At 62.4% G+C, this 46001-nt stretch carries 41 protein-coding genes and 1 tRNA gene (1 of these 42 only partly in view); 21 read left to right on the plus strand and 21 right to left on the minus strand.

What is annotated here, in order from left to right; genetic code table 11:
* Positions 1–577, minus strand: partial view of an SDR family NAD(P)-dependent oxidoreductase gene (locus KHO33_RS28755; protein WP_200564175.1) — the 5' portion only. The gene continues 299 nt to the left of window position 1, outside the view; only the first 577 of its 876 coding nucleotides appear in the window; its start codon is at positions 575–577; the stop codon falls past the left edge of the window.
* Positions 578–633: 56 nt separating this feature from the next.
* Positions 634–1206, minus strand: coding sequence for a TetR/AcrR family transcriptional regulator (locus KHO33_RS28760; RefSeq protein ID WP_200564177.1), 573 nt, complete (start codon positions 1204–1206; stop codon positions 634–636).
* Positions 1207–1670: 464 nt separating this feature from the next.
* Here KHO33_RS28760 and KHO33_RS28765 point away from each other — a divergent pair, with 464 nt between their 5' ends.
* Entirely contained in the window at positions 1671–3401 is a 1731-nt protein-coding gene (locus KHO33_RS28765) for a methyl-accepting chemotaxis protein (RefSeq protein WP_200564179.1), read from the plus strand.
* An 84-nt stretch (positions 3402–3485) separates the two neighbouring features.
* Here the strand turns inward: KHO33_RS28765 and KHO33_RS28770 are convergent, their stop codons facing one another.
* Positions 3486–5696 carry a xanthine dehydrogenase family protein molybdopterin-binding subunit gene (locus KHO33_RS28770; RefSeq protein ID WP_200564181.1) on the minus strand — a complete coding sequence of 737 codons (2211 nt, stop codon included), beginning with the start codon at positions 5694–5696 and terminating at the stop codon, positions 3486–3488.
* Between the two features lie 2 nt (positions 5697–5698).
* The gene (locus tag KHO33_RS28775; protein WP_093644821.1) at positions 5699–6160 is read right to left on the minus strand and encodes a (2Fe-2S)-binding protein; all 462 of its coding nucleotides are present in this window, start codon (positions 6158–6160) and stop codon (positions 5699–5701) included.
* Positions 6161–6346: 186 nt separating this feature from the next.
* On the opposite strand from KHO33_RS28775, the gene KHO33_RS28780 reads away from it, so the two are divergent.
* The gene (locus KHO33_RS28780; RefSeq protein ID WP_200564183.1) at positions 6347–7291 is read left to right on the plus strand and encodes an AraC family transcriptional regulator; all 945 of its coding nucleotides are present in this window, start codon (positions 6347–6349) and stop codon (positions 7289–7291) included.
* A 133-nt stretch (positions 7292–7424) separates the two neighbouring features.
* Here KHO33_RS28780 and KHO33_RS28785 read toward each other — a convergent pair.
* The 5 genes from KHO33_RS28785 to KHO33_RS28805 form a co-directional block, all read right to left on the minus strand.
* Positions 7425–7500: transfer RNA gene (locus tag KHO33_RS28785), tRNA-Ala, on the minus strand.
* A gap of 88 nt (positions 7501–7588) precedes the next feature.
* Positions 7589–7927: a c-type cytochrome gene (locus KHO33_RS28790; RefSeq protein ID WP_200564184.1), complete on the minus strand. Its 339-nt coding sequence runs from the start codon at positions 7925–7927 to the stop codon at positions 7589–7591.
* A complete protein-coding gene (locus KHO33_RS28795; RefSeq protein ID WP_200564186.1) occupies positions 7924–8718 on the minus strand; it encodes a BON domain-containing protein in 795 nt (264 codons plus the stop codon). The genes KHO33_RS28790 and KHO33_RS28795 overlap by 4 nt, the downstream gene beginning before the upstream one ends.
* Before the next feature lie 26 nt (positions 8719–8744).
* Positions 8745–9332 carry a phosphoheptose isomerase gene (locus KHO33_RS28800; protein WP_200564188.1) on the minus strand — a complete coding sequence of 196 codons (588 nt, stop codon included), beginning with the start codon at positions 9330–9332 and terminating at the stop codon, positions 8745–8747.
* Between the two features lie 228 nt (positions 9333–9560).
* Complete coding sequence (locus KHO33_RS28805; RefSeq protein WP_128576527.1) at positions 9561–10043, minus strand: YraN family protein; 483 nt, start codon at positions 10041–10043, stop codon at positions 9561–9563.
* Here KHO33_RS28805 and rsmI point away from each other — a divergent pair.
* Positions 10042–10920 carry a 16S rRNA (cytidine(1402)-2'-O)-methyltransferase gene (rsmI, locus tag KHO33_RS28810; RefSeq protein WP_200564190.1) on the plus strand — a complete coding sequence of 293 codons (879 nt, stop codon included), beginning with the start codon at positions 10042–10044 and terminating at the stop codon, positions 10918–10920. The genes KHO33_RS28805 and rsmI overlap by 2 nt on opposite strands.
* 216 nt (positions 10921–11136) lie before the next feature.
* On the opposite strand, the gene KHO33_RS28815 is transcribed toward rsmI, so the two are convergent.
* A complete protein-coding gene (locus KHO33_RS28815) occupies positions 11137–11739 on the minus strand; it encodes a septal ring lytic transglycosylase RlpA family protein (protein ID WP_407946201.1) in 603 nt (200 codons plus the stop codon).
* 640 nt (positions 11740–12379) lie between these two features.
* On the opposite strand from KHO33_RS28815, the gene KHO33_RS28820 reads away from it, so the two are divergent.
* The 3 genes from KHO33_RS28820 to KHO33_RS28830 all read left to right on the plus strand — a co-directional run bounded on the left by KHO33_RS28820 (position 12380) and on the right by KHO33_RS28830 (position 14199).
* Positions 12380–13024 (plus strand): MBL fold metallo-hydrolase, encoded by a 645-nt coding sequence (locus KHO33_RS28820; RefSeq protein ID WP_054037922.1) that lies wholly within the window; start codon positions 12380–12382, stop codon positions 13022–13024.
* A complete protein-coding gene (locus KHO33_RS28825) occupies positions 13021–13650 on the plus strand; it encodes a 3'-5' exonuclease family protein (RefSeq protein ID WP_200564194.1) in 630 nt (209 codons plus the stop codon). Before KHO33_RS28820 ends, KHO33_RS28825 begins: the two co-directional genes overlap by 4 nt.
* A 90-nt stretch (positions 13651–13740) precedes the next feature.
* Positions 13741–14199, plus strand: coding sequence for an Lrp/AsnC family transcriptional regulator (locus tag KHO33_RS28830; RefSeq protein WP_012431468.1), 459 nt, complete (start codon positions 13741–13743; stop codon positions 14197–14199).
* A 14-nt stretch (positions 14200–14213) separates the two neighbouring features.
* Here the strand turns inward: KHO33_RS28830 and KHO33_RS28835 are convergent, their stop codons facing one another.
* The 3 genes from KHO33_RS28835 to KHO33_RS28845 all read right to left on the minus strand — a co-directional run bounded on the left by KHO33_RS28835 (position 14214) and on the right by KHO33_RS28845 (position 17075).
* Positions 14214–15458: a cation diffusion facilitator family transporter gene (locus KHO33_RS28835; RefSeq protein ID WP_200564196.1), complete on the minus strand. Its 1245-nt coding sequence runs from the start codon at positions 15456–15458 to the stop codon at positions 14214–14216.
* Positions 15459–15714: 256 nt separating this feature from the next.
* Positions 15715–16017: an H-NS histone family protein gene (locus KHO33_RS28840; protein ID WP_054037926.1), complete on the minus strand. Its 303-nt coding sequence runs from the start codon at positions 16015–16017 to the stop codon at positions 15715–15717.
* A 395-nt stretch (positions 16018–16412) separates the two neighbouring features.
* A complete protein-coding gene (locus KHO33_RS28845; protein WP_200564198.1) occupies positions 16413–17075 on the minus strand; it encodes a HugZ family pyridoxamine 5'-phosphate oxidase in 663 nt (220 codons plus the stop codon).
* A 125-nt stretch (positions 17076–17200) separates the two neighbouring features.
* Between KHO33_RS28845 and KHO33_RS28850 the strand changes: the two genes are divergently transcribed.
* Together KHO33_RS28850 and KHO33_RS28855 are read left to right on the plus strand one after the other, a co-directional pair.
* Positions 17201–18412 carry an MFS transporter gene (locus KHO33_RS28850; protein WP_200564200.1) on the plus strand — a complete coding sequence of 404 codons (1212 nt, stop codon included), beginning with the start codon at positions 17201–17203 and terminating at the stop codon, positions 18410–18412.
* A gap of 257 nt (positions 18413–18669) precedes the next feature.
* Positions 18670–20238, plus strand: a complete 1569-nt coding sequence (locus KHO33_RS28855; RefSeq protein WP_200564202.1) for a collagen-like triple helix repeat-containing protein — start codon at positions 18670–18672, stop codon at positions 20236–20238.
* A gap of 89 nt (positions 20239–20327) precedes the next feature.
* Here the strand turns inward: KHO33_RS28855 and KHO33_RS28860 are convergent, their stop codons facing one another.
* The 3 genes from KHO33_RS28860 to KHO33_RS28870 form a co-directional block, all read right to left on the minus strand.
* The gene (locus tag KHO33_RS28860) at positions 20328–21344 is read right to left on the minus strand and encodes a cupin-like domain-containing protein (protein ID WP_200564204.1); all 1017 of its coding nucleotides are present in this window, start codon (positions 21342–21344) and stop codon (positions 20328–20330) included.
* Between the two features lie 141 nt (positions 21345–21485).
* Positions 21486–22631 (minus strand): branched-chain amino acid ABC transporter substrate-binding protein, encoded by a 1146-nt coding sequence (locus tag KHO33_RS28865; protein ID WP_054037935.1) that lies wholly within the window; start codon positions 22629–22631, stop codon positions 21486–21488.
* Positions 22632–23063: 432 nt separating this feature from the next.
* The gene (locus KHO33_RS28870) at positions 23064–24167 is read right to left on the minus strand and encodes an NAD(P)H-dependent flavin oxidoreductase (RefSeq protein WP_200564206.1); all 1104 of its coding nucleotides are present in this window, start codon (positions 24165–24167) and stop codon (positions 23064–23066) included.
* Between the two features lie 274 nt (positions 24168–24441).
* Here KHO33_RS28870 and KHO33_RS28875 point away from each other — a divergent pair, with 274 nt between their 5' ends.
* Together KHO33_RS28875 and KHO33_RS28880 are read left to right on the plus strand one after the other, a co-directional pair.
* Positions 24442–25140 carry a dienelactone hydrolase family protein gene (locus tag KHO33_RS28875; protein WP_200564208.1) on the plus strand — a complete coding sequence of 233 codons (699 nt, stop codon included), beginning with the start codon at positions 24442–24444 and terminating at the stop codon, positions 25138–25140.
* Between the two features lie 232 nt (positions 25141–25372).
* The gene (locus tag KHO33_RS28880) at positions 25373–26893 is read left to right on the plus strand and encodes an amidase (protein ID WP_200564209.1); all 1521 of its coding nucleotides are present in this window, start codon (positions 25373–25375) and stop codon (positions 26891–26893) included.
* Between the two features lie 27 nt (positions 26894–26920).
* Here the strand turns inward: KHO33_RS28880 and KHO33_RS28885 are convergent, their stop codons facing one another.
* The 4 genes from KHO33_RS28885 to KHO33_RS28900 form a co-directional block, all read right to left on the minus strand.
* Positions 26921–28213: an MFS transporter gene (locus KHO33_RS28885; RefSeq protein WP_054037943.1), complete on the minus strand. Its 1293-nt coding sequence runs from the start codon at positions 28211–28213 to the stop codon at positions 26921–26923.
* A 282-nt stretch (positions 28214–28495) separates the two neighbouring features.
* Positions 28496–28807: a high-potential iron-sulfur protein gene (locus KHO33_RS28890; RefSeq protein ID WP_054037945.1), complete on the minus strand. Its 312-nt coding sequence runs from the start codon at positions 28805–28807 to the stop codon at positions 28496–28498.
* A gap of 201 nt (positions 28808–29008) precedes the next feature.
* The gene (locus tag KHO33_RS28895; RefSeq protein WP_054037947.1) at positions 29009–30115 is read right to left on the minus strand and encodes an NAD(P)/FAD-dependent oxidoreductase; all 1107 of its coding nucleotides are present in this window, start codon (positions 30113–30115) and stop codon (positions 29009–29011) included.
* Between the two features lie 493 nt (positions 30116–30608).
* Complete coding sequence (locus tag KHO33_RS28900) at positions 30609–31586, minus strand: AAA family ATPase (protein WP_200564211.1); 978 nt, start codon at positions 31584–31586, stop codon at positions 30609–30611.
* Between the two features lie 294 nt (positions 31587–31880).
* On the opposite strand from KHO33_RS28900, the gene KHO33_RS28905 reads away from it, so the two are divergent.
* Both KHO33_RS28905 and KHO33_RS28910 read left to right on the plus strand, forming a co-directional pair.
* Positions 31881–32387: a hypothetical protein gene (locus tag KHO33_RS28905; RefSeq protein ID WP_054037949.1), complete on the plus strand. Its 507-nt coding sequence runs from the start codon at positions 31881–31883 to the stop codon at positions 32385–32387.
* A gap of 90 nt (positions 32388–32477) precedes the next feature.
* Positions 32478–33275 carry an endonuclease/exonuclease/phosphatase family protein gene (locus KHO33_RS28910; protein WP_054037951.1) on the plus strand — a complete coding sequence of 266 codons (798 nt, stop codon included), beginning with the start codon at positions 32478–32480 and terminating at the stop codon, positions 33273–33275.
* A 37-nt stretch (positions 33276–33312) separates the two neighbouring features.
* Here KHO33_RS28910 and KHO33_RS28915 read toward each other — a convergent pair whose 3' ends face one another.
* Entirely contained in the window at positions 33313–34293 is a 981-nt protein-coding gene (locus KHO33_RS28915) for an aldose 1-epimerase (RefSeq protein WP_054037953.1), read from the minus strand.
* Positions 34294–34632: 339 nt separating this feature from the next.
* On the opposite strand from KHO33_RS28915, the gene KHO33_RS28920 reads away from it, so the two are divergent.
* The 9 genes from KHO33_RS28920 (at position 34633) to KHO33_RS28960 (ending at position 45763) form a co-directional block, all read left to right on the plus strand.
* Positions 34633–35685: a LacI family DNA-binding transcriptional regulator gene (locus KHO33_RS28920; RefSeq protein ID WP_175052178.1), complete on the plus strand. Its 1053-nt coding sequence runs from the start codon at positions 34633–34635 to the stop codon at positions 35683–35685.
* Between the two features lie 113 nt (positions 35686–35798).
* On the plus strand, positions 35799–36818 hold the full coding sequence (locus KHO33_RS28925; protein WP_154558902.1) for an ABC transporter substrate-binding protein: 1020 nt from the start codon (positions 35799–35801) through the stop codon (positions 36816–36818).
* A 415-nt stretch (positions 36819–37233) separates the two neighbouring features.
* A complete protein-coding gene (locus KHO33_RS28930) occupies positions 37234–38799 on the plus strand; it encodes a sugar ABC transporter ATP-binding protein (protein ID WP_234480492.1) in 1566 nt (521 codons plus the stop codon).
* Positions 38800–38839: 40 nt separating this feature from the next.
* Positions 38840–39817, plus strand: coding sequence for an ABC transporter permease (locus KHO33_RS28935; protein WP_200564252.1), 978 nt, complete (start codon positions 38840–38842; stop codon positions 39815–39817).
* Between the two features lie 29 nt (positions 39818–39846).
* On the plus strand, positions 39847–40806 hold the full coding sequence (locus KHO33_RS28940; RefSeq protein ID WP_200564215.1) for an ABC transporter permease: 960 nt from the start codon (positions 39847–39849) through the stop codon (positions 40804–40806).
* 587 nt (positions 40807–41393) lie between these two features.
* On the plus strand, positions 41394–42164 hold the full coding sequence (locus tag KHO33_RS28945) for a ferredoxin--NADP reductase (RefSeq protein WP_093644879.1): 771 nt from the start codon (positions 41394–41396) through the stop codon (positions 42162–42164).
* Positions 42165–42598: 434 nt separating this feature from the next.
* Positions 42599–43435, plus strand: coding sequence for a sensor histidine kinase (locus tag KHO33_RS28950; RefSeq protein ID WP_200564217.1), 837 nt, complete (start codon positions 42599–42601; stop codon positions 43433–43435).
* Between the two features lie 10 nt (positions 43436–43445).
* Complete coding sequence (gene rqpR, locus KHO33_RS28955; RefSeq protein ID WP_175051820.1) at positions 43446–44102, plus strand: response regulator transcription factor RqpR; 657 nt, start codon at positions 43446–43448, stop codon at positions 44100–44102.
* Between the two features lie 269 nt (positions 44103–44371).
* On the plus strand, positions 44372–45763 hold the full coding sequence (locus KHO33_RS28960) for an amino acid permease (RefSeq protein ID WP_093644885.1): 1392 nt from the start codon (positions 44372–44374) through the stop codon (positions 45761–45763).
* The last annotated feature ends 238 nt before the right edge of the window (positions 45764–46001 follow it).

The following is a 46001-nucleotide window of genomic DNA, read 5'->3' on the forward strand; positions in this document are numbered from 1 at the left end:
CCTCACCCATCGCCCCTGTACCCCACTCCGTTTTCATGCCGCCCGGCTCGAGCGCAGTGACGTGGACGCCGAACGGCGCGAGTTCCTGGCTGATCACCTCGGTGAAGCCGCCGACCGCCCACTTCGCAGCCTGATATGCGCTCAAACCCGCGATCCCGACTCGGCCACCCACCGACGAAATCTGGATCACGTGGCCGGCTCGCTGTTTGCGCAGCACCGGAAGCGCCGCACGCGTGACGTTAATCACACCATAGAAGTTGGTGTCGATCTGCGCACGGAAATCGTCTTCGGTAGTTTGCTCGAACGGCGCCAGATGACCGAAGCCCGCGTTGTTGATGACCACATCGAGTCTGCCGAAAGCATCGACTGCGGCCTGCACGGCCGCGCGTGCCGCCGCCGGATCCGTGACATCCAGCGCAACCGCGCGAACCTGCTCACCGTAGCGCGTCACCAGATCCGCCAACTGACGCGGATCGCGTGCCGTAGCAACCACTCGCTCACCGGCACGCAATGCCGTTTCGACAATGTCGCGCCCAAGCCCGCGGGCGCTTCCCGTAACCAACCAGACCTTCGACATAATGTGCTCCTTACATTTCAATGAGCATGTACGCGCTCATTAATAAGACAAAAAAATTAGTTCTGGGCAATCGCGTGCCAGAACGCCTCAAAGCCGGCCTTGCGATAACGGTCGGCATTGGCCGGTTCGCGAGCGATGAAATCCATGGTGGTTTCGGCCAATGCCGCCATGATTGCCGACAGGAAAGCCGGCGGATGATCACGCAAAGCGCCGCTCGCCACGCTTGCCTGAATCATTGCGTTGATGTCCGCGAAAGACTCCATGCCAGTTGCACGCGTGCAGTCGGACAGACGCTCCGATACCGATAATTGCGCCATTGCCCGGCGTTTTTGCGGTTGCGCCACGCCCCAGTCGACAAACCTGTCCCACACGTGCTGGATGCGCTCCCGCACGCTGGCTTGCTTCGGATAGGTCGTCATCATCACTTCGCGCAGCTCCGCCTTGATGTCCAGGTAGAGCTGGTTCAGCAACTCGTCCTTATTGTCGAAGTACGTGAACAGCGTTCCTTCAGCCACGCCCGCGAGTTTTGCAATGCGCGCGGTGGGTGCGCTCAAACCCTGCTCGGCAATGACCTCAGTTGCGGCGGCAAGGATGGCGTTGCGTTTGTCTTCGCTTTTCGGACGGGCCATACGGTTCGTTTCGACTACAAGCAATTAATGAGTGATTGCTCAATCATATCCATGTACGAGCGCTTGTTCAAGCCATTTTTTGTTGCCTGATGCCCGCCAGTAGGTTATTTGCCCGGATATACGTCGAAAAATGAAATGAATATGTAAGACTCATGCTTTCACCACGCACCTAAATATATTCAAATCAACCGAAAACGATGCGTTCTTCGCGCATCGTACGCAAGCTTTGTAGAGGAATACCCGGAATTTCTTAAGTCCGTAAGAATCCGATCCGATAACCAGTAAATGGGATACCCATTTACTGCCTGACGTTCGACGCACCTTCGGAGGCGTCCTGGGGAAGGCACGAAGGGTAAACCGCGCGGGGCGGCCACGATGATCGGCTGCCAGATAGACGCTCCCATGCCCGGACCTGAGAGTCCATTGCGAACGCTTCAACGTTTCGTTATTGGAGAAAAAAAATCGTGACCCTCAAAAACCTCACCATCAAAACCAAACTCATCGCCGGTTTCGGCATGCTGTCTGTCGTTGTCGTCGTAGTTTCCGGCCTTTCCCTGAAGGCGCTGAGCGATTCGACCGATGGGTTTTCCAACTTCGTACACGGCATCAACGCACGCGCCGATATGGCGGTGCAAGTTCGAACCGCCGTGGACCGCCTAGCGATCGCGGCGCGCAACCTTGTGCTCGTGACCAAACCGCAGGACCTCGAAATAGAGAAAGCCGACGTGACGCGTGCGCACGAAGACGTGCAAACCGACCTGAAGAAGCTCAACGACATGATCGCCAGCGCGACCGACACGTCGGAGAAAGCACGCAGTCTCGTCGCCGAGATCAACCGGGTCGAAGCGGCTTATGGCCCCGTCGCCCTCAACATCGTCAATCTCGCGCTCACCAACAAGCGGGACGAAGCGATCGCCGAGATGGACGAGCATTGCCGGCCGCTGCTCGCCGCGCTGATTCGCGCGACCAACGCGTACGCCGACTACACGCGCTCACGCCAGGAACAGCTGGTCAGCGAGTACACGGCGCATTACGAGAGCCAGCGCAATCTGCTGATCGCGATCTGCCTTATCGCGCTGGGGCTCGCAGTCGGCGCGTGCGTGGTGATCACGCGTGCCGTGACCGGACCGCTGCGTTTTGCGATCGACGTCGCGCGCACCGTGTCGGAAGGCGATCTGCGCACGCGCATCACGGTCGAGGGCCGCGACGAAACCAGCAAATTGCTGACCGCCCTGCGCGAGATGAATGAACGGCTGACGGTGACCGTCGGACGCGTGCGCGACAGCAGCACCAGCATCGCCGGCGCGGCACGCCAGATCGCGGCGGGCAATATGGACCTGAGCCAGCGTACCGAGCAGCAGGCTGCGTCGTTGCAGGAAACTGCTTCCAGCATGGAAGAACTTACCTCCACGGTTAAGCAGAACGCCGACAACGCGCAGCAAGGCAGCATGCTGGCTGCGAATGCATCATCGGTGGCGCAGAAGGGGAGCGAGGTCGTCGGTCAGGTGGTGAACACGATGCACGACATCAGCGACAGCTCCACGAAGATCGCGGACATCACAGGCATCATCGAAGGCATTGCGTTCCAGACGAACATCCTCGCGCTGAACGCGGCAGTCGAAGCCGCGCGGGCGGGCGAACAGGGGCGGGGTTTCGCGGTGGTGGCAAGCGAAGTCAGAAGCCTGGCTCAACGTTCATCGAGTGCGGCCAAGGAGATCAAGGATCTGATCGCCACTTCCGTGGACAAGATCCGCGACGGTTCGGCGCTTGCCGGCGAGGCGGGCAAGACGATGACCGAGGTGACTCAGGCAGTCGCACGAGTCACCGACATCATGGCGGAAATCGCGGCGGCATCGACCGAACAAAGCCGTGGGATCGAGCAGGTCAATCTGGCGATTACGCAGATGGACAACGTCACGCAGCAGAATGCGGCTTTGGTGGAAGAGGCGGCAGCGGCTTCGCGGTCGATGGAAGACCAAGGGGAACAACTGACTGACGCCGTCGCGTTTTTTCAGGTGAAGGATTCGGCGGCGGCGGTAGCGGTAGCTGCGGTTCCTGTTCGGCGGGAGGCGCCGCGGCGTGAGGTAGCGGCGACTGTTGCTGCTGCGCCGAAACGCGTTGCGCGGGCTACGGCCGCTGCGCCGGTTGCCGCGCTTGCTACTGCAACTGTAGATGAAGGGTGGGATAAGTTCTGATTCAGGAAAGCGCCACGCTCCCGCATGACAAGCATGCGGGAGCGCAGTCAATCGCGACGCATCGCGTCGTCTTAGCTCAGCCCGTCAGGCGGTCTTTTCCGAAGCGGCAGGAAACGGCAGCGAGTGAATCCGCCTGCCGGTGGCCGCGAAGATCGCATTCGCGACCGCCGGCCCGACCGGTGCGACACCCGGCTCGCCGACACCCGTCGGCGCTTCGCCCGATTGCACGATATGCACCTCGACCTTGGGCATCTCCGCGAACCGAAGCACCTGGTAGCCGTCGAAGTTGTTCTGCTCGACCTTGCCGTCCTTTAACGTGATCGCGCTGTGCAACGCCGCGCCGAGACCGAAGCCGATGCCGCCTTCCATCTGTGCGGCGATGACGTCGGGATTGATTGGCGTACCGCAATCCACCGCACACACGACGCGCTCCACTTTCACGTTACCGTCCTTGTCGACGGAGACTTCCGCGACTTGCGCGACGAACGTCTTGAACGCCTCGGCTACCGCGATGCCGCGCCCGCGGCCTTTCGGCAAAGGTTTGGCCGGGTCCCAGCCCGCTTTCTGCGCAGCGAGTTCGAGCACGCCCCGCATACGCGGTTCATGCGCGAGCAGATCGCGGCGGAAGACGAACGGGTCCTTTCTCGCGGCGTGCGCGGCTTCGTCCATGAATGCCTCGACCGCGAATGCCGTATGCGAGCTGCCGACCACTCGCCACCACAACACGGGCACGCCGGTCTGCGTGGTCGTCAGTTCGACCGAGACGTTCGGAATCGCGTAGGCCACGTTAGCGGCGCCCTCGACGGACGTCCCGTCAATCCCGTTCTTAACCATCACGCTGGCGAACGGCGTGCCGGCAAGAATCGACTGACCGACGATGCGATGCCGCCAGCCGACGAGCTTGCCGTCGGCGCTCAGGCACGCGTCGAGCTTGTGGAAGTACATCGGCCGGTAGAGGCCGCCGTGGATGTCGTCCTCGCGGGTCCACTGCAGCTTGACCGGTGTGCCGTTCGCACCCAGCGCCTTCGCAATCGACACGGCCTCGACGATATAGTCCGATTGGGTGTTCGCGCGTCTGCCGAAGCTGCCACCCGCATACAGCGTGTGGATCTTGACTTGCTGCGGATCGAGTCCCGCCGTATGGGCGGCGTTGGCCTGATCGACGGTCTGAAACTGGTCGCCGGCCCAGATTTCGCAACTGTCAGCGGTGAGTTTGACAACTGCGTCGAGCGGTTCCATCGGTGCGTGAGCGAGATACGGGAACGCATAGCTGGCGGAGATTTTCTTCACCGCGCCTGCGAGCGCCTTCGTCGCATCACCGTCTTTTCGGGCGGACATACCGGGCTGCTCGGCGAGTTGCCGGTATTCAGCCATGATCGCGTCCGAGCTGCGCTTTTCGGCCTTTGAATCGTCCCATTCGACTTTCAGCGCATCGCGGCCCTGCTTCGCCGCCCAGAAACCCTTCGCGACCACGGCGACGCCACCCGGCACCTGCACGACCGAGACGACGCCCGGCACCGCTTTCGCAGCCGACGCGTCGAACGACTTGACGGTCGCGCCGAAGAGCGGCGGACGCTGCAGCAGCGCGACCAGCATGCCGGGGAACGTCACGTCGAGCGTGAACTGCGCAGTGCCGTTGGTTTTCGGCGGCACGTCGACACGCGGCAGCTGATGGCCGATCAAACGAAAATCCTTCGGCGACTTGAGCGTGACCGTGTCCGGCACCGGCAAGCGGGCCGCGGCCGACGCGAGCGAACCGTAGGTCGCGGTCCGGTTCGTGGCCGCGTGATGAACGCTGCCGTCGAGCGTCGTCAGCTCGGATGCGGGCACCTGCCACTGCGCAGCTGCGGCGGAGACCAGCATCGCGCGCGCTTTCGCGCCGGCTTCGCGCAATTGCATCCACGAGTTGGCCATCGCCGAACTGCCGCCCGTGCCCTGGATCGTGCCGAACGCGAGATTCGCGTAGCGCTTCGCATCGGCGGGCGCGCTTTCGACACGCACGTCCTGCCAGTTCGCATCCAGCTCTTCCGCGACGATCGTCGCGATGCCGGTGTACGCGCCCTGGCCCATCTCGACATGCTTCGCGATGACCGTGACGCTGTTGTCCGGCGCGACGCGCAGGAACGCATTGGGCGCGAACGTCGCGTCGGGCATCGTGGCGGCGAGCGCGCGGCGGCCCGTGCCCGCCCATTCGAAGCCGATGGTGAGACCGACTGCCGCGAAGGCGCCGGCTGCTTTCAGAAAGGTTCGGCGCGACGGGCGTACCGCATCCTTGAGATCGAGATCGGTCGTCATGGTCAGGCCTTCAGGGTGGCAGCGGCTTCGTGGATGGCCGCGCGAATACGGGTGTAGGTCGCACAGCGGCAGATGTTGCCGTTCATCGCGGCATCGATGTCGGCGTCGGTGGGCGTGGCGTTATGTTCGAGCAAGGCTGTCGCGGACATGATCTGTCCGGACTGACAGTACCCGCACTGCGGCACCTGCAGCTTGACCCATGCGGCCTGGATGGCTTTTGCGGGCCGGCTTTCGATGCCTTCGATAGTCGTGATGCGCTTGCCCGCGATAGCCGCAAGCGGCAGCACGCACGAGCGGGTGGCCTCGCCTTCCAGATGAACCGTGCAGGCGCCGCATTGCGCCATGCCGCAGCCGAACTTCGTGCCGTGCAGGCCCGCGTCTTCGCGGATTGCCCAGAGGAGCGGCGTGGTGGGATCGGCGTCGAGCGTAACGTTCTTGCCGTTGAGGACAAACGATGTGGACATGGAACCTCTCCGTGGGGAAAGCCCGGACTTGGCGCCGGGTGTACGCGGCAGTGTGTACCGACTGCCTGCGGTTGCGCTTACACAATCCTGCAAATTTATTGAACAATGCTGCAAATCCAGCAGGCCAGCGGCACTTACCCCGCAGCGGTTGGGTATGCTCGATTCCGTTCACGGAGTTCCATGCGCATGAAACAGCATTCCTCCCGGCCCGATCCTTCGGCGGCACGCGAAACCGCGCGCCGTGAACTCGCTGCGCTCATCAGCCGCTTCGCGCCGACGGACGGCACCCATCAGACGGCGATCCCGTCGCTCACGTTCTATCGCTACTCGCAGCCGGTGGATCTCGGTTGCGGCGTGACGAACTCCGCATTCGTGTTCGCGGCGCAGGGCGCCAAGCGGGTCATGGTCGCGGGGCAAGCGTACGTCTACGATCATCTGCATTGCCTCGTGACATCCGTCGACCTGCCGGTGATGTCGCAGGTGACGCGGGCCTCACCCGACGCGCCTTATCTGTGTGTGAAGTTCTCGCTCGATCCGCAGCGGATCGTCGAACTGGCGACGCAGCTGCGCCTGCCTGAACCGGATGCCGCGTCAGCGGGCGAAGGCATCGCAGTGGCCACGCTGTCGGCACCGGTTTTCGATGCGGCGCTGCGACTCGTACGATTGCTCGATACTCCGGGTGACATTCCCGTACTCGCACCGCTCATCGAAAAGGAATTGCTCTACCGGCTGATGACGAGCGAGCAAGGGAAACGGCTGCGGCAGGTCGCGGTGAACGGGAGTCAGACGTACCGGATCGCGCGGGCAATCGAGTGGATCCAGAATCACTACACCGAGCTTTTGCGGATGGAGACGCTGGCACATGCGGTGAACATGAGCGTGTCGTCGCTCCATCATCACTTCAAGAACGTCACGACACTGACTCCGCTGCAGTATCAGAAGCAACTGCGGCTACACGAGGCGCGCAGATTACTGCTCAGGCATAGCGGAGATGTCGGGTCGGTCGCGGTCCGGGTCGGGTATGACAGCCCTTCGCAGTTCAGTCGCGAATATAGCCGGCACTTCGGCGCGCCGCCGCTTCGCGACATCGCGCAATTGAGGCGTTTGGATGGGGTGGAGTTTCGGGAGTGAGCGTAAGTCGCATTCGCGACATCTCCCTTTGGGGGAGATAAGGGCGATTGGATTTCGTTAGAAACAGAAAACCCCGCAAGCCTTTCGGCTGCGGGGTTTTCGGACAATCTCGGACAACTTTCAATGTGATCTTTGGTGGAGAGGAGGAGGATCGAACTCCCGACCTTCGCATTGCGAACGCGACGCTCTCCCAGCTGAGCTACCCCCCCAACGTGCAAACAATTCTAGCACAGGCATTTTGCGTTTTGCCAAGCGCCCGCGGGGGTAAAACCCGGAGGCAAAAGGGGCGGCAAAACATCACTTGGACGGCGCGCCAGCCAGCACCCAATCGACCACTGTGCGAATATCCGCATCGCTCATCGACTGATGCGCCGGCATCGGAATCATGCCCCACACGCCGGAGCCACCGTCCTTCACTTTGCGCGACAATTTTGCCGGCGCTTGCGCATCACCCTTGTACTTCGTAGCGATCTGCTGGAACGACGGGCCGACCAGTTTGCGGTCCACCGCGTGGCATCCCATGCAGGCATTCGAGGTAGCAACGATCTGACCACGCGGTGCATCGGCCGCACGCGCTGAAGAGGTAAAAGCGCCGGCCGTCAACATCGCGACAACGAAAGCAACGCCCCGCGTCATGGCGTCGTCGCCTTCGGATTACCCGGATGCACCGCGTTTGAATTGCTGACCGGCGCCGGCGCCTGCTGATCGAGCGGACGCGAACTCACCGATGAATCGGGGATCGCGCCGACAGTCGGCGTGCTCGCGTCCGGCTGCGAAGCGGCAACCGGTGCGGTCGCCGCTGCAGCGGCAGCCGCCGCGGCTTCCTGCGGCTGGATGTACTGGAACACCTTCACGACCTGCACCACGCCCGGCACGCGGCTCGCGACGTCGGCACCGCGATTGCCTTCGTCCATCGTGACAAGGCCCATCAGATACACCGAGCCGCGCTCGGCCACGACCTTGAAGTTGTTCGCCGAAATGTTCTTCTCGGCAATCAACGCGGTCTTCACGCGCGTCTCGAGGTAAGTATCATTCGTGCGCGACGAGAACGAGCTCGCCGGCATGATCGCCAGTTCGTTGACGATCGTGTTGACGTTGTTCAAGCCACGCACGATGGACTCCGCGCGCTGCTTCGAGACGTCACCCGCCACTTCGCCGGTCAGCAGCACGCGGCGGTTGAACACCGTCACGTTGACGTGCGCGTTGTCGGGCAAGTTCTGGCTGATCTGCGCCAGCGCCTTCACCTGCATCTCGCGATCTTCGGTCTGCGCGCCGAGCGTGCGCCGGTCGGTCGCCACCAGCGCGCCGCCGCCCGCCGCGCCGGCAACGGCGAGAAAGCATCCCTGCAACGTCGCGGACAGTCCCGCGGCGAACCCGACCACCAGCACGGTTCTCACCAGTGTCTTCTTGACGCGGAATACGCTCATCAACTAGCTCTCCTTCGGAATCAATCTCAGTCTTCGCCCAGCAACATGGCATCGATGCCGTCGCACAGACAATGGATGGTCAGCAAATGCACTTCCTGAATACGCGCGGTGCGATCGGACGGCACACAAATCTGGATATCGGTATCGCCCAGTACTTCCTGCATACGGCCGCCGCCCTTGCCGGTCAGCGCGACCACGATCATTTCGCGCTCATGCGCGGCCTCGATCGCGGCCAGCACATTGGCGGAATTGCCAGACGTGCTGATGGCAAGCAACACATCTCCTGGCTGGCCGAGGGCCCACACCTGCTTCGAAAAAATCTGCTCGAACGAGTAGTCGTTGGCGATGGCGGTGAGCACGGAGGTGTCGGTGGTCAGCGCAATTGCCGGCAAGCCCGGGCGCTCACGCTCGAAGCGGCCGATCAGTTCGGCGGCGAAATGTTGTGCGTCGGCCGCCGAGCCGCCATTGCCGCACGCAAGAATGCGGCTGCCGTTGGCGAGCGCGGCGAACATCGTGTCGATCGCTGCGGCGATCGGCATCGACAGGGATTCGAGGGCTTCGAGTTTGACTGCCGCGCTGTCGCGGAAGTGTTGTTGAATGCGTTCGACTGACATCGAGTCTCTAGTTTCTACCGCGAATAGACCGCAGTACGCGGCCGTGTTGTGAAGTCGTATTGCGAAGTCGTGCCGCTCTGATGAACCGTGCCGGACACACAGTGTAGATGCGCAAAAACATCGCGAAATGCGCTACTGCATCGCTGCTTTCTGTACGCCGGTGTGGTTCACGAGGTCCGCACGCGAGCGCAAGTTTATCGCACTCACGCCTATTCTCCCCGCACTGCATCAGACTTCGTCGGCGCGAAACGCATCGCGCAGCCACACGAGCCGGCCCGCTTCGAACGCAATCACGTCGAAACGGCACGCGGGCTCATCATGCGAACGTCTGCTGCGGGTTGCCAGGTAATACCGCGCGGCCCGCACGATCCGCTGCTTCTTTTGCCAGCCGATGCTCGCTGCCGCGCCGCCATACTGCTGTTGCGCACGCGCGCGAACTTCGACGAACACCAGCGCGCCGTCACGGTCGCGCATCACCAGATCGATCTCTCCGCCCCGGCACAGCACATTGCGCGCAACGAAACGCAAACGCTGCCGCTGCAAAAACTCCATCGCACGCGCCTCGAAAGCCGCGCCGACGAGTTTGGACCCGGTTGGTCTCGAAAAGTTGTAGCGGTCGGCCCGCGCATTCACCTGCCCTCCATCCGGTTCACGCACCGCTGCGTGGCACAATGGCGGCCTCGTTCTGTCTGTCTGCGTCTTCTGTCTCATGACTCCTCTCTCCGAACTCGCGCAAGGGCAGCAGTACCCTGCCGCCGCGCTGTATGTGGTGGCCACGCCGATCGGCAATATCGCCGACGTCACGCTGCGCGCGTTGCATGTGCTCGGACTGGTGGACCGCATCGCCGCCGAAGACACCCGCAACACCGGCCAATTGCTCGCGCGCTACGGCATTTCGAAGCCGCTCGTCGCCGTTCATCAGCACAACGAGCGGGCCGCGGCGCTGCGCCTGATCGAGCATCTGCAAGCGGGCGAACGCGTGGCCTACGTATCCGATGCGGGTACGCCCGGCATCTCGGACCCCGGCGCGAAACTCGTCGACGCGGTGCGCGAAGCCGGTTTCCCGATCATTCCGCTGCCCGGCGCAAGCGCGCTCGCCACCGCCTTGAGCGCGGCCGGCGACTGGGTCGCGACGTTCTCGTTCCTCGGCTTCCTGCCGCCAAAGGCAAAAGCACGCGCCGCGGCACTGCAAGCGCTCGCGAACCATCCGCACGCGATGGTGTTCTACGAAGCGCCGCACCGGATCGTCGAAACGGTGCAGGCCATGGCGGACGCATTCGGCGGCGAGCGCAAACTGCTGATCGCACGGGAATTGACGAAGTTACATGAAGCGCTGCACTGCGGCACCCTGGCCGAAGGGCCAACGTGGCTCGCGGCCGATCCGAACCGGCAACGCGGTGAGTTCGTCCTGGTGGTGGAAGGCGCGCAGCCGGAAGCCGCGGGCGAACACGATCACGACGCGTTGCTGGGCATCCTGCTGGAAGAATTGACAGTGAGCAGCGCGGCAAAAGTTGCGGCGACCCTCACCGGTGCATCGCGCAACGCGCTCTACACGCGCGCTTTGGCGTTGAAGAAAGACGAGGAATAAAGCGACGGGAAGGGATGTCCGCCAGCGGATCCGGCTTCTTGCAGCAAGAGCCAGGACCGCAAGGAATGAGCGGGCTGCGGGCAGCCACGGTTGAAGCGTAAAAGAAAAGGGCCGCGTTCAGAAGCGGCCCTTTGTCTTTCGGCAAACAACGGCGCGAGTTAGCGCCACGTTGCCCGGCGTCACGAGTGCGTCAGAGACGCGCCCGCAGCCACTGCATTACTTCTCTGCGCTCGAACCCGAGTTCGACGCCAGCGTTTCATTCAGCTCAGCGCGTGCTTCCTGCCGCGTCAGCCCTTCGATTTGAACGCGCGCGGTACCGGCGTGGCGCATGTCGAGCGCAGCGGCGGCGGCCATCGACAGGTCAATGATCCGGCCACGCGCATACGGGCCACGATCGTTGATGCGCACGACAACCGAGCGCGACGTAGCCGGGTTGGTCACGCGGACATACGAGCCGAGCGGCAACGTGCGATGTGCCGCGGTCAGCGCGTGCATGTCGAAACGTTCGCCGTTGGCGGTGCGGCGGCCATGGAAGCCGCGGCCGTACCACGAGGCGCGACCGATCTGATGAAAGTCCGAAACGCTGGAATTGTCGTCAGTAAGCGGCTGCGCGTCGGCCAGCGACGAGCCTTTGGCGGCTGCGCCGGATGCCGGCGCGCTACCGAAAGCTTGCGGGCCGAAGGAACCTGCCTGCGCATTCTTCGTGCTCAGCGGCGCGCCGCTGTCAGACGTGCTGCTCGCGCCCGGAGGCGTGGCACAGCCGGCCAGCACAAAAAAGGCAAAAAGAGTCCCCAGACCACGGGATAACCGAGTTTTCATAAGACGTGTAATCAAATTGTCGAGCCGCATCACGCGAAAAGTTGAGCGTGTTGCCTGCGACTCCGGCGGCAAAGGACGACAACGCGCCGCGCAAAAAAAGCGCAGTACGTCAAAGCCCGCACGCGGCTTACCCAGCCGCTACCGCACGGTTAATTTTCACGTCTGGCGCAACCTGTCCCCGGCAGCCTGACCAGACCCCACATGCCGCCATCGAACGTGGCAAACACGTTCTTGCGCGCGGAACTCAGCGCGCAGGAACAGCGGCGTAGGCCCCACCCAGCGTCACGGCATTTCAGTCCGTTGCAGGCGCGCGGCGCCTGGCTGGGTAAGACGTGTGCATCGAAAGCATCGATACCTGATGGCCGCCGACAAACGCGACAGCCCTTACTTGAGTGGCAATCCGCGTGCCCATTTTTGATGGGGACGCATCGCCGTGTGGCATGCACAATTCCCTGTGCATGGAGGCCATTATACCCAAAAGAAAATTTTGGGATGGCAAGCGACTGAAAACCTTGATGAATTTTCACTCTTGCTGCAAAAATGGGCAGCGCAAAGCCCGCTGCAGCGGGGCCTCAGCGCCCTCGACGAGCGTCGACGAGACGCCGGTACAATCAACGTTTTTCCAGCGGCGCCGTCATCCATGAAAGTCACCTTGATCCCCGTTACGCCGTTCCAGCAGAACAGCTCGCTGCTCGTTTGCGAGGCAACCGGACGCGCGGCTGTCGTCGATCCGGGCGGCGATCTCGATGTCATCCAGGGTGAAATCGCGCGCCAGAATGTGACGGTCGAAAAAGTATTCCTCACGCATGGCCACATCGATCACTGCGCCGGCGCGAAGACGCTCGCCACGCATTACGGCGTGCCGATCGAAGGTCCGCATCCCGACGAAAGTTTCTGGCTCGACAAGCTGCCGGATCAAAGCACGCGCTTCGGCTTTCCTGCTGCCGAAGCATTCGAGCCGGACCGTTGGCTGCAAGACAGCGAGACCGTGCAATTCGGCGACGAAACCCTCGAGGTCTATCACTGCCCCGGCCACACGCCCGGCCACGTGGTGTTCTTCAGCCGCGCGCATCGGCTCGCGCTGGTGGGCGACGTGCTGTTCGCCGGCTCGATCGGCCGCACGGATTTTCCGCGCGGCAATCACGCCGACCTGATACGCGCGATCCGCGAAAAACTCTGGCCGCTCGGCGACGACGTCACCTTCGTTCCAGGCCACGGTCCCACCTCCACGTTCGGCGCCGAGCGCCGCACCAATCCGTATGTCGCCGACGGAGTCAAAGCATGAGCAGCGAAATCTACGTGAGCACCGATGTCGAAGCGGACGGCCCGATTCCCGGTCCGCATTCGATGCTCAGTTTCGCCTCCGCCGCGTACACGGAAGACAAGCAGCTAATCGCCACCTTCTCCGCGAATCTCGAATTGCTCGACGGCGCCGCAGCGCATCCGGTGCAGGAAGCATGGTGGAAGACGCAGCCGGAAGCGTGGGAAGCCTGCCGCAAGGATTTGCAGAATCCGCAGGCCGCGCTGACGGCCTATGTCGAATGGGTCGAGGCGTTGCCGGGCAAACCGGTATTCGTGGCGATGCCGGCCGGTTTCGACTTCACCTATATGTTCTGGTACATGATGCGGTTTGTCGGCCGCTGCCCGTTTTCGTGGTCGGCGCTCGATATCAAAACGCTGGCCTTCGCACTAACCGGCCTGCCGTACCGCAAGAACATCAAGCCACGCTTCCCGAAGCACTGGTTCGACGAACATCCGCACACGCATGTCGCGCTGGATGACGCGATCGAACAGGGCGCGCTTTTCTGCAACATGCTCAAGGATCTGCGCGCCGTTCAGGCAGTCACGCTGACAGCGGCTAAAGATGGGGACGGCTCAGGACAAAACGCCGCTGAGGAACCGGCAAATTAGGTAATCTCCCTCGCCGAAGCCGTTTTACATTGCGTTTCGTTTTCGAGACCTCTACCATGCGTTGATAGGGCGACGCCAACGGAGGCGCAGTTGACACTCGATACGTTCTCTCAAAAAATCCTGCGCCTGTTGCAGCTCGACGCACGCCGGTCCGTGCAAGAGATTTCCGACCAGGTCGGCCTGTCGAGCACCCCGTGCTGGCGCCGTATCAAGGATATGGAGCAATCAGGGGTGATCCAGCGCTACACGGCATTGCTGGATCGCGAAAAGCTGGGGCTGCACGTCTGCGCGCTCGCGCATATCCATCTCACGCGCCACACCGAAGGCGGGGTCGAACAGTTCGAGCGGGAAATCGCGACCTGCCCGGAGGTCACCGAGTGCTACAGCACGACCGGCGAATCCGATTACATCCTCAAGATCGTCGCGCCGGACATCAAGGCGTACGACAGCTTTCTGCACGAACGCATCTTCAAGATTCCCGCCGTCGCTCAAGTGCGTACGAGCGTCGTGCTGCGCGAGATCAAATTCGATACGCAATTGCCGCTGTGAGCCTGTAGCCGCGCTCACGTGGCGCTATGCGGTTGCTCAGCCTTGGCGCTGGCGACCGTCTCGCCCGGCCCTGCTTCCGTCGAGACGCTGCTTTCGGCCTGCAGTGCATCCACTCCCTGCAGTACATTCAGCTTGCGGGCGCCGAGACGGCGCCTGAGCGCATCCAGATCGACACGAGCAAGACATGGCTCATCGCTTACGGCCGTGCGCGAGCTTGGCGCCGGCAAAACCACTTCGACATCGAGCCCCGTGCTCAAGTAATGCATATTGACCGACGCGGCCTTCACGCCGCCCGCGGCGAGCGCCGCGTTGACTTCGGCGACGACCCGCTCCCGGGTCGGCAGATTGACGGGCGGGTGCGCAACGGCGTCATTCTCCGGATCGACATGAATCAGCGCGTCGAGCACGCGGTTGTCGGCCAGCACGCGTAAGCGCGCCGATTCGGCGATGTAGTGCCCTTCCGATACCGAGATGAGCGGATCGACCAAGATGTGTGCATCGACCAGCGCGAAGTCGCCCATCTTGCGGGTGCGCATTTCATGCACGTCGCGTACGCCGGGCGTCGCGAGCAATAACGCGCGCATGTCGGTGGAGGTCGCTTCGTCGAGCGCGCGGTCGGAAAGATCTTGCAGCGCGTCCCAGCCAAACATCCAGCCCATGCGCGCCACCATGAAACCGACAATCGCCGCGGCGATCGGATCGAGCAGACGCACACCTGCGAGGCTGCCGATAATGCCAAGCGCAACCACCAATGACGAAGCGGCGTCCGAACGTGCGTGCCATGCGTTCGCAATCAACATGGCTGAACGCACGCGTTGCGCTTCGCGCAGCATGTAGCGAAACAGGCTTTCCTTGGAAATCAGCACCAGCACAGCGACCACGAGCGCGCTCATATGCACGGCGGGGATGCTTTGCAAATCGGCGAGGCGCGTGCCGGCGCGCCACAACATACCAACGCCAACCACAATCAGCAGCGCACCCAAAAACAATGACGCAACCGTTTCATAGCGGCTATGTCCGTAATTGTGATCCGCGTCGGGCTTGGCCCCGCTGTGCCGATTAGCGATTAGCACGACAAAATCGGAAATCAGATCGGCTAACGAATGGATACCGTCGGCGACCAGCGCCTGCGAATGGGCAAACACGCCGATGACGATTTGCAGCGCCATCACCACCGTATTGAGCGCAATACTGATAAAGGTACTTTTGCGCGCAACGCGATGTTTCTCGACGGACTGGACAGCAGCGGTGGAAGGCATCTCTGAAACAAAGGGAGGTTCAATGCCTGCATTCTACCCGTCGCATCTCGATATGCGCAGGATAAACCACAAAAAAACCTTTTAAATCAGACGCTTATCTAAACGAAAAGCATTCGCGTTCCAGTTTCATGGAGCGCGTGTGACAAAGAGTCACGGCAATTTCCAGCGGAAATAAAAAAACCGCGCCCTGGACGGTACGCGGTTTTTTTCTGGCAACAGCGCGCGCTTTAGGCGCCACTGATTGACCGTATAACTATTACTTCTGAATCAGAAATTTCTCACGATCCAGACCTGCGATCCAGCGCGGCGGCTTGCCGCGGCCCGACCACGTACTGCCGCTATCCGGGTCACGGTACTTCGGCGCGACGCCTGCACGCGGACGACCGGCTTTAGCAGCCTTGGCACCACGGCCACCACCGAGTTCAGTCAGCGAAATGCCGTAATCGGCCATTTTCTGCTTGATCTCATTCAACACTTCTGCATATTCACGCGACTTTGCTTCTTCGATCTGCTTTTCGAGCTTCTCGCGCTGTGCGAGTAGTTCCTTGTAGGAAGACATAGGTTCCCTTATGGTTTGGATAAATGACTGCCAGTCTTAAGCCGGCTTGCCCTTTGAAGTGATCATGCCTCGGAATTTGATGGCGAGATTAACACAAAATAGAAAAACCACAAAAGCGCGGCCGTGCAATTAATCTCAATTCGTTTCAAAAAATTTCACTCCGACGCGATGTTACGCGAATCCTTTCAAATAGCTAATTTTCGCATTCCGCTGAAAAGCAGGAGCGCACATCAGTCATTATTGGATTAACTATCAAAAAATGAAATTTAAGATGAGAAAATTGTCCAAACATTTCACGCGATGAAAGCTTTAACATGAAATGTCGGAACATATTACGATCCGCGCTCAACCTTGTTATTGCGGCATGAGTGTTTTCCCGAAACAGCAATCGAAACTTAATTAGCGTGGCGCTGGATGCAATCTTCGAGCGCCGCATGCAATGTTTCGGTATTGCGTTTCGCATCGTCGAAGACAAAACGGGTACGCACGCCGTCCAGCTTCAGATCAGCGCCATAGCGATCGACGCCAAGCACTTGAAGTCCGCTGGCGCCCGGGGAATGACCGGCGAAATGTTCAATCAGCGCGTTTTCTTCATCGAAGCCGAGTGGCGGCAGTGGATCGAGGTCGGCACCGGCGAGCCAGCCCATCGCGCCGAAGCCGCCGATGTAGCGCAGCCGTTCGAGCTTCATCGCCCAGAACGTGAAATCGCCGAGAACCAGGTACCGTTCGGCGTCCGGGTGATAGCGCAGATAGCGCTGTACGACTTCGGGGGTCGAGTCGACCGGTTCGAACGTGCCGAGCAAGGTGACTCGCTGACCGCTCAGCACGTCGCCGTCCGGCGCATCGACCACCAGAAAGCCGGCGCGCGGGTCGGCGTGCAGGTTGTGCGTATGCTCGGCGAGCCGGCTCACGAGGATCGTCGGACGATGCTGCGGGTCCGGCGCGAACGGCAGCACCGAAGGATAAGGAAAACCTTCCGGCTGACGCGCATGAGTAGCGAGCGTGCCGATTGCTGCCATATGAAGCAGATGCAGCGGAGCGTGAGCGGGAATGTTCAAGTGCGCGTTCCTCGATGGCTGGGTATTGGATCAATTCGCTCCAAGCATAAGACAGCGCGCTTCGTTAGAATCGGAAATTCGCTTTCAACGCGCTTTCTCGCGCGTTCTCCCTCCTCGAGATTTCCGTGTCCGACCGCTCTTCCGAATTCGTCACCCTCCCCGCCGCTCATCGCGATCTCTCCGACACCGGACGGCAGCGTGCCCGTGTGGCCACGATGGCGTTGTTCTTCATCGCCGGCATGATGTACGCATCGTGGGGGGTGCACGTGCCGACAGTGCGCGACCGCTTCCATCTGAACGCCGCGATGCTCTCGTACGCGCTGCTTGCTCTCGCCGGTGGCTCGATCGGCGCCATGGCGGCGAATGCTTCCTGGATTGCGCGGGTCGGCACGCGCCGGGCCTGTCTGACGGGCGGCCTGGTGATGTCGGCATGTGCGGTGCTGATCCTGATCGTGCCGGCGTACTGGATGTTGCTGATCGTGCTGGCCGCCTTCGGCGCGGGCATGGCCACGCTCGACGTCGCGATGAACGCGGAAGCCAGCGCTGTCGAGAAAACGCTCGGCAAGCCGATCATGTCGGCGCTGCACGGTATGTTCAGTGTCGGCGGAATGGCCGGCGCGGCGGTGGGCGGCCTCTTGTTGTCGCGTGGCATGGCGCCCGCCGTGCATCTCACGCTGGCCGCGGCGATCAGCGCGCTGGTGCTGATTGCGGCCTGCCCTTCCGTATTGCCGCACGTGCCGCACGCCGACCATCCCGACGCCGCCACGCCGCGCGCCAACCGCTGGCGCTCGCCGGCCTTGTGGGCGCTCGGCGCCATGGCGCTGGTCGCGCTGATCGCCGAAGGGGCGATGTACGACTGGGCCACCGTCTACATGCGCGACGTCGTGCTATCCACACCGGCCCTCGCGAGCGCGGCCTACGCGGCGTTTTCGGGCGGGATGGCAGCGGCGCGTTTCGCCGGCGACGCCGTGCGCGCCCGCTTCGGCGCACCGCAACTGGTGATGGCGAGCGCGTCGCTGGCCTGCGCGGGGATGGTTGCCGCACTGTTGCTGCCGAATCCGGTCGTTGCCCTCATCGGCTTCACGCTGATGGGTCTCGGGCTCGCGAACATGATGCCCGTGCTGTTCGCCGCAGCGGCGAGCGTCAAAGGCATTCACGCAGCCGAAGGACTCGCGCATGTCGCCGGGCTGGCGTACTTCGGGTTGTTGCTCGGGCCGGTGATCATCGGCGCGGTAACGCAGGCGACCAGCTTGCCGATCGGGCTGTCCGTGGTGGCCGTGTGTTCGGCGCTGATCGCGATCGCCGGTCCGAAGGTGCTGCGGCGTTTGAAGATTTGACGCAGACGTGCGCTGCTGTTGTATCGGCGAGCGTCACGCCATATGAAAACGCGCGTTCTTACGTTACGTTACGCGAGGCCTGCACGTTGATGTGTTCCTCGCCACATCGGTAGCCTCGACACCTCCACCGCTTCGCGCGCACACTCACAAGTCGTTGATCCGTATGAATTTATTGATCTCGATAATGGTCGAAACAGAAATGGCATAGGCCTTGCAGTTAGCTTCCCAGCAATTTTCAAATTACGGGGGAGCAGACCATGAATCGCAATTTCAAACTGTCGGCGATCGCCATGTGCGTGACGTCGATGATCTTACTGACCGGATGCGGAAGCACGTTGGTCAGACCGGGCGTCTCGAGTGGGTCGGGTAGTGGTTCCGGCAGCGGCTCGGGGAACGGAGGCGGAACACCTACTCCGACGCCGACACCCACACCGACGCCAACGCCCACACCGACGCCGACGCCCACACCCACGCCGACTCCGACTCCGACGCCCACGCCCACGCCAACCAGCGCCAACCCGATCGGCGTCGTCGTCCAGAACACCGGCAACGTGGTGTCCGCGACCGGCCAAACCGTCTCCGCAATCGGCAACCAGATCGGTCTCACGCCGATCCCCGGCTCGAACCCGGCCACCTCGACCGCGCTCGGCAACGTCGTCTCGAATCTCGGCGCCGGTGTCACCGCAGTCGGCACGGGTGCCGCGAACGGCCTCGGCCAGCTCGGCAACTCCACTGATCCGCTCGGCACGACGCTGGCGAGCAGCGGCGGCCTCGTTTATAACGCAGGCCAGGCCGTCAACAGCGCCGGCCAACTCGTGACGAGTCTCGGCAGCGGTCCCACCGCCCCGCTCAGCCCGCTGACTACCCCGCTCGGCAGCACGGTCTCGACGCTCGGCATTGCAGTCAGCGGCCTCGGCACGCAACTGACCTCGCAGCTAACGAACGGCCCGATCCAGCAAGTGACGCAGACCGTCAGCACCGCGATCACGCCGATCACCGCCACGCTCGCGCAAACGACCCAAACCGTCGGCGATACGACCGGACTCGGCGCACCGCTGAACGGTTTGCTGTCGACCATCGGTCACGGCCTCGACACCGCGGGCAGCCAGGTCAGCAACGCGACCAACAACCCGATCGGCCAGAACCTCGGCAGTGTCGTGACCAAGCTCGGCGATACGGTCACGTCCGCCGGCGGCTTGCTGACCGCGGGCGGCACGAGCAGTGGCAACCCGCTCGGCGGCCTCACCGGCATCCTGAATCCGGGCGGCAGCGGCGGCACGACCGGCAATCCGCTGGCGCCGTTGACCAGCATTCTCACCGCGTTGCCCGGCACCTTGAGCGGCGGCCTGACCGGCGGCAGTGGTTCCAGCAGTCCGCTTGCGCCGATTACCAGCGTCCTTAGCACGGTGACCGGCAGTCTCGGTGGCCTCAGCGGCAGCTCGGGCAGCAGCCCGCTGGCACCGCTGACCAGCGTCCTAAGCACCGTGACTGGCAGTCTCGGTGGCATCGGCGGTAGCTCATCAGGCAGCAGCCCGCTGGCACCGCTGACCGGTGTGCTGAACTCGGTCACGGGGGCATTGAGCGGCGCGACCGGTGGCAGCGGCAGCAGCGGCAACCCGCTGGCGCCGGTGACGTCGGCGGTGTCGTCGCTGACTGGCACGCTCGGCTCGGCTGCGGGTTCGGGCGGCACCAGCAACCCGCTTGCGCCAATCACCGGCCTGCTGGGCACCGTCACCGGCGCATTGACCGGTTCGGGAACCCCGACCGGCGGCACCACGGGCGGTGGCTTGCTCGGCGGTCTCGGCGGCCTGACGAGCAAGAAGTAACGAATACGAATAACGACAGTCAATAAAGACGCGAAAAAACAAGCGTCGAAGGGGGGCGGCGAGCCGGGTCAACCGGCTCGCCGTTTTTTTCACAGTTCGTGATACGTCACATAGTCGCGCGAGAAGTCGTTACGCTGTAGAAAATTGGTGAACGTCATCGTCACCGATGCATCGAGTCCTTCCACGTAATGCCACCAGCCGATCGGCAGAAACAGTAATTCCCCGGGTTCGAGCGTGCATTCCATCAAATGCGCATTGCGCATCGACGGGAATCGCTCGTAGTCGATCGCACCGCCGTCCACCTGCGAATAACAATGCAGCATGTTCGCCATATGCGGTGTATCGGACAACGGCACCAGCTTGATCTGTTTGCGGCCGATCACCTGCGCCATGAAGTTATTGGTCAGATCATGGTGAAACGGCGTCTTTGTTCCAGCCGGCCCCATCCAGAAAAAACCTGTATCGGCCGACCCGGCATCAAGATATTCGCGGATAGTCGGCACGTCTGACCATAACGCCGCGAGGGCCGCGCGATTGTGCGAGGTGTTATTGGCGGTCATGTAGAAATCGTTAGTTGGGCCGCTGCGCTCGACGAGATCGACATAATCGGCAAAGCGCATCATGCGCTTGAGCTTCGGCTGATTGATTTCGTAATTCGCATCCGACTCGCGGCCGAACTGCACTTCGACTTCACACTCGCCGCACCGCTCGCGAAAGTAGTCGAAACGCCACTGCGTGCGTGCCGGCCAGAAATCGAAAGCGCCGGTGATGATGACCGGCCGGTTCTGAAAGTAGTACTGCTCAAAGAACTCGTCACGCGATAAGCGCTCGCGCCGTTCGATCACGCCGCTTCCGGCGCGCATACGATTGAGCGTGCCGTACACCGACAATATCCATTCGCGCTTGCGCAAACGATTGCGCAAGCGCACCGCGCCCTCAAAGTAAGGACTCGCGAGCGCCGTCTCGATTTCGCGCGCGGCTTCGGCCGGGTCGAAACCATGGCCGACCAGCGCACCGTGCAGCGCGGGCGGCGGTGCGTCGAGCAGCAGATTCTCGGCAATCCAGCGGCGCCAGCCGTTATCGATCGAACGGATCTCAGTGGTCACGGCATTCTCCCAAACGATGTTCTCAAACTCGTTAGCCTCGCACGCAAACGCTCAAAAGAAAAGGCACGCGAGCCTTGCGGCGCGCGTGCCTTTTAACTGCGTGACCGAAGACAAACAAAGCCGTCTTCGGTCATGCGGCTATTACATCTTCACTACGTCGAGCAGCGTCTTCTTGCCTGCCTTGTAGTTGTACAGCGAGATCACGCCGTGTTGAAGGTCGCCCTTCGAGTCGAACGTGGTTTCGCCGATCACACCCTTGTAGTCGGTCGCCGGCATTGCTGCCAGGATCTTCGCCGGATCGGTCGAGTTCGCACGCTTCATAGCGTCGACGATGATGTACACAGCGTCATACGTGAACGGAGCGTAGATCTGGATCGGCTGACCGAAACGCTTCTGATACTTGGCGAGGAACGCTGCGCCGCCAGCCATCTTCTCGAGCGCCATACCGGCTTCCGAGCAGACGATGTTGTCGGTTGCGTCGCCAGCCAGGTCCGACAGCTTGTCGGTACACACGCCGTCGCCTGCCAGCACCTTCGCACGCAAGCCGAGCTGCTTGGCTTGCTTGGCGAACGGGCCGCCGGTTGCGTCCATACCGCCGTACATGATCGCGTCCGGGTTTTCGCCCTTGATCTTCGTCAGAATCGCGCGGAAGTCGACAGCCTTGTCGTTCGTCGCGTCATGCGACATCACGTTCAGGCCCAGCGACTTGGCGGTCTTTTCGAATTCGTTGGCGAGACCTTGACCGTAAGCGGTCGAGTCGTCGACGATCGCGACGCTCTTCACTTTCAGACCCTTGGCTGCGTAGTTAGCCAGTGCCGGACCTTGTTGCGCATCGGTCGCCACGACGCGGTACGTCGTCTTGAAACCTTGTTGCGTGTAGGCCGGGTTCGTTGCCGACGGCGAGATCTGCACGATGCCAGCGTCGCTATAGATCTTCGAAGCCGGGATCGACGTGCCCGAGTTCAAGTGGCCGACCACTGCGACGACCTTATCGTCAACCAGCTTCTGCGCAACTTGCGTAGCCGTACGCGGGTCAGCTGCGTCGTCTTGTGCGTCGAGTTGCAGCGTGATTTTCTGGCCGCCGATCGTCAGGCCCTTGGCGTTGATTTCTTCAACAGCCAGACGCGCGCCGTTTTCGTTGTCTTTACCCAGGTGAGCGATACCGCCGGTCAACGGTGCAACGTGGCCGATCTTGACGACCTCGTCCGCCACCGCGCCCGTAGCCAATGACGCAAACAACATGGCCGCAGCGCTGATCGGCAAAAGCTTTTGAATCTTGATGTTCATGTAAGTCTCCAGTTTCGGTCCCAAAAACAACGTAATCGCCCTGTGCCCCCGCTTCCCTACACGTGTCGCTCAGTCCCGTGGACGACCACGCCGGTTGCATCGTTCATGCACTTGGCCAGCACGTTCACCGGACTGTTTGTGGCAGACGGCAAACCGTACTTGCGCGCAAGTGTAGGCCATCAAATTAAATTGTGGGACTTTTTTGAGGAAGTGGGATGAACACTAATAGCGTTTATCCAACAAGAGCCGATTCCGGCTGGAAAGACAGGCCGGAGAGCACCAGCCCATGCGGGTTTCCGCTAGGTATGCCTATCGTCTAACAGCACGGTCTAAAGCTTTTCGCGTGTTAAACCGTTAATGTTTCGAATAGGCTTTTTGCGTAAAAACAAAGCGCGCCGCAGTTGCCGCGACGCGCGTCTGAGCCATGCCGAATCAACGCTCGAGCGCGCCGATCCGTGCTGCCACAGCATGCCATTCCTGCTCGAGTTGTCCAACCAGTTCGGCAGCGCCAAGGCCTTCCCGGCGCTTACGGCCAAGCGGCGCGCCCTGGCCTGACCATAGAGACAGATAGTCGCTGTTATCCGCGCGGCTCGCGGTTTGCCGCAACTCCTGCGTCAAGGCGTTTTGCACCGGATAAGGCGCGACCTTATGCGCCGACTCGCTCAAACGTTGCATCAACGGATTGCGTATGCCGCGCGCATGGCGGCCGGTGATCGCGCGCGTCACGGAGGTCGAGGTATCCGACATCGAACGCACTCGGGTTTTCCATGCCTGCGGTATCGCACTCTCCAGACAAGTGAGGAACGCCGTGCCCATTACCGCGGCTTGCGCGCCGAGCGCGAGTGCGGCGACGATGCCGCGTCCGTCCATGATGCCGCCCGCGGCCAGCACCGGCAGGCCGGTCGCATCGACGAGTTGCGGCACGAGCGCCATCGTGCCGACCAGCGCCTCCTCGAATGCGCCGATGAAGGTGCCGCGATGCGCGCCCGCCTCTGCGCCTTGCGCGGCGATTGCATCTGCGCCCACGTCGCGCCAGGCGACACCCTCGGCAACATGCGTCGCGGTGCCTATTACATATAGGCCGTTTGCATGCAGACGGGCGACGTCGGCGGCTGAGAGCAATCCGAATGTGAAACTCGCCACCGGCACGCGCAATTCAATCAGCGTTTCCAGTTGCGCGCGGAAATCCGGCGCATAGCGTTCGAGCGGTTGACCCGGCGGCAAACCGAGATCCTTGCGCAGTGGATCGATTGCTTCGAGCGCGCGGCGCACGGTGGCTTCTTCCGGCGCGGCAGGCTCCAGTACAAACAGATTCACGCCGAAGGGGCGATCCGTCAGCGCGCGAATCGCCGCGACTTCGCTCGCAATCTTCTCGGGCGACAGTGCCGCCGCCGCGAGGAAGCCGAGACCGCCGGCATTCGATACTGCCGCCACCATCGCCGGCGTCGTCGCGCCGCCGGCCATCGGCGCCTGCACGACGGGCACCTGCAATTCGAAGCGCGCCGCAAACGGCGTCACAAAACTGCCTTCATTCATGATCGATTTCCTCTCCGGCAAAGCGCTCGCAACATCGACGAGCCAGGACTTTCGACTCTACCGAGCCATGCGCGCGCGGAGAAATGAATTATCGAGAATGTTTCAATCGCCTTACGAGATCATCGCCGTGCGGCGGGCGTTGTCAGGCCGCGCGCGGCCTCACTGCAAGCCGTTTCTTTTGATGGCAAACTGACCGCCCGTCTCAGGCATTCAGGCCTCTGGCAATCATTCAGACCGACCCCGCGCATCAACGCACGAGTAAATGGAGAGCAACATGAGCACGACTTCCCGCTGGATCGACATTCCCGCCGGCAACGACAGTTTCGGCGGCTATCTGGCGCTGCCCAAAGGCGGCAAGGGACCGGCCGTCATCATCATTCAGGAAATCTTCGGCGTGAACAGCCACATCCGCTCGGTCGCGGATCAGTATGCGCAAGACGGCTACGTCGCGCTTGCACCGGACATTTTCTGGCGCGTCCAGCCGCGCGTCGAATTGACGTATGACGGCGCAGATCGCGAGAAAGGCATCGAGCTGATGCAGAAGACCAATGTCGACCTGGCGGTGGCCGACATCGGCGCAGCCGCCGCGGCGCTGCGCGCGATGCCGGAAGTGACCGGCAAGATTGCTGCGATCGGTTTCTGCTTCGGCGGCCAGCTCGCGTATCTGGCAGCCGCGCAAGGCTCGCTCGACGGCGCGGTGGCGTACTACGGCGGCGGCATCCAGAACAAGCTCGATCAGGCCGCGAAGATCAAAGTGCCGATGCAATTCCACTACGGCGAACTCGACGCGCATATCCCGCTCTCGGCTGTCGGCCAGATTCAGGAGCGCTTCGCCGGCCGTGCCGATGCGGAATTCAATATTTATCCGAACGCCGATCACGGCTTCAACTGCTCGGACCGCGCGTCATATAACCAGCCCGCTGCAGCGCTCGCGCATGGCCGCACGCTGACCTTCCTCGGTGAGCGGCTGTAACTTCGCGGGTTTAACTCACGTTGTAACCGGCGCCTGTCACTCACGGCTTTGATCGGCGCCTATAACTCGCACCTGTACCTGGGTTACTCTCTCGAAGACGACGTGCCATCGGCGCGTCGTCTTCTTCCATGCGCACCGATGAACCGGGAACAACCCCACGTCCAGCCAGGCCGTTCATCATGCGTATAGGCAACCGGCAGATTCAACACTCGATAGCGAGGGTCCCTCCGTCGTGCAATCAGACTATCTCGCCCATGACGCCATCGGCCTCGCCGAACTGATTCGAAACCGCGAAGCAAGCGCACGGGAGTTGCTGGACATCGCGATCTCCCGCACCGAGGTCGTCAATCCCGCGATCAATGCGATTGTCCTGAAGGACTACGACGCCGCGCGTCAGCGTGCCTCGCGTGATGATGCGAATCGAGCGAATGGCGCGAACCAAACCAATGACGGAAGCACCCAAGCAGCGCTCGCAGGCGTGCCCTATCTGATCAAGGATCTGGGCGCAGCGGTCGCCGGGCTGCGCATGTCGATGGGCAGCCGCCACTATCGCCATTTCATTCCTACCGAGGACGCACCGGTCGTCGCACTCGCAAAGGCGGCCGGCCTCAACATCTTCGCCAAGACCAGCACGTCCGAACTCGGTCAGATGCCTTATACGGAGCCCGAATTGTTCGGCGCGTGCCGCAATCCATGGAATCTCGACCACACGCCTGGCGGTTCGAGCGGCGGCGCTGCCGCGGCGGTCGCCGCGGGCATCGTGCCGCTCGCGCATGCATCGGACGGCGGCGGCTCGATCCGCATTCCCGCTTCGTGTTGCGGACTGTTCGGCCTCAAGCCTTCGCGCGGACGTGTGCCACGCGCAACACCGACTCCCGCAGTCGGTGAGCTCGGCATCGATCACGCGGTATCGCGCAGCGTGCGCGACAGTGCGTTGTTGCTCGATCTGCTGGGCGGCAACGCGGACAGACCGCTCGGCGCACCGGGCACTTTCCTTGGCGCGAGCCGCGAGCCATGCAAGCCGCTGAACATTGCCTACGTCACCGATTCGATGCTGGCGCCCTCGCTCTCCGCCGACTCGCTCGCCGCGCTCGAAGACGCCGCGCAACTCGCCAGTTCGCTCGGGCATAACATCGAACCGGTGTCGCTCGGCATCGATTTCGCGTCAGTCCGCCATGCGTTCCTGATGCTCTGGTCAGTGACAGCGGAAGAGATGGTGCTGCACGCCGATCGCATCACCGGCCGCAAGCCGCAGCGCGACGAATTCGAAATCTCGACGTGGGCAATGGCGCACGTCGGCCGCAAACTCGGCGAGCGGGGCTTGCCCAGCGCGCTCGAAGAACAGCGTCGCATCACCGAACGTCTCACCGATTTGCTGAGCCGCTACGACGTGCTTCTGTGCGCGACGCTCGCCGGCGCGCCGATCAAGATCGGCGAAATGCATCCCACCTCCGCGGAGCGCATGCAGATGCGCGCCGTCACGGCGATGCCGCTCGAAGCCCTGATGAAGAAGCTCCTGACCGAAGCGTCGAACAAGGCGTTCGCGTGGGCGGGATGCACGGAGTTGTTCAATCTGAGCGGGCAACCGGCGATGTCGGTGCCGCTCTACTGGAACGCGCGCGGGCTGCCTATCGGCGTTCAGTTCGCTACGCGCGTTGGCGGCGAAGCAACACTGTTGCGACTGGCCGCGCAACTCGAAGCGGCACGGCCGTGGTTCGCCAAACGGCCGCCGTTGATACCGGCGCGCAGCTAGGCGAACCGGCGCCGCTCGACTGAACGCTCAAGCCGGTTTGCGCCGTGCGTCGAGATCCGCGTGGCGCTTGCCGGGAATGCACGCCACTGCCACGATCGACAACGCCAGTCCGCCCATCACGTAGTAAGTCGGCGCGAGCGGCGAACCCGTAGTGTTGATGAGCCACGTCACGACGAACGGCCCGAAGCCGCCGAACAGCATCACCGCGACGTTGTACGCGAGCGATAAGCCGATCGAGCGCACGTTGGCCGGGAACAGTTCGGCGATCAACGCGCCGAACGGCCCGTAGTATCCGGACAGCGCAATCGACAGTAGCGCCTGCACGAGAATCAGTTTGGACACGCTCGGCTCCGCCGCGAGCCACGCAAACAGCGGATAGATGATCACAAGCGTCAGTACCAGCGACCACAGCGAAAGTCCCTTGCGTCCGATCCTGTCCGACCAGGCGCCCGTCAACGGTGAGAGCACGGTGAGCAGCAGATTGCCGACGATCACCGCGTAAAAGGATTGCGCATAAGGCAGCTTTAGTTGTTTGACCGCGAAGGTCGGCAGATAGCTGATCAACACATAGATCGTCACGGTAAGCGCGATCACCGCGCCGAGTCCGCACAGCACGTCGCGGCTATGGCTCCTGAACACTTCGCCGAGCGTTGCGCGCCGCGCCGTTTTTTGCGCAAGCAGAAAGGCTTCCGAATCGGAGAGATGCCGGCGGATATAAAAGCCGATCGGCCCGATGATCAAGCCCAGAATGAACGGTACGCGCCAACCCCATGACTTCAGTGCCTCGGGCGAGAGGCCGTGCGTGATCAACGCGCCAACCACGGCACCGAGCAGCAGCGCCGCGGCCTGGCTCGCCATCTGCCAGCTGCCGTAGAAGCCGCGCTTCGAGAACGGCGCCGCCTCGATCAGTAAAGCCGTAGAACTGCCGAATTCACCACCGGCGGAAAAACCCTGCAGCAAGCGCCCGAGTACGATCATCAAAGGCGCGCCGATGCCGATCGCCGAATACGGCGGGGCAATCGCCAGCAGCAGAATGCCGAGCGTCATCAGCGCGATGACGAGCGATAGCGCCGCCTTGCGTCCCGCGCGATCCGCGTAAAGTCCGAGTACGATGCCGCCGATCGGCCGCATGACGAATGCGACGCCGAAGGTTGCGGTAGTCAGCAGCATCGACGAATAGTCGTTCCCTGCCGGAAAGAACAATTGGGCGATCACCACCGTGAGGAAACCGAACACGGTGAGGTCATACCATTCGAGTGCGTTGCCGATCACAGCCGCCACGACGGCGCGCGTGTTGAGGCTCCGTGACGCTGGTGCCATTCGAATCTCCAGCCTGCGAAAAATGTCGCGTGGGACGGCGTCTCAGCGTAGATGTGCTTCAGCGTGCGTGAGTGTTTAGTGCACCCTGGCGCGAGCAAGAAAAAATAATGCCCGCCGCAGCGATCGCATTGGAGTGTAAAGAGCGCGCAAGCTGTTTTCAAGCAACAAAAAGGCGCCTGTCGCGCAGGGCGGCAGACGCCTCGATGATCGGACCGCAGTCCGGCGCCGCAATGTTGCGGCGCACTTACCGCGACACTGAATGTGTGTGCGGCTAAAACGGAATCAGGCCTTCTTGTTATATGCGCTGCACCAACCCTTGCTCGCGACCTGCTTGCCCGCGAACATCGGGCAGCCGGCGTAGGCGTCGGTCGGCTTGCCTTGGTAGAAGCTGCAGTTGCCGCAGTCCTGGCCCGCTGCGTATTTCGCGAACTTGGCCTTGTCGACTTTGCTCGCGTCAGCCTTGTAGCCGAGCGCTTGTGCGGTTGGGTCGGTCTCGGCGACCTGCGGTGCGTCGGCGAAAGCCTGGCGCGACAGGGCGAACGTGGATGCCACACCAATGCTGGTGATCAAAAACGTACGACGGGAAGATTTCATGGGGACTCACTCCATTTATATTGAACTGATCGCCGTTCTGATGACAGCGGTCCCCAAGGATAGCAATGAAGCCGTCGCGCGTGACAGCCCAAATGATAGAGATAACCGAATTGGTACTACTCCGTGCGCACGTTACGCATTCGGAATGCCGGTTGATCGCACGACCTGAGCGGCGGGGCGAGAACGTGAGAGGTGCGACAATTAAGCGCGCCCACTCAGCTCGCAGACACGCTGAGCGATCGCGAGCGACGCCGTCAATCCAGGCGACTCAATCCCGAATAGATTGACGAGCCCGCGCACGCCATGCGCGGCCGGACCTTGAATCACGAAATCGGCAGCGGGCTCGCCTGGCCCGGAAAGCTTCGGACGAATCCCCGCATACGCGGGCTGCAACGCATCGTCGGGAAGCGCGGGCCAGTAGGCGCGAATCGCCGCGTAAAAAGAATCCGCACGATGCGGATCGACGTCGTAATTAATCGCATCGACCCATTCGACGTCCGGACCGAAACGCGCCTGGCCGCCGAGATCGATCGTCAGATGCACGCCGAGGCCGGCTTCGTTCGGCATCGGATAGATCAGACGGCTGAACGGCGCGCGCCCCGAGATGCTGAAGTAGTTGCCGCGCGCGAGATAAAGCGGCGGCACATGCCGCGCGTCGAGGCCGCGAATCTTGCGCGCCAGCGCATTCGCGTACAAGCCGGCGCTGTTGATCACGCAGGCGGCGCTGATCGTGGTCGGCGCGCTGCCGCCCACCTTGATGACGAAGCGGCCGTTGCTCGCTTCGATCGCCTCGACCGGCGCATGGAACGCACACACCGCGCCGTCGCGCTCGGCGTCGCCCTGAATCGCCAGCATCAACTGGTGACTATCCACGATGCCCGTCTGCGGCGAGAACACGGCCTCCACGCATTCGAGCGCGGGTTCGAGCGCTTGCGCCTGGTCGCCGTTGATCCGCATCAGGTCGAGTACGCCATTGTCACGGCCCTTCGCCATGATGCTTTCGAGCTGAGGAACCTGATTGCGCGAGGTGGCCACCAGCAGTTTGCCGCAGCGCGAATGCGGCACGTTGTGCTCGACGCAGTAGTCGTAGAGCATCTCGCGGCCGCGCACACAAAGCGCCGCTTTCAACGAACCGCGCGGATAGTAGATCCCCGCGTGAATCACTTCGCTATTGCGCGAACTGGTGCCCACACCAATCGCTTCGGCCGCTTCCAGCACGATCACCTCGCGCCCGCGCGCCGCCAATGCGCGCGCCACGGCAAGACCGACGACACCAGCGCCGATCACTACACATTCGATCTGATCCATGTCCCTTGACGCGGCTGACCTCGCCGCGCGCTGCCTCGTTCACCCGATATACATGAAGACAGGGTACGGCTATCGAGGACCGCACACCGCTCGCTGTCGAACGCACCTGGCCTTACGCAACCGCTATACAAAATTGTACGACGCCGCACAGACAGAAATGCCCGCAGTCGGACGACTGCGGGCATTCGGTCTTGAGCAGGGCTTAAACGTATGGGCCGGACAAGATCAGTGTACGCCGTCGACGATTGTCGCGCTCGATTCTTCGTGCGCGCGATGGCATCGCCCCGCCTCCTCAGAGCGTTGCCGGCCATAGCGGCCACCTTGCCGCCGGACGCCTGTCCGGCGGAAGACAGACCGACCCAAACCCTCCGGAATCGTGAAACTCGCAACAATTGCTGCGACATTCATCCTGTTTTAAGTGTCGAACCGCCTGTTTCGTGTTCGCAGAAAGCCGTCCGAAGACGGTTTTCTGCCAAAAACAGGGCAAAAACGCTCAAAAACCGATCGGTTTCCGCCGATTTCCGTAATCCAGGCGGATGTCGCCGGCTCCGATCAGATCTCGCCCGTCGATGCGCGCTGCGCCGAAGCCGTTCAGAATCGCGCGCCGCATTTCACGCGGCGAGGCCAGCTTCAGCGCATCGAGCGCGGCGTCGCCGAGCGTTTCGGGAAAACGCAGGCCCCAGTTATGCGCCGAGCGAATCTCGTCGTAGATCGATTGAGCGATACGGCGTGCGCCGTCACGATCCGGCGGTGGAATCTCATACACGTTCATCCGGTTCAGAATCGGCTCCGGGATCGAGCGCTCGTCGTTCGCGGTCGCGATCCAGATCACGTGGCCGGCATTGATCGGAATCTCCGCGAATTCGTCGATGAACGTCTGCGCCGTGTCGTGTTCGAGCAGCGCGTAAAGCGCGCCGAGCGGATCGTATTGCGAATCGCCAGTGGCCTTGTCGATTTCGTCGACGGCAATCACGGGGTTTGCGTAGCTGCCGTTCACGAGTGCATCGAACACCTTGCCCGGCTTCGCGTTCTTCCACTGCGACGATGCGCCCGACAGAATCCACCCCGCCGTCAGCGAACTCATCGCCACGTATTGGTACGCGGTGCCGAGCATGCGCGCCAGTTGCTTGGCAAAGTGCGTCTTGCCAATGCCCGGGTCGCCGAGCAACAGGATCGGCATCAGTTCGAGCCGGTCTTCAGTCTCGAGACACAAGGCGACCTGCTTGCGGATGTCGTCGAGTGGTTCCGAAAAATTGGGCAGCGCGTCGATCAGATCGTCGATCGAGGGCATCCGGTTCGGCTTGACGCAGAAGCGCAGATTGCCGGTTTTGAGCATCTTTTCGTACGTGGCGCGCAGCGCCTCGTTCGCCCCTTCGCTGAGCTCGTTCAGCGCGGTCTCGACCTGATCGAGGTCGTACACCCTGCTGAAAGATGCCACGGCGATTTCCTGTTTGACCATTGCTGTTGTCATCGCTCACCCCGTCTGGCTGGTCTTGCTGCTGCGGCGCCTGATGGGCACCGTTTCAAGTCCAGTGTAGCGAGGCCATATTCGCGTGCAAGCCAGCAGTCATGCGGGTCTGCTGCTAACAAGGGCGTGTTTCCTGCGGGGCCCCGGAGGAAGTCCCCTTGAGGATTCACCTTCTCATCGGAAATGGCGTTTTGCTGAACCCGGCCCCGTTTGAAGTGTCAGAAAGGCGTTCAGCCCATCAGGCGTAAGATGGCCTTCTGTCTACTCTGCCGGATGCAGTGACCGGAGAAACCTTCTATGTGGAAAATCAGTATCGTCGGCGTGCTAGCCGCCGCGCTGTTCGGCACTTCGCTGCTTGCGAACGCGCAACAAGGGGCGACGCAGCAGGCCGTGCAATGGCAGCTGCAGGTCATGCGCGACGGCCAGCAGATCGATTCGTTCGACGGCACCACCACCGTCGGGCAGGCGCGCACGGACACGCATCACAAGATGGTCCAGCATAACGTCGGCTGTAAAGACCAGCCTGGCGGCAGCATCGATCTGGCGCGCACGCTGACGATCTCGCCGCTACAGGCGGATGCGAGCGCGGTCACACTGTCGATCGAAGCCCAGGAAACCTTCGAGGAAGACGCCGCGCGACAAACCGACACCGGTTGCAAGTTGCCGCCACAACCGCGTCAGGTGAGCGCGAGCCATCCAGGCCTGAAGCTCGCGCCTGGTCAGTGGGTCAGTTGGACGATCGTCGATAAGAATCCGAACCTGGTTTATCGAGTGCGTGCGAGCCTTGCGACCAGCGCGAACTAGTGCAATGCACACAATGCGAACGGCACGCACCGAAGCGAACAACCCAATCGAACAACCGAAGCCCCCAACAGAACACGTGGACAACGCGGCATGCGAAACCCAGAAGAATTGATCCGCGAGAGCGCAGCGCCCAAGGATTTCATTGCGGTCAGCTGGAATCTGCACAAGGGCCGCACACCGCTCGGCTTTCAGGCCTGGCAGGCGATGCAGCGCTGGGTTCAGTCGACCCACGCGGACGCGTATTTTTTGCAGGAAGCGATGGCGCGGCGCATGCCCTCGCCGATATTGGCCAGTAGTTTCGGCTCGCCGCTCGCCGATCCCTTGAGCGACGTCTGGCACTGTCAGGCCACCGAGATCGCACGCGCGGCCGAACTCGAAATCGCGCTTGGTCCGAATGTCTTCAAGCCGTCGTGGCGGCATGGCAATGCGATTCTGTCGCCGCATCCGCTCGATCTCGGCGGACGCTGGGATATCTCCGCGCATCGCTTCGAAAAGCGCGGACTGCTGGTGGCGCGCGCGACCTTCGGTGGTCATTCGGTCACGCTGCTGTGCGCGCATCTCGCGCTCACGCGCTCGGCGCGCTTGCGGCAGATGAACTGGATCGCGCACTGGATCGCGAAGGAAGCGCCGGAAGGTCCGTTGGTGCTGGCCGGCGACTTCAACGACTGGCGCAACGACTCGGTGCCGCTCTTTGCCGAACACGGCCTGCAGGAAGTGGCGACGCTGCTCGGCGAAGCGGGCCGCACGTTTCCGGCCTTCTCGCCGGCGCTCGCGCTCGACAAGATGTTCGTACGCGGCATGGAGCCGGTCGAATGGATCCAGCCGACGCAGGAGACTGCGTGGCTATCGGATCATTTGCCGTATATGGCGCGGTTGCGAGTCGGGTGAACGTGAAGCCGGCAGCATAGTTGCTGACCTACGCGCACTAATCTCTTCGCGGCGTCCAGTTCAGCGCCGCTGCGATCTCCTCACCCGGCTGCAACACGCAGCCGCCCACCTGCTCCCGCATGCCCACCGCGTTGAAGCAATCGGTCGTATTGGTCACCGGTTCCACGCACAGTTGCGCATCGTTAGCGGGCGCGAACACCACCATGTGATCGAAGGGCGCATCGGCGGTCATCGTCAGTTGACGGTGTTCGTCAGGCCATGCAATCGTCGCCTCGCGCGACCAGTTGGCGAAGTTGTTGTCGAGCGCGAACGCGTCCGGCGACATGCCGTGGCGCAACGCCTCGACCGCGGGGTGTGGACCGAGATGCGTGGGCAGCACATCAGCGTCGGCATGCCACATGGCTTGCACTTCGGCGTAGACGCGGGTCCGCGCGGTGCGTGGATAGTATGGGTGATGGCCCATGCCGAAGGGCATCGGCCGGTCACCAAGATTCTGCGCGGACAGCGTGATGCGTAGCGCGCCGCCGATCAACTCGATGCGCTGTTGCGCGCGATAACGGAACGGCCAGTCGCCGGGCTGCTGCAAATCCGGTTCGTGTTCGAAGTGCAATTCCACGGAGCTCTCCGTGCGCGCCCCCACCTGCCACGGATGCCGCCACGCGTTGCCATGCAGCGCATGCGTAAAGCGCAGGTCATTGCCGTTCAGATCGACTGTGCCGCCGTTGAACTGGAAACGCGCGTCGCGAATCCGGTTGCAATAGGGAAAGAGCGGAAAGCTCGCCATGCGCAGCGGATCGCGTTGATCGAACGCTGCTTGCGTGGCTGGCCGCAGCCAGTGCAATGGGCCTTCTGGCGTCGACTCGTAGTAAGCCGCCAACGCGCCGCCGACTTCCGGTGCAACCACCACATGCATGGCGCCGGCCGTCAGCGTGACAAGCGACGGCGCGATCGCGGGGTCGTCGAGCCACGTAAGCCCAGTTGCGAGCGGCCGGATCGGATTCAAGGAAACGTCGCGCATGGTCAGAAAAGGCGGGGCCTCAGGCGGATGGCGGCATGAACGCCCATCGATCTCTCCTATGACGTGCCGCGCACAGCGCGCGGCCGGCGGAACCCTCAAGGTCCGCGCGACCGAGAATCGCACGCCAAAGCGCATCGGTCAATATTATTAGTAATAAATTCATCAAGAATAATCGATTCTTGCCTTACCAAATCTCCCAAATGGCGGGTTAGCGCGCGTTGCCGCGCGCATATTATTAGTGGTACCGTCAGCATCACGAATGCCACCGGCATGCCCCTGCTTTAGCGCCGCTGCAGCGCGGCCCGCACAATGAAAAAATCGACTCAACGCCGCCCGACCATGACCGACATCGCCAAGCTCACCGGCGTGTCGCAATCCACTGTCTCGCTCGTCCTGAACAACGCGACCGGCGCAAAATTCTCCGAGACCACCCGCAACAAGGTGCTGAAGGCCGCGCACGACCTCGGCTACCGGCTGTCGCTGCGCGAACCGGTATCGGTTTCGGCCGATGAACGCAACCTGATCGTCTATCTGGCTGACGAGATTTCCACCAGTCCGCATCCGGTCGTCAACGTCGACGGCGCGCGCGATGCGGCCTATGCGAGCGGCAAGATGCTCGCCGTCTACTCGACGCACGGCAACGCCGATATCGAAAAGCAGGTACTCGACGCGACGCTGTCGAACCCGCACGTATTCGGCGTGATCTACGCGACCGTCTACACCCGCAAGGTCACCTTGCCGGCGGCGCTCTCGCAGGTGCCCACCGTGCTGCTGAACTGCTACACGAGCGAAGGCGGGTTGTCATCGGTGGTGCCGGCCGAGGTCGCGGGCGGCCATCTGGCGACCGACTACCTGCTGCAGTCGGGGCATCGGCGGATCGGCTATATCAACGGCGAACCGTGGCAGGACGCCTCGAAAGACCGCCTCAAGGGCTATCGCACGGCGCTCGCCACCGCCGATCTGCCGTACGCGCCGGAACTGGTCCGCGACGGCGACTGGAGCTCGGGGGTCGGCTTTGAAATGACGCTCTCCCTGATGCGCGAGGCGCACCCGCCGACCGCCATTTTCTGCGCCAACGATCTGACCGCGCTGGGCGCGATCGAGGCTCTGAAGCAACTCGGCCTGCGCGTGCCCGAAGACGTTTCCGTGCTCGGCTACGACGACCAGGAAATTGCCCGCCACACGCACCCGCCGTTGTCGACCGTGGTGCTGCCGAACTACGAACTGGGACGCTGGGCCGTCGAAACCCTGCTGCAGGAAGAACACAACCGCGCAGCGGGCGCACCGGTGCGGCATCGCCTCGTCAAACTCGACGGACCGCTCGTCGAACGCGGCTCGGTCAGGGTAATTACCGAGGCAGAAAAGCCAATAATTAATATTATTAGTGATTGACCGATAATAATTCCCAGTGGAATAATCGGCACGTCCGGTCAGGGTGAAACAGCTCGGCCGACAGGAGAAACACTAAAAAGCAAATACACCTCACCAGGTACTGGAGGAAGACAATGGCGTCGCTCAACACGCAGTCGCGCAAGCACGCGCGCAAGCAGCAGATTCGTCCGCTGGCAGGTTCGCTGCTGGCTCTGGCAATCGGGTTCGGCGTCGCCACTGCGCACGCCGACGACGCGTTGCCGAAATTGGCCACCAAGACTCCGCTGAAGGTCGGCTTCGCGCAGACCGAAAGCAACAATCCGTGGCGTCTCGCGGAAACCAAGAGCTTCAAGGACATCGCCGCGAAGTGCGGCTGGCAGGTCGTGATGACCGACGCCAACGGCTCCAACTCCAAGCAGGTCTCTGATATTCAAAGCATGATCGCGCAGCACGTCGATCTGCTGGTGTTCCCGCCACGCGAAGAAAAGCCGCTTGCACCGGTCGTGCTGCAAGCTAAAAAGGCCGGCATTCCGGTGATCCTGGTGGACCGTGACGTCGATCAGTCGGTGGCCAAAGCGGGCCGCGACTACATCACGTTCATCGGTTCGGACTTCATCGATCAGGGGCATCGCGCCGCTGACTGGCTCGTCAAGGCGACCGGCGGCAAAGCGAAAATCATCGAACTCGAAGGCACCACGGGCGCGTCCGCCGCGAACGACCGCAAGAAGGGCTTCGACGAAATCATCGCGAAGAATCCGGGCATGACGATCATCGCCTCGCAAAGCGGCGACTTCGCGCGTGACAAGGGCCGTCAGGTGATGGAAACGCTGTTGCAGGCGCACCCGGAAGTGACCGCCGTCTACGCGCATAACGACGAAATGGCGCTCGGCGCGATCGCCGCGATCAAGGCCGCCGGCAAGCAGCCTGGCAAGGACATCCAGATCGTCACGATCGACGGCACCAAGGGTGGCATGGACGCGATCGCCGCCGGCGAACTCGGCGCAAGCGTGCAGTCGAGCCCGTTCTTCGGCCCGCTCGCCTGCGACGTCGCTCAACGTTACGCGAAGGGCGAAAAGATCCCGACGTGGGTCAAGGTCTCGGACCGCTTCTACGACAAGAGCAACGTGCAGCAGAGCATGCAGTACGGCTATTGATCGACAGCCGCCGTCGTACAAGCGGTTGTGTAGCTTGAGGGCAGCGCTTTAGCGGAGTGTCCACGCGCTCCGCACCTCGGAGAGAGCCTCTTCGAGGGCAGTGCCCGCAGGACGTCTCCGCCCCGAATCAATCTCCTCGGGGGGCGGGTGACGGGAAGGGTTCGGAGCGACGCGTTCGTGGCAGCACGGACCGTCGCTTCGCTTTTATGCGGCGTAACATGGTTCGACGACACCGCCTGCATGGAGCCCGAACGAACGGCCACAGCGGCTCGCACTGCCGAGCGTATGCAACGCATGCAGTTCATGGAGCGCATGAGGCAGCACGTGAAGCAGCACACGCATCAGGAGGACACCCGTGACGGAATCCGGCACGCAGACACCGCACTCTCCCCTTACCCGTTCGCCGCTGCTGGAGATGCAGGACATCGGCATCAGCTTCGGCGGCGTCCCCGCGTTGCGCAGCGCCAATCTGAGCGTGGCAGCCGGCGAAGTGCACGCGCTGATCGGCCAGAACGGCGCCGGCAAATCGACCATGATCAAGATCCTGACCGGCGCGTATCGGCGCGGCTCGGGCAGCGTGCGCTTCGAGGGCCGTGAAGTCGATTTCCGCACGCCGAAGCAGGCGCGTGAAGCCGGCATCAGCACGATCTATCAGGAGATCAACCTGGTGCCGTTCCGCTCGGTGGCGGAGAACATTTTCCTAGGCCGCGAGCCACGCCGCTTCGGCCTGATTGACTGGCGCGCGGTGCAGCAACGCGCCGCCGCCCTGCTCGAATCGTTCGGTTTGCAGATCGATGTGAAGAGACCCGTCGGCCGCTATTCGACCGCGATCCAGCAGATGGTGGCGCTGGCGCGCGCCGTCTCGTCAGACGCGAAAATGGTCATCATGGACGAGTCGACCTCGTCGCTCGATGAACGCGAAGTGGAATTGCTCTTCACCGTGGTGCGCAAACTGCGCGACGACGGCCGCGCGGTGATCTTCGTCTCGCACCGGCTCGACGAACTGTATGCGCTATGCGACCGCGTCACCGTGATGCGCGATGGTCAGACGGTCGCGCAAAGCACGATGGCGGAGATGGACAAGCTGCAACTCGTCACGACGATGCTCGGCCGTACGCTCGCCGCCGTCGTGCACGAAGACGCCGCTGCGCGTGAAGCGAACCTCGCGCGTCGCGGCAAGCAGGCGATCGCTGCGACGCACCTGAGCGCGCATCCGAAAGTGAGCGACGTATCGCTTGAAGTGCACGCGGGCGAAGCAGTGGGTCTCGCGGGCCTGCTCGGCTCGGGCCGCACTGAAACCATGCGCCTGATGTTCGGCGCCGATCCGCTCGAGCACGGTTCATTGTCGATTGGCGGAGAAGCGGTGGCATTGAAGTCGCCGCAGGACGCGATCGCGCGTGGCTTGGCTTACCTCACCGAGGACCGCAAAGCCGAAGGCATCGTCCCCGAACTCTCGGTGCGCGACAACCTCACGCTCGTCTGCTTGCGCACGCTGGCGAAGAACGGCGTAGTCGACGTGAAGAAACAGCAGGTGATTGTCGACCGTTTCATTGCGTCGCTCGGCATCAAGCTGCGCTCGGCCGATCAGCCGATTCGCGAACTCTCGGGCGGCAATCAGCAGAAGGTCCTGCTCGCGCGTTGGCTCGCTGCCGAACCTTCGCTACTGCTGCTCGACGAGCCGACGCGCGGCATCGACGTCGGCGCCAAAGCCGACGTGGCCAAGATCGTGCGTGAACTGCGCGATGCGGGGCTCGCCGTGCTGCTGTCCGCCTCCGAACTCGAGGAGCTGACAGCGGTCGCCGACCGCGCGGTGGTGATCCGCGACGGCCGCACCGTCGCCGAACTGAACGGCGCCGACATGAGCGATACCGCCATCATGGACGCCATCGCCTACGGCAGCGAAGGCCAATCGCAACTGGTCGAAGCCGCGCAATCCGCACATATCGAAGACGCGTTGGAGGGCGACCGTCATGGCGCTTAAGTTGCACACCGAGTCGCTACACACCCAAGCCACGCCGCCTATGCAGGACGCAGCCACATCACGCGCCACGGCCGCATCGACGGTGAAGAAATGGCGGCACCTGGCCATGCAACGCGAAGTGATCGTGTTGCTCGCCATGGTGCTCTTCAACCTGATCTTCACCCCGCACTTCTGGTCGCTGCAAACCTTCAACGTCAACATGACGCAGGTGGTGACGATCGTGATCGTCGGCATCGGCATGACGCTGGTGGTGGCGACAGGCGGCATCGATCTGTCGGTGGGCGCATCGATGGCGATCTCGGGGGCGCTCGCGCCGATGCTGTTCCTGAATATTCCAGGACCAGGCGGTATCGCGCTCGCGTTTGTGCTGCCGGTGCTGGCTGCCGCCGCGTGCGGCGTCTTCAACGGCTTGCTGGTGACGAGGCTATCCGTGCAGCCGATTGTCGCGACACTGGTGCTGTTCATCGCCGGGCGCGGCATCGCCCAGGTCGTCACCGACGGCAGCCTGCAGGCGTTCAACACGCCCGCCTTCCAGTGGATCGCCTTGGGCAAGGTCGCCGGCGTGCCGTTCCAGGTGCTGCTGATGCTTGCGCTAGTCGTACTGTTCGCGTGGATCGTGCGCAAAACGCTGTTCGGCCAGTATCTGCTGATCACCGGCGGCAACGAAAAGGCCGCCTATCTGTGCGGTGTGCCGACTGCCACCGTCAAGCTGATCGCATACACGTTGTGCGCCGCGCTCGCAGGCTTAGCGGGGCTGATCTCGATCTCGGTAAATTCGTCCTCCGATGCGAACGTGGTGGGGCTCGGCGTCGAACTCGATGCGATCGCCGCGGTGGCGGTTGGCGGCACGGCGTTGACGGGCGGCAAGGCGTATATCGGCGGCACGCTGATCGGCGCGCTGATCATCCAGTTACTGCGCTATACGCTGCTCGCGCACGGCATTCCCGACGCGGCGGCGCTGGTCGTGAAGGCCGGCATCATCGTCGCGGCGGTTTATGTGCAGCGGCGCTCGCGCTAACGCCTCCAGGACACTTCGGATCCGATGCGATGAAAAAGAACCTTCCTATCCTGCTTGCTCTTGTCGCGCTGATCGTGCTCGGGATCGTGCGCTACGACCACTTCGGCTCGGCCTACAACATCACCTCGTTCTGGCGCTACAACTCGATGTTCGCGCTGATCTCGATCGGCATGGCCTTCGTGATCATCACGGGCGGCATTGATCTGTCGGTCGGCACGGTGGCCGCTTTGGCGAGCGTGGTTGCCGCGTTGACCAGCGCGTACGGCGGCTGGGTCGCGGTCGTGGCCGGCTGCGCGGCGGGCACAGCCGTCGGCGTGCTCAACGGCCTGATCATCACCCGGCTGAAAATCCTGCCCTTCATCGTCACGCTCGCGACCAGCCTCGGCGCGCACGGCGTCGCGCTACTGCTCGGCAAGAACGATGCGGTGTCGATCGCCGCCGACTCGAACTTCGGCAACTTCGGTCAAGGCGATCTGTTCGGCCTGCCGATCCCGGGGATCGTCGCGGCCGTCGCCGCGATCGCCGGCTGGCTCGCGCTGCGCAGCACGCGCTTCGGGCGGCATTCGCTGGCCATCGGCGGCAGCGAGGAGGCGGCGCGGCTGATGGGCCTGAACGTCGACCGCACGCTGGTGATGGCTTATGCCGTGAGCGGCCTGCTCGCCGGCATGGCGGGCGTGATACTCGCCGCGCAGTTCGGCGCAGGGCAACCGAACGAAGGCGTCGGCTGGGAGCTGTTCGCGATCTCCGCAGTGGTGCTCGGCGGCACCTTGCTCACCGGCGGCGAAGGCTCGATTGCGATGACGATCGCCGGCGTGCTGCTGCTTGGGCTGGTGTTCAATCTGCTGAATTTCGAAAACGGCTTGGGGTTCATCAGCCTGTCGGCGTACTGGCAATCGGTGATTCGCGGGGTGTTCCTGTTGCTGGTGATCGTGCTGCAGGCGAGAGTGCTGAAGCAGCGCGGCAAGAAGCGCGTGGCGGCTCCGGCGTAATCAAAACAGGAAACACTGGAATCCTTATTTCCCGGTGGATTTCGGCTCTTCCCTCGGGCGCCAATCAGCCTTTGTGTACCAACCCGACAACGCCAGGCAGCGCGAACATAAGTGCGCGCGCTCGCCCTGCCCATGTCGCCTTTACGGCCCAATTTCCTCACCTTTCGCACCGACCTCCCGCCCTTTTGCCAGTTTTATCAGCAGGGTCAATGCTGCGGTGCACGGCGGGTTTCGGTATCATCCTGAAAATGTTGCCCGCGCGGGGCGCCTATCCGGCGCATGCCGGACAGCCGATGGCAGCCGCCCTACGCGGTGTTCGCCCATCGCCGTACCCTTGCTGAAGCGCGGCTGCAACCACGCCAACGTACTTCGCGGCGCCGATCGTCACAACCGCCGGCGCCGACGCTTCCAGGTCCGGTAACCCGCTTTACCACGCTCAACCGCCGCGCCAGAGCCCTCGGGCAGCGGGCGCGGTAAAATAGCGGATTGCGCGTGATTCCCGATCTCGGGTTAGCGCAGCATCGCCCTTGCCGTGCCGGCCGGCTAAAACGACTGGCCGCCTTTGTTTTCGCACTATCCAAGAAGCCATGAGCAACCTGAATTCACAAACAGTCCTGAGCGTCCATCACTGGACCGATACGCTTTTCAGCTTCACTTGCACGCGCGATCCGTCGTTCCGTTTCGAAAACGGCCAGTTCACGATGGTGGGCCTCGAAGTCGACGGCAAGCCGCTGATCCGCGCCTATAGCCTTGCGAGTGCGAACTACGAAGAGCACCTCGAATTCCTGAGCATCAAGGTGCAGGACGGCCCGCTCACGTCGCGTTTGCAGCATTTGAAGGTCGGCGACGAAGTCCTGATCGGCAAGAAGCCGGTCGGCACGCTGATGGCCGACAACCTGCTGCCGGGCAAGACGCTGTGGCTGCTGTCCACCGGCACGGGTCTCGCCCCGTTCATGTCGATCATTAAAGATCCGGACATTTACGAGCGCTACGAGCGCGTGGTCCTGACGCACACCTGCCGTTTCGTCGACGAGCTGGCGTACAAGGAATACATCACGGACCACCTGCCGGCGCACGAGCATCTGGGCGAGCTGGTGCAGGAAAAGCTGCTGTACTACCCCACGGTGACGCGCGAAGCGTTCCAGAACCGCGGCCGCATCACCGAACTGATCGAAACCGAAAAGCTGTTCGCCGACCTCGGCGTGCCGGGCTTCTCGCTCGAAGACGACCGCGTGATGCTGTGCGGCAGCCCGCACATGCTGCGCGACACGCGCAAGCTGCTTGATGACCTCGGCTTCGAGGAAGGCAGCAACAATGCGCCGGGTCACTACGTGGTCGAAAAGGCGTTCGTCGGCTAGCCGAACGCGCAAATTGAGCGGCCCACGCCGCGCAATCAACAAAAAGGAGCCTTCGGGCTCCTTTTTTGTTGCGCAGTTACAAATTGCCGCCATCACCCTGACATTTGATGTCAGCATTCTTCCTACAATATCAGCGCCGCAGGACATCAACCATTGCGTCAAATGTAGGCGCTAACCCTTGGTGCACCTGCATTTTTTTCTTTTTTTGAGATATCATCGCGGCGCACGATTAGTCGGATTAATATGACACCCATCGTACGGTCGACTTGTTACTGAATGTAAATTTCGTTACGCCGCGCCGTAGCAATTTGTCCATCGCGCACAACGCGTAACGGACATCACTGGAGGCCAGAGATTCGCATGCGTTCTTTCGTCTTCGCGCCGCCGATGCGCACCCGCTTCGCCGTTCGCACTGCTTCCTGAGAGGGAAAGTCATGGATACGTCGACCGTCGTCCCGTTTAGCGCCCACATTCCGTCTTCACTTGCACACACCGCGCCGTCCTCGGCTGCTGAGCGCGAACTCGCGCAATTGCGCGCCCGCGTGCGCCAACTGTCGGCCGAGCTCGTTCAGGCGCAGGAAGCTGCCTGCCGCCATGTGGCGCGCGAGCTGCACGACGGCGTCGGCGCCGAGCTGACCGCGACGCGTTTCGCCCTTGCCGGCGTCGAAACCTGGCTGCCCGCCGATGCGCCGCCGCAGTGCGCCGCCGCGCTCGCCGTTGCGAATCGTTCGCTCGACGCCGTGTGCGCCGCCAGCCGCCAAGCCGTCGCGGAACTGCATGCGCCGTCGCTCGAAGCGGGCATTGTCGGCGCGCTCGCGCAATGGACTGGCGACTTCGCCGCGCGCACGAACCTGCGGACGAGTTTCGTCTGTGCTGCCGATGTGCGGCTCACACGCCTGCCCACCGACGCGGCACTGGCCGTATTCCGGGTCGCCCAGGAAGCACTGAACAATATTGCCAAGCACGCGCGCGCCGAATCGGCCGACGTGCGGATCGAGGCCGGCCGCCGCCACCTGAGCTTGATCATCAGCGACGACGGCATCGGCTTGACGCGCACCGCCCGCAGCCGTCGCGGCCATTTCGGGCTGAGCGGCATGCAGGCGCGCTGCGCCGCCTTCGACGGCACGCTGCGGATCAGCGCCCGGCGCATCGGTTCAGGCCGCGGCGACAACGACACCGCGTCGCGCGGCACGCTCGTGCAGGCGCGCTTTGCGTGGGATGCGATGCTGGCGAGCGCTCCAGGCGCCGAGCGTCGTGCGTTGCAATCGTGAGCACGCCATCATGAGCCTGCGCATCCTCCTCGCCGACGACCACGCGGTGGTCCGCCAGGGCGTCCGCCAGTTGCTGCTCGACCGCGGCGTGGCGCGCGAAGTCACCGAGGCGCAAACCGGCGCCGAAGCGCTCGAGGCCGTTTCCCAGCATAGCTACGACGTGGTGCTGCTCGACATTTCGCTGCCGGACATGAACGGTGTGGAAGTGCTCAAGCGTTTGAAGCGCAAGGCACCGCGCGTGGCCGTACTGATGTTCTCGATGTACCGCGAGGACCAGTACGCCGTGCGCGCGCTGAAGGCCGGCGCCGCCGGCTACCTGTCGAAGACCGTCGACGCCGCGCAGATGATCGGCGCGATCCAGCAGGTCGCGGCGGGCCGCAAATACGTCAGCCCGGCCATGGCCGAAGCGCTGGCGGACTACGTCTCCTTCGACGGCGAACAACTGCCGCACGAAAAGCTCTCGGATCGCGAATACCAGACGCTATGCATGCTCGCGTCCGGCAAGCGGCTGACGGATATCGCCATGACGTTATCGCTGTCGGTGAAGACGGTCAGCGTGTACCGCACCCGGCTGCTCGAAAAGATGAAGCTGCGCAATAACGCCGAGCTGACCTTCTATGTGATGAGCAACCGTCTTGTCGACTTGAATCCGGCGATGGCCGGTTAAAGCTTTCTTCCCCAGACCGCTAAATAGCGTCCGACCAGCACGGGCGCAATTCCGCCCGACCCGGCATGCACCGCGCGAAAACCTTTCCGCCGCGCGCTGTGCGCAAACAAACATCACTGCCGAATCGCTTTCATCAAGCATTTTCCGCCTCCTCTTCAGACGCTAAAAACACCGTCCCAAAATGGTGCAGACGCGCGCATCCGTTAAAATCGCGGGTTTCCCCTGACATCGGCGCGCAAGATGCGTGCACTACTGGAGACCCACCGCCAATGTCCCTGTTCCGCAAGAAGAGCGTCGAGCACATGATCGCCGCGAGCGCTCAGAACGCCGGCTTGAAGAAAGCGCTTGGCGCGCTCGATCTGACTTTCCTCGGCGTCGGCGCCATTATCGGCACCGGCATTTTCGTGCTGACCGGCACGGGCGCGGTCCAAGCCGGCCCGGCGCTGATGGTGTCGTTCCTGATCGCGGCGATTGCCTGCGGGTTCGCCGCGCTCGCCTATGCCGAATTTGCCTCGACGATTCCGGTTGCGGGGTCCATCTACACGTATTCGTACGCGACGCTCGGCGAACTGGCCGCGTGGATCATCGGCTGGGACTTGATGCTTGAGTATGGGCTGGCAACGTCGGCGGTATCGGTCGGCTGGTCGGGCTATCTGCAATCGTTGTTGTCGGGCTTCGGCGTGAGCTTGCCGGTTGCGCTGACGGCTGCGCCCGGCGCCTTGCCGGGGCACGAGACATGGTTCAACCTGCCCGCTTTCCTCGTGATGATGGCGATCACGGCGCTGTTGTCGCTTGGCGTGCGTGAATCCGCGCGGATCAACAACATCATGGTGGCGATCAAGGTGATCGTGGTGTTGCTGGTGATTGGCGTGGGTGTTTTCCACGTCACGCCGGCGAACTGGCATCCGTTCATGCCGAACGGCTGGAACGGCGTGTTCGGCGCGGCGGCGGTGATGTTCTTCGCGTTCATCGGCTTCGATTCCGTGTCTTCCGCGGCGGAGGAAGTGAAGGATCCGAAGCGCGATTTGCCGATCGGGATCATTGCATCGCTGGGCGTGTGCGCGGTGCTGTACGTCGCGGTGGCGGCTGTGGTCACTGGTATCGTGCCGTCGGCGCAGTTCGCGAACATTTCGCATCCGGTGTCGTACGCGTTGCAGGTGGCGGGTCAGAAGTGGGTGGCAGGCTTTATCGACCTTGGCGCCGTGCTGGGCATGCTGACGGTGATTCTGGTGATGGCGTATGGCCAGACGCGCGTGATTTTCGCGATGTCGCGGGATGGGTTGTTGCCGGCGCGGCTTTCCCGGGTGCATCCGAAGTATGCGACGCCGTTCTTTACGACGTGGCTCGTGGGGATTTTCTTCGGGCTGATTGGTGCGTTGGTGCCTTTGAATGTGCTGGCTGAGCTGATCAATATCGGCACGTTGGCTGCGTTTTCGATGGTGTCGATTGCGGTGCTGGTTTTGCGGAAGACGCATCCAGAGTTGCCGCGGGCGTTCCGGTGTCCTGGTGTGCCGGTGGTGCCGGTGTTGGCTGTCGCTTCTTGTTTGTTTTTGATGGTGAATCTCCAGGCTGTTACCTGGGTGGCGTTTGTGGTTTGGTTACTCATTGGGATGGTTATCTATTTTGGCTATTCCCGGCGGCATTCCAAGTTGGCGAAATAAAGGTTTTGAGGTTTTTTGCCTTCGCGGCGCTTGTTGTCAGTGTTCCTGGGGCTTTGGCCTTTCCTTGTTTTGTTAGTGGTCTATTAGCGTTGCCCCTGTGCGGGGCGGCACTTACTTCTCTTTGCCGCGGTGTGTGTCAAGGTAGTTGTCGCGTGAACCGTTACGCTGCGTGCTTATACATTTCGACCGACGCGTTAGTTCGCTCCGGGTTCAGATAGACCACGTCTGCCAGGTGCCA

The sequence above is a fragment of the Paraburkholderia nemoris genome (assembly GCF_905221015.1).
Lineage (GTDB): Bacteria > Pseudomonadota > Gammaproteobacteria > Burkholderiales > Burkholderiaceae > Paraburkholderia > Paraburkholderia nemoris.

What these genes read in the sequence shown, in the direction of transcription:
- KHO33_RS28760 (WP_200564177.1), bottom strand. Translation starts at nt 1,206, where the DNA reads ATGGCCCGTCCGAAAAGCGAAGACAAACGCAACGCCATCCTTGCCGCC.
- KHO33_RS28770 (WP_200564181.1), bottom strand. Translation starts at nt 5,696, where the DNA reads ATGACGACCGATCTCGATCTCAAGGATGCGGTACGCCCGTCGCGCCGA.
- KHO33_RS28775 (WP_093644821.1), bottom strand. Translation starts at nt 6,160, where the DNA reads ATGTCCACATCGTTTGTCCTCAACGGCAAGAACGTTACGCTCGACGCC.
- KHO33_RS28780 (WP_200564183.1), top strand. Translation starts at nt 6,347, where the DNA reads ATGAAACAGCATTCCTCCCGGCCCGATCCTTCGGCGGCACGCGAAACC.
- KHO33_RS28790 (WP_200564184.1), bottom strand. Translation starts at nt 7,927, where the DNA reads ATGACGCGGGGCGTTGCTTTCGTTGTCGCGATGTTGACGGCCGGCGCT.
- KHO33_RS28795 (WP_200564186.1), bottom strand. Translation starts at nt 8,718, where the DNA reads ATGAGCGTATTCCGCGTCAAGAAGACACTGGTGAGAACCGTGCTGGTG.
- KHO33_RS28800 (WP_200564188.1), bottom strand. Translation starts at nt 9,332, where the DNA reads ATGTCAGTCGAACGCATTCAACAACACTTCCGCGACAGCGCGGCAGTC.
- rsmI (WP_200564190.1), top strand. Translation starts at nt 10,042, where the DNA reads ATGACTCCTCTCTCCGAACTCGCGCAAGGGCAGCAGTACCCTGCCGCC.
- KHO33_RS28805 (WP_128576527.1), bottom strand. Translation starts at nt 10,043, where the DNA reads ATGAGACAGAAGACGCAGACAGACAGAACGAGGCCGCCATTGTGCCAC.
- KHO33_RS28815 (WP_407946201.1), bottom strand. Translation starts at nt 11,739, where the DNA reads ATGAAAACTCGGTTATCCCGTGGTCTGGGGACTCTTTTTGCCTTTTTT.
- KHO33_RS28820 (WP_054037922.1), top strand. Translation starts at nt 12,380, where the DNA reads ATGAAAGTCACCTTGATCCCCGTTACGCCGTTCCAGCAGAACAGCTCG.
- KHO33_RS28825 (WP_200564194.1), top strand. Translation starts at nt 13,021, where the DNA reads ATGAGCAGCGAAATCTACGTGAGCACCGATGTCGAAGCGGACGGCCCG.
- KHO33_RS28835 (WP_200564196.1), bottom strand. Translation starts at nt 15,458, where the DNA reads ATGCCTTCCACCGCTGCTGTCCAGTCCGTCGAGAAACATCGCGTTGCG.
- KHO33_RS28840 (WP_054037926.1), bottom strand. Translation starts at nt 16,017, where the DNA reads ATGTCTTCCTACAAGGAACTACTCGCACAGCGCGAGAAGCTCGAAAAG.
- KHO33_RS28855 (WP_200564202.1), top strand. Translation starts at nt 18,670, where the DNA reads ATGAATCGCAATTTCAAACTGTCGGCGATCGCCATGTGCGTGACGTCG.
- KHO33_RS28865 (WP_054037935.1), bottom strand. Translation starts at nt 22,631, where the DNA reads ATGAACATCAAGATTCAAAAGCTTTTGCCGATCAGCGCTGCGGCCATG.
- KHO33_RS28870 (WP_200564206.1), bottom strand. Translation starts at nt 24,167, where the DNA reads ATGAATGAAGGCAGTTTTGTGACGCCGTTTGCGGCGCGCTTCGAATTG.
- KHO33_RS28875 (WP_200564208.1), top strand. Translation starts at nt 24,442, where the DNA reads ATGAGCACGACTTCCCGCTGGATCGACATTCCCGCCGGCAACGACAGT.
- KHO33_RS28885 (WP_054037943.1), bottom strand. Translation starts at nt 28,213, where the DNA reads ATGGCACCAGCGTCACGGAGCCTCAACACGCGCGCCGTCGTGGCGGCT.
- KHO33_RS28890 (WP_054037945.1), bottom strand. Translation starts at nt 28,807, where the DNA reads ATGAAATCTTCCCGTCGTACGTTTTTGATCACCAGCATTGGTGTGGCA.
- KHO33_RS28895 (WP_054037947.1), bottom strand. Translation starts at nt 30,115, where the DNA reads ATGGATCAGATCGAATGTGTAGTGATCGGCGCTGGTGTCGTCGGTCTT.
- KHO33_RS28900 (WP_200564211.1), bottom strand. Translation starts at nt 31,586, where the DNA reads ATGACAACAGCAATGGTCAAACAGGAAATCGCCGTGGCATCTTTCAGC.
- KHO33_RS28905 (WP_054037949.1), top strand. Translation starts at nt 31,881, where the DNA reads ATGTGGAAAATCAGTATCGTCGGCGTGCTAGCCGCCGCGCTGTTCGGC.
- KHO33_RS28910 (WP_054037951.1), top strand. Translation starts at nt 32,478, where the DNA reads ATGCGAAACCCAGAAGAATTGATCCGCGAGAGCGCAGCGCCCAAGGAT.
- KHO33_RS28915 (WP_054037953.1), bottom strand. Translation starts at nt 34,293, where the DNA reads ATGCGCGACGTTTCCTTGAATCCGATCCGGCCGCTCGCAACTGGGCTT.
- KHO33_RS28920 (WP_175052178.1), top strand. Translation starts at nt 34,633, where the DNA reads ATGACCGACATCGCCAAGCTCACCGGCGTGTCGCAATCCACTGTCTCG.
- KHO33_RS28925 (WP_154558902.1), top strand. Translation starts at nt 35,799, where the DNA reads ATGGCGTCGCTCAACACGCAGTCGCGCAAGCACGCGCGCAAGCAGCAG.
- KHO33_RS28930 (WP_234480492.1), top strand. Translation starts at nt 37,234, where the DNA reads ATGCAGGACATCGGCATCAGCTTCGGCGGCGTCCCCGCGTTGCGCAGC.
- KHO33_RS28935 (WP_200564252.1), top strand. Translation starts at nt 38,840, where the DNA reads ATGCAGGACGCAGCCACATCACGCGCCACGGCCGCATCGACGGTGAAG.
- KHO33_RS28940 (WP_200564215.1), top strand. Translation starts at nt 39,847, where the DNA reads ATGAAAAAGAACCTTCCTATCCTGCTTGCTCTTGTCGCGCTGATCGTG.
- KHO33_RS28945 (WP_093644879.1), top strand. Translation starts at nt 41,394, where the DNA reads ATGAGCAACCTGAATTCACAAACAGTCCTGAGCGTCCATCACTGGACC.
- KHO33_RS28950 (WP_200564217.1), top strand. Translation starts at nt 42,599, where the DNA reads ATGGATACGTCGACCGTCGTCCCGTTTAGCGCCCACATTCCGTCTTCA.
- rqpR (WP_175051820.1), top strand. Translation starts at nt 43,446, where the DNA reads ATGAGCCTGCGCATCCTCCTCGCCGACGACCACGCGGTGGTCCGCCAG.
- KHO33_RS28960 (WP_093644885.1), top strand. Translation starts at nt 44,372, where the DNA reads ATGTCCCTGTTCCGCAAGAAGAGCGTCGAGCACATGATCGCCGCGAGC.